Origin of the sequence: Psychrobacter sp. WY6, assembly GCF_018448495.1 — a bacterium.
In the GTDB taxonomy this organism is placed as follows: domain Bacteria; phylum Pseudomonadota; class Gammaproteobacteria; order Pseudomonadales; family Moraxellaceae; genus Psychrobacter.
Genome location: NZ_CP049902.1, coordinates 519045 through 576715 on the forward strand (window position 1 = coordinate 519045; position 57671 = coordinate 576715).

General features: G+C 43.1%; 55 protein-coding genes, 2 tRNA genes and 9 pseudogenes (2 of these 66 cut by a window edge). 31 read left to right on the forward strand and 35 right to left on the reverse strand.

Annotation, left to right across the window (positions count from 1 at the left end; all coding sequences use genetic code 11):
* Window positions 1–983 carry the 5' portion of a DEAD/DEAH box helicase family protein gene (locus G7Y90_RS02560; RefSeq protein WP_250163305.1) on the reverse strand. Its footprint begins 1276 nt before the window's first position, so the window shows 983 of its 2259 coding nt (coding positions 1–983); the start codon lies at window positions 981–983; its stop codon lies beyond the left edge, outside the window.
* A gap of 176 nt (window positions 984–1159) precedes the next feature.
* Window positions 1160–1807: a type I restriction endonuclease gene (locus tag G7Y90_RS02565; RefSeq protein WP_250163306.1), complete on the reverse strand. Its 648-nt coding sequence runs from the start codon at window positions 1805–1807 to the stop codon at window positions 1160–1162.
* 476 nt (window positions 1808–2283) lie between these two features.
* Here G7Y90_RS02565 and G7Y90_RS02570 point away from each other — a divergent pair, with 476 nt between their 5' ends.
* From G7Y90_RS02570 to G7Y90_RS02605, 8 genes are all read left to right on the forward strand, one after another.
* Window positions 2284–2592 (forward strand): hypothetical protein, encoded by a 309-nt coding sequence (locus tag G7Y90_RS02570; RefSeq protein ID WP_250163307.1) that lies wholly within the window; start codon window positions 2284–2286, stop codon window positions 2590–2592.
* 202 nt (window positions 2593–2794) lie between these two features.
* A complete protein-coding gene (locus tag G7Y90_RS02575; RefSeq protein ID WP_250163308.1) occupies window positions 2795–3184 on the forward strand; it encodes a WYL domain-containing protein in 390 nt (129 codons plus the stop codon).
* A gap of 88 nt (window positions 3185–3272) precedes the next feature.
* Entirely contained in the window at window positions 3273–4007 is a 735-nt protein-coding gene (locus G7Y90_RS02580; RefSeq protein ID WP_250163309.1) for a hypothetical protein, read from the forward strand.
* Window positions 3997–4812, forward strand: a complete 816-nt coding sequence (locus tag G7Y90_RS02585) for a hypothetical protein (RefSeq protein ID WP_250163310.1) — start codon at window positions 3997–3999, stop codon at window positions 4810–4812. The genes G7Y90_RS02580 and G7Y90_RS02585 overlap by 11 nt, the downstream gene beginning before the upstream one ends.
* A 230-nt stretch (window positions 4813–5042) precedes the next feature.
* Window positions 5043–5426, forward strand: coding sequence for a hypothetical protein (locus G7Y90_RS02590; protein WP_250163311.1), 384 nt, complete (start codon window positions 5043–5045; stop codon window positions 5424–5426).
* Window positions 5427–5607: 181 nt separating this feature from the next.
* Entirely contained in the window at window positions 5608–5973 is a 366-nt protein-coding gene (locus tag G7Y90_RS02595; protein ID WP_250163312.1) for a hypothetical protein, read from the forward strand.
* Between the two features lie 175 nt (window positions 5974–6148).
* Window positions 6149–6616, forward strand: a complete 468-nt coding sequence (locus G7Y90_RS02600; RefSeq protein ID WP_250163313.1) for a hypothetical protein — start codon at window positions 6149–6151, stop codon at window positions 6614–6616.
* Window positions 6609–6875: a YkgJ family cysteine cluster protein gene (locus G7Y90_RS02605; protein ID WP_250163314.1), complete on the forward strand. Its 267-nt coding sequence runs from the start codon at window positions 6609–6611 to the stop codon at window positions 6873–6875. Before G7Y90_RS02600 ends, G7Y90_RS02605 begins: the two co-directional genes overlap by 8 nt.
* Window positions 6876–7354: 479 nt before the next feature.
* On the opposite strand, the gene G7Y90_RS02610 is transcribed toward G7Y90_RS02605, so the two are convergent.
* The 8 genes from G7Y90_RS02610 to G7Y90_RS02645 all read right to left on the reverse strand — a co-directional run bounded on the left by G7Y90_RS02610 (window position 7355) and on the right by G7Y90_RS02645 (window position 14755).
* Entirely contained in the window at window positions 7355–7573 is a 219-nt protein-coding gene (locus G7Y90_RS02610; RefSeq protein ID WP_250163315.1) for a hypothetical protein, read from the reverse strand.
* Window positions 7570–8079 (reverse strand): DUF3726 domain-containing protein, encoded by a 510-nt coding sequence (locus G7Y90_RS02615; RefSeq protein WP_250163316.1) that lies wholly within the window; start codon window positions 8077–8079, stop codon window positions 7570–7572. The genes G7Y90_RS02610 and G7Y90_RS02615 overlap by 4 nt, the downstream gene beginning before the upstream one ends.
* Window positions 8063–9802, reverse strand: a complete 1740-nt coding sequence (locus G7Y90_RS02620; RefSeq protein ID WP_250163317.1) for a hypothetical protein — start codon at window positions 9800–9802, stop codon at window positions 8063–8065. The genes G7Y90_RS02615 and G7Y90_RS02620 overlap by 17 nt, the downstream gene beginning before the upstream one ends.
* A 126-nt stretch (window positions 9803–9928) precedes the next feature.
* A complete protein-coding gene (locus G7Y90_RS02625; RefSeq protein ID WP_250163318.1) occupies window positions 9929–11614 on the reverse strand; it encodes a BCCT family transporter in 1686 nt (561 codons plus the stop codon).
* A 224-nt stretch (window positions 11615–11838) separates the two neighbouring features.
* Window positions 11839–12780: a membrane dipeptidase gene (locus G7Y90_RS02630; RefSeq protein WP_250163319.1), complete on the reverse strand. Its 942-nt coding sequence runs from the start codon at window positions 12778–12780 to the stop codon at window positions 11839–11841.
* Between the two features lie 150 nt (window positions 12781–12930).
* The gene (locus tag G7Y90_RS02635) at window positions 12931–13503 is read right to left on the reverse strand and encodes an aldehyde dehydrogenase family protein (RefSeq protein ID WP_250163320.1); all 573 of its coding nucleotides are present in this window, start codon (window positions 13501–13503) and stop codon (window positions 12931–12933) included.
* Entirely contained in the window at window positions 13496–14407 is a 912-nt protein-coding gene (locus tag G7Y90_RS02640; RefSeq protein ID WP_250163321.1) for an aldehyde dehydrogenase family protein, read from the reverse strand. The genes G7Y90_RS02635 and G7Y90_RS02640 overlap by 8 nt, the downstream gene beginning before the upstream one ends.
* A gap of 48 nt (window positions 14408–14455) precedes the next feature.
* Window positions 14456–14755, reverse strand: a complete 300-nt coding sequence (locus tag G7Y90_RS02645; RefSeq protein WP_250163322.1) for a RidA family protein — start codon at window positions 14753–14755, stop codon at window positions 14456–14458.
* A gap of 246 nt (window positions 14756–15001) precedes the next feature.
* Between G7Y90_RS02645 and G7Y90_RS02650 the strand changes: the two genes are divergently transcribed.
* The 3 genes and pseudogenes from G7Y90_RS02650 to G7Y90_RS02660 all read left to right on the forward strand — a co-directional run bounded on the left by G7Y90_RS02650 (window position 15002) and on the right by G7Y90_RS02660 (window position 18515).
* Window positions 15002–15907 carry a LysR family transcriptional regulator gene (locus G7Y90_RS02650; protein WP_250163323.1) on the forward strand — a complete coding sequence of 302 codons (906 nt, stop codon included), beginning with the start codon at window positions 15002–15004 and terminating at the stop codon, window positions 15905–15907.
* Window positions 15908–16016: 109 nt separating this feature from the next.
* Entirely contained in the window at window positions 16017–16811 is a 795-nt protein-coding gene (locus tag G7Y90_RS02655; RefSeq protein WP_250163324.1) for a YdcF family protein, read from the forward strand.
* 181 nt (window positions 16812–16992) lie between these two features.
* Window positions 16993–18515, forward strand: a pseudogene (locus G7Y90_RS02660) (phospholipase D-like domain-containing protein).
* A 98-nt stretch (window positions 18516–18613) separates the two neighbouring features.
* Here G7Y90_RS02660 and G7Y90_RS02665 read toward each other — a convergent pair.
* The 7 genes and pseudogenes from G7Y90_RS02665 to rsmH all read right to left on the reverse strand — a co-directional run bounded on the left by G7Y90_RS02665 (window position 18614) and on the right by rsmH (window position 28322).
* On the reverse strand, window positions 18614–19546 hold the full coding sequence (locus G7Y90_RS02665) for a putative RNA methyltransferase (protein ID WP_349773389.1): 933 nt from the start codon (window positions 19544–19546) through the stop codon (window positions 18614–18616).
* 252 nt (window positions 19547–19798) lie between these two features.
* Window positions 19799–20913, reverse strand: a pseudogene (mraY, locus tag G7Y90_RS02670) (phospho-N-acetylmuramoyl-pentapeptide-transferase).
* 3 nt (window positions 20914–20916) lie between these two features.
* A pseudogene (locus tag G7Y90_RS02675) lies at window positions 20917–22370 on the reverse strand (UDP-N-acetylmuramoyl-tripeptide--D-alanyl-D-alanine ligase).
* A 282-nt stretch (window positions 22371–22652) separates the two neighbouring features.
* Window positions 22653–24362 (reverse strand): UDP-N-acetylmuramoyl-L-alanyl-D-glutamate--2,6-diaminopimelate ligase, encoded by a 1710-nt coding sequence (locus G7Y90_RS02680; protein ID WP_250163325.1) that lies wholly within the window; start codon window positions 24360–24362, stop codon window positions 22653–22655.
* Between the two features lie 71 nt (window positions 24363–24433).
* Window positions 24434–26542, reverse strand: a complete 2109-nt coding sequence (locus G7Y90_RS02685; protein WP_087813660.1) for a peptidoglycan D,D-transpeptidase FtsI family protein — start codon at window positions 26540–26542, stop codon at window positions 24434–24436.
* On the reverse strand, window positions 26539–27036 hold the full coding sequence (gene ftsL, locus G7Y90_RS02690; protein ID WP_201560602.1) for a cell division protein FtsL: 498 nt from the start codon (window positions 27034–27036) through the stop codon (window positions 26539–26541). Before ftsL ends, G7Y90_RS02685 begins: the two co-directional genes overlap by 4 nt.
* A 241-nt stretch (window positions 27037–27277) precedes the next feature.
* Window positions 27278–28322: pseudogene (rsmH, locus tag G7Y90_RS02695) on the reverse strand (16S rRNA (cytosine(1402)-N(4))-methyltransferase RsmH).
* A gap of 474 nt (window positions 28323–28796) precedes the next feature.
* On the opposite strand from rsmH, the pseudogene gltX reads away from it, so the two are divergent.
* Window positions 28797–30322: pseudogene (gene gltX / locus G7Y90_RS02700) on the forward strand (glutamate--tRNA ligase).
* Window positions 30323–30575: 253 nt separating this feature from the next.
* On the opposite strand, the pseudogene G7Y90_RS18805 reads toward gltX, so the two are convergent.
* Window positions 30576–31003: pseudogene (locus G7Y90_RS18805) on the reverse strand (transposase).
* Window positions 30886–31422: an IS630 transposase-related protein gene (locus G7Y90_RS18810; protein ID WP_502937392.1), complete on the reverse strand. Its 537-nt coding sequence runs from the start codon at window positions 31420–31422 to the stop codon at window positions 30886–30888. The pseudogene G7Y90_RS18805 and the gene G7Y90_RS18810 overlap by 118 nt, the downstream one beginning before the upstream one ends.
* 352 nt (window positions 31423–31774) lie before the next feature.
* On the opposite strand from G7Y90_RS18810, the gene G7Y90_RS02720 reads away from it, so the two are divergent.
* Genes G7Y90_RS02720 through G7Y90_RS02735 form a run of 4 tightly spaced genes read left to right on the forward strand, consistent with a single transcriptional unit; the run spans window position 31775 to window position 33385 of the window.
* Window positions 31775–32128, forward strand: a complete 354-nt coding sequence (locus G7Y90_RS02720; protein ID WP_045456530.1) for an IS630 transposase-related protein — start codon at window positions 31775–31777, stop codon at window positions 32126–32128.
* On the forward strand, window positions 32103–32612 hold the full coding sequence (locus G7Y90_RS02725) for an IS630 family transposase (protein ID WP_250163914.1): 510 nt from the start codon (window positions 32103–32105) through the stop codon (window positions 32610–32612). The genes G7Y90_RS02720 and G7Y90_RS02725 overlap by 26 nt, the downstream gene beginning before the upstream one ends.
* 19 nt (window positions 32613–32631) lie before the next feature.
* The gene (locus G7Y90_RS02730) at window positions 32632–33165 is read left to right on the forward strand and encodes a hypothetical protein (RefSeq protein WP_250163328.1); all 534 of its coding nucleotides are present in this window, start codon (window positions 32632–32634) and stop codon (window positions 33163–33165) included.
* 55 nt (window positions 33166–33220) lie between these two features.
* Window positions 33221–33385, forward strand: a complete 165-nt coding sequence (locus G7Y90_RS02735; RefSeq protein ID WP_250163329.1) for a hypothetical protein — start codon at window positions 33221–33223, stop codon at window positions 33383–33385.
* A gap of 45 nt (window positions 33386–33430) precedes the next feature.
* On the opposite strand, the gene G7Y90_RS02740 is transcribed toward G7Y90_RS02735, so the two are convergent.
* The 4 genes from G7Y90_RS02740 to G7Y90_RS02750 all read right to left on the reverse strand — a co-directional run bounded on the left by G7Y90_RS02740 (window position 33431) and on the right by G7Y90_RS02750 (window position 34553).
* Window positions 33431–33949, reverse strand: coding sequence for an IS630 family transposase (locus G7Y90_RS02740; protein WP_250163915.1), 519 nt, complete (start codon window positions 33947–33949; stop codon window positions 33431–33433).
* Window positions 33924–34190: an IS630 transposase-related protein gene (locus G7Y90_RS02745; RefSeq protein ID WP_349773390.1), complete on the reverse strand. Its 267-nt coding sequence runs from the start codon at window positions 34188–34190 to the stop codon at window positions 33924–33926. The genes G7Y90_RS02740 and G7Y90_RS02745 overlap by 26 nt, the downstream gene beginning before the upstream one ends.
* Window positions 34144–34272, reverse strand: coding sequence for a hypothetical protein (locus G7Y90_RS18365; RefSeq protein WP_349773391.1), 129 nt, complete (start codon window positions 34270–34272; stop codon window positions 34144–34146). The genes G7Y90_RS02745 and G7Y90_RS18365 overlap by 47 nt, the downstream gene beginning before the upstream one ends.
* Before the next feature lie 101 nt (window positions 34273–34373).
* Window positions 34374–34553, reverse strand: a complete 180-nt coding sequence (locus G7Y90_RS02750; RefSeq protein ID WP_250163330.1) for a hypothetical protein — start codon at window positions 34551–34553, stop codon at window positions 34374–34376.
* A gap of 113 nt (window positions 34554–34666) precedes the next feature.
* On the opposite strand from G7Y90_RS02750, the gene G7Y90_RS02755 reads away from it, so the two are divergent.
* Together G7Y90_RS02755 and G7Y90_RS02760 are read left to right on the forward strand one after the other, a co-directional pair.
* Window positions 34667–34742 (forward strand) — tRNA-Ala (locus tag G7Y90_RS02755).
* 147 nt (window positions 34743–34889) lie between these two features.
* Window positions 34890–34965, forward strand: a tRNA-Glu gene (locus G7Y90_RS02760).
* A gap of 159 nt (window positions 34966–35124) precedes the next feature.
* On the opposite strand, the gene G7Y90_RS02765 is transcribed toward G7Y90_RS02760, so the two are convergent.
* The gene (locus G7Y90_RS02765) at window positions 35125–35424 is read right to left on the reverse strand and encodes a peptide-binding protein (protein ID WP_109591994.1); all 300 of its coding nucleotides are present in this window, start codon (window positions 35422–35424) and stop codon (window positions 35125–35127) included.
* 284 nt (window positions 35425–35708) lie between these two features.
* Here G7Y90_RS02765 and G7Y90_RS02770 point away from each other — a divergent pair, with 284 nt between their 5' ends.
* Entirely contained in the window at window positions 35709–36362 is a 654-nt protein-coding gene (locus tag G7Y90_RS02770) for a LysE family translocator (RefSeq protein ID WP_109591996.1), read from the forward strand.
* A 66-nt stretch (window positions 36363–36428) separates the two neighbouring features.
* Window positions 36429–36647, forward strand: a complete 219-nt coding sequence (locus G7Y90_RS02775) for a hypothetical protein (RefSeq protein WP_250163331.1) — start codon at window positions 36429–36431, stop codon at window positions 36645–36647.
* An 89-nt stretch (window positions 36648–36736) separates the two neighbouring features.
* Here the strand turns inward: G7Y90_RS02775 and G7Y90_RS02780 are convergent, their stop codons facing one another.
* Window positions 36737–37171, reverse strand: coding sequence for an IS630 family transposase (locus G7Y90_RS02780; RefSeq protein ID WP_250163916.1), 435 nt, complete (start codon window positions 37169–37171; stop codon window positions 36737–36739).
* Entirely contained in the window at window positions 37146–37409 is a 264-nt protein-coding gene (locus G7Y90_RS02785; protein WP_349773408.1) for an IS630 transposase-related protein, read from the reverse strand. The genes G7Y90_RS02780 and G7Y90_RS02785 overlap by 26 nt, the downstream gene beginning before the upstream one ends.
* Window positions 37410–37681: 272 nt before the next feature.
* Here G7Y90_RS02785 and G7Y90_RS02790 point away from each other — a divergent pair, with 272 nt between their 5' ends.
* Window positions 37682–38677, forward strand: a complete 996-nt coding sequence (locus G7Y90_RS02790) for a HEPN domain-containing protein (RefSeq protein ID WP_250163332.1) — start codon at window positions 37682–37684, stop codon at window positions 38675–38677.
* A gap of 63 nt (window positions 38678–38740) precedes the next feature.
* Here G7Y90_RS02790 and acnA read toward each other — a convergent pair whose 3' ends face one another.
* Window positions 38741–41539 carry an aconitate hydratase AcnA gene (gene acnA / locus G7Y90_RS02795; RefSeq protein ID WP_250163333.1) on the reverse strand — a complete coding sequence of 933 codons (2799 nt, stop codon included), beginning with the start codon at window positions 41537–41539 and terminating at the stop codon, window positions 38741–38743.
* Between the two features lie 459 nt (window positions 41540–41998).
* Here acnA and G7Y90_RS02800 point away from each other — a divergent pair, with 459 nt between their 5' ends.
* Window positions 41999–42715: a metal-dependent hydrolase gene (locus G7Y90_RS02800; protein WP_193007540.1), complete on the forward strand. Its 717-nt coding sequence runs from the start codon at window positions 41999–42001 to the stop codon at window positions 42713–42715.
* A gap of 45 nt (window positions 42716–42760) precedes the next feature.
* Window positions 42761–43348, forward strand: a complete 588-nt coding sequence (locus tag G7Y90_RS02805) for a YchJ family protein (protein WP_201560600.1) — start codon at window positions 42761–42763, stop codon at window positions 43346–43348.
* A gap of 12 nt (window positions 43349–43360) precedes the next feature.
* On the opposite strand, the gene G7Y90_RS02810 is transcribed toward G7Y90_RS02805, so the two are convergent.
* From G7Y90_RS02810 to G7Y90_RS02825, 4 genes are read right to left on the reverse strand one after another with little or no spacing between them, the layout of a single operon-like run.
* Window positions 43361–44269, reverse strand: coding sequence for a class II glutamine amidotransferase (locus tag G7Y90_RS02810; RefSeq protein WP_201560599.1), 909 nt, complete (start codon window positions 44267–44269; stop codon window positions 43361–43363).
* On the reverse strand, window positions 44270–44581 hold the full coding sequence (locus G7Y90_RS02815; protein WP_227676017.1) for a putative signal transducing protein: 312 nt from the start codon (window positions 44579–44581) through the stop codon (window positions 44270–44272).
* Between the two features lie 48 nt (window positions 44582–44629).
* Entirely contained in the window at window positions 44630–44770 is a 141-nt protein-coding gene (locus G7Y90_RS02820; RefSeq protein WP_250163334.1) for a hypothetical protein, read from the reverse strand.
* A gap of 39 nt (window positions 44771–44809) precedes the next feature.
* The gene (locus G7Y90_RS02825) at window positions 44810–45874 is read right to left on the reverse strand and encodes a homoserine kinase (RefSeq protein ID WP_250163335.1); all 1065 of its coding nucleotides are present in this window, start codon (window positions 45872–45874) and stop codon (window positions 44810–44812) included.
* 188 nt (window positions 45875–46062) lie between these two features.
* On the opposite strand from G7Y90_RS02825, the pseudogene hisF reads away from it, so the two are divergent.
* From hisF to truC, 8 genes and pseudogenes are all read left to right on the forward strand, one after another.
* Window positions 46063–46846: pseudogene (gene hisF, locus G7Y90_RS02830) on the forward strand (imidazole glycerol phosphate synthase subunit HisF).
* Between the two features lie 175 nt (window positions 46847–47021).
* Window positions 47022–47543: a 6,7-dimethyl-8-ribityllumazine synthase gene (gene ribH / locus G7Y90_RS02835; protein ID WP_045445783.1), complete on the forward strand. Its 522-nt coding sequence runs from the start codon at window positions 47022–47024 to the stop codon at window positions 47541–47543.
* Window positions 47544–47874: 331 nt separating this feature from the next.
* A complete protein-coding gene (nusB, locus tag G7Y90_RS02840; protein ID WP_250163336.1) occupies window positions 47875–48630 on the forward strand; it encodes a transcription antitermination factor NusB in 756 nt (251 codons plus the stop codon).
* Between the two features lie 2 nt (window positions 48631–48632).
* A complete protein-coding gene (gene thiL, locus G7Y90_RS02845) occupies window positions 48633–49481 on the forward strand; it encodes a thiamine-phosphate kinase (protein ID WP_250163337.1) in 849 nt (282 codons plus the stop codon).
* Between the two features lie 190 nt (window positions 49482–49671).
* A pseudogene (locus tag G7Y90_RS02850) lies at window positions 49672–50249 on the forward strand (phosphatidylglycerophosphatase A family protein).
* 254 nt (window positions 50250–50503) lie between these two features.
* A complete protein-coding gene (glmU, locus tag G7Y90_RS02855) occupies window positions 50504–51886 on the forward strand; it encodes a bifunctional UDP-N-acetylglucosamine diphosphorylase/glucosamine-1-phosphate N-acetyltransferase GlmU (protein ID WP_250163338.1) in 1383 nt (460 codons plus the stop codon).
* Window positions 51887–52133: 247 nt separating this feature from the next.
* Window positions 52134–53973 (forward strand): annotated as a pseudogene (glmS, locus tag G7Y90_RS02860) (glutamine--fructose-6-phosphate transaminase (isomerizing)).
* Window positions 53974–54141: 168 nt separating this feature from the next.
* On the forward strand, window positions 54142–54912 hold the full coding sequence (gene truC, locus G7Y90_RS02865; protein ID WP_502937413.1) for a tRNA pseudouridine(65) synthase TruC: 771 nt from the start codon (window positions 54142–54144) through the stop codon (window positions 54910–54912).
* Between the two features lie 218 nt (window positions 54913–55130).
* On the opposite strand, the gene G7Y90_RS02870 is transcribed toward truC, so the two are convergent.
* The 4 genes from G7Y90_RS02870 to G7Y90_RS02880 all read right to left on the reverse strand — a co-directional run.
* Window positions 55131–56045: an EamA family transporter gene (locus G7Y90_RS02870; protein ID WP_250163340.1), complete on the reverse strand. Its 915-nt coding sequence runs from the start codon at window positions 56043–56045 to the stop codon at window positions 55131–55133.
* 158 nt (window positions 56046–56203) lie between these two features.
* Window positions 56204–56503, reverse strand: a complete 300-nt coding sequence (locus G7Y90_RS18815) for a LysE family translocator (RefSeq protein ID WP_444761251.1) — start codon at window positions 56501–56503, stop codon at window positions 56204–56206.
* Between the two features lie 159 nt (window positions 56504–56662).
* The gene (locus G7Y90_RS02875; protein ID WP_250163341.1) at window positions 56663–57493 is read right to left on the reverse strand and encodes a sulfite exporter TauE/SafE family protein; all 831 of its coding nucleotides are present in this window, start codon (window positions 57491–57493) and stop codon (window positions 56663–56665) included.
* A 77-nt stretch (window positions 57494–57570) separates the two neighbouring features.
* Window positions 57571–57671 carry the 3' end of a flavin reductase gene (locus tag G7Y90_RS02880; RefSeq protein WP_109592032.1) on the reverse strand. Its footprint extends 400 nt past the window's final position, so the window shows 101 of its 501 coding nt (coding positions 401–501); its start codon lies off the right edge, out of view; the stop codon is at window positions 57571–57573.

Sequence of the window (57671 nt, forward strand, 5' to 3'; positions counted from 1 at the left end):
ACCTCTTCATGACGGATCTCTGCTAAGGTTTTAACATTCGAATCCGACGCTTGATTGTTAATAGCTGCTTCGTCTTGAGCATAGAGTTTATTAAACAGCTCGTACATATACTTGGCTTGCGGTGCGCTATCACAAATGACCATGCCGCCTATACTTGCATCATTTAGCGCTCCACGACTGTTCTCAAAGTCTGTGACAATGTATTTAATCATCGGCTCAACAAAACAAGAATGAGCGTATATGTCCTCACGCTTAACATCACCTACCAGCACCTTAGCTTTAGCAAGTGCTTCTTGTAAAATCAGTTTATACTCGGTAGATATCTCTTCTCTTATCAGTCGCAGGGTATAGCCATCAGCAATAGAAGCATTGTAATAGTACTTATGGATATAATCGCCAAACAAGGCTCTTGAATTATAGTCATCACCCAATAGCGGTGTACCTGTCAGACCGATTTTAATAGCATTAGGATCTGATTCTTTTAGATTGGCTAAAAAACTGCCTTTAGGATTATAGCTACGATGCACTTCATCTAAAAAATATATTCGCTGAATATCAACGTTATAGTCTTTGGTCGAAGCAACGTCAGGATCGTCTTTAAACTTGTGTATATTGACTACTGTAATCTCAGGTACGCCTGCATCATTGTGAATGGCTTTGGTTGCTTTGATATCACGAGCAAAATCATCTCTGGAGTCAACGGTTCGAACTCTTAGACCACGCGCTGTAAACTCACGCTGTGCCTGTTGTAGTAAGTCTAATCGATCAACGATGAAATAAAACTTAGGTGTTATTCGTTGCTTTTGAAAATAGTCTGTTAGGAAGCGCACATTATAAAAAGCCAAGGCAGTTTTACCGCTGCCTTGTGTATGCCAGATAATACCTTTTCTAATACCCTCATCGAGCTTATTACCAATAGCCTTAGTCGCAAATATCTGCGGATAACGCATGATATGTTTCTCTAGCCCTTTAGTCTCGTTCACATAAACCAGCGCATAACGCAGAACGAATGCCAATCGCTCACGACTGAGTAAAGAGGTACAGATGCTATTAGTAGGACGTTCTGGCTGCTTATTGGTTTGGAACTCTGAGCTATTTCGAATGACTTCTAAGTTATTATCCTTCAGTACTCTAAGCTCATCAGCGTCAGTAACTGGTTCTAGTAATGCCGTATAGTTGAACGTCTCTTCTTCACGGAAATAGTTGAATATCGGTTTGTGGTAAGAGAACTGGCGTAAAAGGCTCCACGTAATGGTTCAGGATCGCCATCCACATATTCCATGTTGTTTGAAAAAATCATAAACTGCGTAATATTAACGAACCGTTTGAACTTAGGGTTCTCAAATCGTGTATTGATACGATTTCTCTCAGCGATAATACCTTCTCGATTATGCGGCTTTTTGACCTCTATAAATACTAATGGCATGCCGTTAATGAGCAAGGTGATGTCAGGACGGAATTCTTCGTCGCCATTTTTGCAGGTCAGCTCCGTAACCACATGAAAGCTATTATTGTTAAATTTTTCGAAATCAATCAGCTTCGTACCTGAACGCTCAGATAGCTTGTCAAAAAAAGCTTTCCCTAAATCTTCATTGTCTAAGAGCAACTTCACATCTTCGAATAGGCGTTTGACCTCATCGTCTTTAATGCTCCCATTTATTCGCATCATGGCATCATGAAAAAGTTCAGGGAAAATGTTGGTATCGATATCCCATTTGGCATCTTTAAGCGATAAGTATTGATAACCTAGCTTCATCAAATGAAGGATTGTTGGGATTTTTACACGGGAATCTTCATTGAAGCTCATGATGAATAGCTCACTTAATCAATAATAAAATGGTTGTAGTAGCAAATCTATAGATAAGAGTCACTATACGTCAATCGGTGTCGTTAGTTTTTTTCATTTTAGGCATCAGTATAGCAATATCAGATAAATTTTGAATGCTTCTACCTATAGGCTAACCCCTGTAGGTCTTAGCTTAAGCTATCAAACTCCAATTTAACTATTATGATTATAGGCATTTCATACTTTCACGATTGCTCTCATTAGTTGAGAACTTTTTTACGGGTTTAATATTATTGAATGCGATTAGCCTATCCTTAGACACAACCTGTCATTACTACCATTTATACTTGCTAACATAAACCAAGGAAAAAGTAGGCTCAATAATACGAACAACTGAATATTTGTTTTATTTCTATTGACACCAATGTATAAAAGCAGATAATTACAATCTTGTAATAAAAAATAATATATAGCAACAAAATAGGATATATACGTTGATGGGCAGTAAAAAACACGAACGTTTGGCTTATCGGCTATCAGATATCATCATCCGCCTAAACAACGGTGAGCGTCTAAACATTGACACGCTTACCCAAGACTATCAAGTCTGTACCCGTACGCTTAAACGCGATTTTCAAGAGCGCTTAGCCATGCTGGACTTTAGTGACTCAGGTCCAGTTTTTTATCAGCTTTCACCCAATCGAGTTGGATATTTGAACTTGACTGAGATTAAACGCTTTGCAAATTTTGCAAGTGTGCAAGACTTACTGCCTAAGATTGACCGACAGTTTTTTATGACAAGCTAAATCAGAGTATTGTGATAAAAGGTTTTGACTATGAAAATATTCAAGCACGAACTCAAGAATTTAATCTCATTAATCAAGCCATTAGGGATTGCCGAATAATTACTTTTGATTATCAAAAAGTCAGAAAGCAAAGTAGTGAAAATGCGAAAAACACTATCATCTTGAACCCTATCATCTCCTTAATAAAAATGGTATTTGGTATGTGATAGGTAGACATGATGCACAAACGCGTAATTTTTGTTTTACCCAAATATCTAATCTGTGTGTCACTGACAAGACCTTTGACTGTGATGAGCAAATTAAAGCAGGTTTAATAAACACAGATAGCTTATTTTTTGATAATCACATCAATGAGATTGTATTGCAGGTCAGTGCTAAGGTAGCAGGGTATTTTGAGCGACGAGACCTACTACCTAATCAAGAATTGATTCGTAAGCTGGATAATGGCGATCTATTGCTGGCTTGTCGTCAGGTTCACCCACGTGAGGTCATACCGATTGTGCAATATTGGCTACCCCATATCAAAATTATCAGTCCCTCTACTGTTCAGGAGCAAATGGAGAAAGTTTTAAAAAGCTATGTGTCTATGTAGAAAGGTTTCATAAGCAATATTGAGATGACTGTTTTACTATTAACTTCCATTAAATCAAGGGAAGTAACTGATATTTAAGAGGTTGATAATGAATACTGTAGTTAAGGAATATAAGCAGCAAAGAGGTATGGCTTCTGACTTACGAAATATTGCAATCGCAAGCGCAGAGCACGAACTGATTCAACGTTATGGTACAGCAGGTAGTCAGTTTTTAACTGGTCTTCGCGGTATTGATCATGAAACTGCTAAAGAATTTGATAGAAGCCTGCTGAGTATAGCTGAAGGGAAATTAAATCCTGATTATTATGAACAGAACATAAAACAGCAGGCAGGGTATTCAGCTGAGGTTGCCAGCGTTTCAAAACGTAATGCTGACGCTATTATTAATAAGGAAGCGCCTCGCTTTGCTAGAAGTGAAGATACTGTAGGCTATGGTAAGAATCATAGTGTGGTTGACATCGTAGAGTTATTAGATGAAACCGAAATTACTTCACAGATGAAGTTTGTCACGAACAAAGAAAACCTACTAAAAAGTATCGCTTGCGGGGAGGGTAAATCGAAAGATTTTTCACGTTATCTTAGCGTTGATAAACTTGAAGTACCTACCGAACAAGTTAGTGAGATGAAAGCCATATGTCGAAGCGAAGCTCAGAAACTTACTGAACAAAGTGAGGTTCTTAAAAATCTAGGTAAGACCGAGCTAGCCGATAAAGCATTGAAACAAGCAAAGAACTATGAAGCATTAGAAAATAAAATAACAGACTCTGGATTAACGACTGAAGAAGCCATTAATATAGGCTCGACCCTAAGCCATGGTTCGTAAGGATATCGCTAAGGTAAGTCATAGAGCTGGTGTTGAAGGTTTAAAGTTTGGTGTGGCTATTGGTGGCTCTATCTCTGCTGTAAATAATATAGCTGTTTATTCCGGAGATAAAGAGTTCTCAGAAGCTGTACTGGCTACAAGTAAAGACACTCTTATTTCAGGGGCAACTGGCTATGCTACAGCGGCTTCAGGTACGGCCATAAAAACTTATATGGCACAGTCATCCAAAGAAGTTTTACGTAACATCTCAAAAAGCAATATGCCAGCGATGGTAGTAACCGCTTGCCTATCAACGGGTAAAAGTATAAAGAAGTATGCTATCGGTGAGCTTAATGAAGCGGAGCTTGCTCAGGATATTGGTTTATCAGTTACCGGTATGATGTCGTCTTCCATGTTTGCCACTATTGGTCAAGTCGCCATACCTATTCCAGTTTTAGGTGCTTTAATTGGCGGTATGGTTGGTTACGCTCTAACCAATACAGTATATCAAAGCTTCTTCGACGTTTTAAAAGACGCTAAGTTATCGACCGAACGTAGACAACTTGTAGAAATACAATGTGAAGCTGCAAGGTTACTTTCAAAAGAATATGAATTAAAAATTAAGGAGCTATTTTCCTACCGTATCAAAGAGTTAGAAGTATATAGCAATGATATGTTCGAGGCTTTGGACTCACCTGAGATTGATCCTGAAGAGTTTTGCTTAAGAATGAATCGCTTCGCTGAAGAACTTGGGACAAAAATTTCTATCAAAAATATGGCTGAACTAGATGAAGCCATGCTCTCTGACCTACCATTAATAATATAAGGCAATAGCTATGTTTTTAAAAGAATTACAAGAAGAATCGCAAAAAACTTTATTTTTAGAGTTAACTGCTCTCATCATGATGGCAGAAGGCGATAAAGACAACCTCTAAACAAATAAAAAAAGTAAAACTAGATAATAAAAGTTCTGCTTTTTTCCAAAATATTGATGAGAACGAAATAAAAGTTTTATCAGAATATGCTGTAGAACTTGGAGAAAATAGTCTTGATGGTTTGCTCTCTTCAAACGGCTATGACTCCAATAAGCCTGTAGAAGAGTCAAGTATTATCACTAGTAGTATATTAAATAGAATGGCATTTGCGACGAATAGCTTATTAAATAGTAGATATAAATTAAGATCTATTCTTGAAGAACAAGCAAATTTAGCATTTGATGAATACAGTCAGTTAGAAGGCTTTAAAAAAGAGGCAATGTTGACTCTTATTTCAAGTGGCGTAGATGTTTTAAAAATCAATCCTAAAATGGTCGAAGAGGCCATGTTGACTACCTCTATTTTAAAGCAAAAAATACTTAGACGTACTGCTAAGGAACTAATTTCTATTAAGAAAGATTCACTTGGTAAATTTGAAAGCAAAGAAAAAAATAATATTATTTGAACTGATTGGTGCCGGCTATAGTAGTGGTCATTTTGGCGATGAAGAAAGATCGCTCCTACTTTATATCTGTGAACTACTGCGTATCGAAAGTGAGTACATTGAAGAATTTCTAGAGGTTTCAGAAAGGCTTTTTACGATAAATAAAGATCTAGCAATATTAATAAACGAATAGGAAAATATTATGCCAATTCCACTAATAATAGGGGTTGTTGCTGGCGTAGCTGGAGCAGCAAAAACTGGAAAAGCTTTCTATGATAATAAAAAAGCAAGCGAAGCCAATGATACAGCTCAAGGCATAGCAAGACGTGCAGAATGGGGTCTAGAAGAATCTCGTGAGAAGTGCCAAGTAGCATTAGCAGATTTAGGTGCAAAAAAAGCTGATACTTTATCAAATCATGTAAATACCTTTATCACTACTTTTGGAAAGATCAAAAATATAGACTTTCAACATGATGGCAACTTAGGAAATTTAACAGTCAAAGAGTTTAGTGATGTCGTACTCAAAGAGTTAAGCAGGATGTTTCATTTGTCATTGATTCTGGCTTAGGTGCAGGTGGTGGTGCTATGGCAGGAACTCTGACTGCTTTTGGAGCCTATAATGGGACTATGATGTTCGCGGCAGCAAGCACAGGTACTGCTATTAGTTCATTAAGCGGCGTAGCTGCCACTATGCAACCCTTGCTTGGTTAGGTGGTGGTAGCTTAGCCTCTGGAGGTATGGGAATGGCTGGAGGCGCATTAGCACTTAATGCTTTGGCCGCAGGCCCTGGTTTACTCATTGCTGGATGGTACATGGGTAGCAAAGCAAAGACTAAATTAAATGACGCTCACAGCAATATCGCTAAGGCTGAAGAGTTTGCAGCTGATATAGATAAAGCCATAGCTCTTACAAAAGGAATAGAGGAAGTCGCCTACAGAGCCTCAGAGATCATTTCTACCTTACGCAAACATTTGCGTCGTAATTTAAAAGCTCTTGAAGAAGTAATTGAAAGACAAGGTACTGATTATTCACAATATGATCAGGAAGCAAAAATGGCTGTCTTGAAGAATGTAAAGATTATTCAAGTTCTCAAAGTAGCTATCGATACTCCAATTCTTGATGAAGATGGCAGCATATACGGTAGTGCCTCTGCAAACCTAGCTCGAATTGACTCTAGTATTAATGATGGTTTTTATAAAGAAAATGTCTAAACTCTCGTTTCCTTGTACAGCATGTGGGCAGTGTTGTAAAAAAGTCAATCTAAGTGAACAAACTGACTACCTGAATCGAGGTGATGGCACTTGCCGTCACTTCGATGATAATAGTTTGCTTTGCACCATTTATGAATACCGCCCTCTTATTTGCCGTGTAGAAGACTATTACGAAAAACATCTTTCACATTTGTATGAATGGGATGGATTTGTAAAAATGAATTTGGAAGTCTGTGAACAGCTTAAAGATGGAAAGTAGCTATCTTAGTTTAGATTATTAGGAATATCTCGTTATCCAAAGTTTTAATGATAAATAGCAGTAGAAAGTATAAATGTTAAGATAGCAGAAAGAGCGTAGATCACCAAAAAGCGTTTTTTAGTGATAGTATGTGTTTGAAATCACATAGTCAAATATAAATATTTTGTTACAATATAAATTGTAACAAGAGCTTGCGGACAATACTTGCAACTTGTTGGTCTATTTGTTGGTCTATATATCCAATATTATTTTTATAACCATTTAAATCAATGCCTTACATTTAGTGTTTGACTTCCTCCTTCACCGCCAATCTTATTCTGCTTAATCAAAGCCTCTAGCTTTTCCCATCTGTTCAAACAACTCCGAAATACCTTTTAATCCAAAACACTTTCTGAAATTTTTTAATTACAAGCCTCTTTTTGGCTTAATCTATTTGCCTATGTCATTTTGTAACCTTTTATTTATTACATTCCTCTCGCTTACGCCCCTCCCGCACCTTTACTTGATGTTTCGCTATTTTCTACCAACATCGCCGCAGCCGTTTTTTTGAGTATCGCCCACTGCTCATCGTCGACATAGATGCCTTCTTTCCATGCGCGCTGATGCGTTTCAAATAGCTCATCTGTCGATATTTTATAATTGAAATGCTGTATGTCCTGTTCAATATCAAAATTTTGGGTCGCAATTTCAATAATCATATCATTGGTATTGTAATTGGCTTGTGCTTGGTCAAAAAAGTATAAATCAGGATACACAAACCTTGATTTAACGTAAATAATGTATGCTTGGGCACAGAGCCATTGTCCCATTTAGCCAAACAAGCAAAGCCTTTGGCAGCCAGCTCCACCAGCTCACTATAAGCCAACCAGCGGTTATGACAGTTCTGTAAATAAATATGAAAATGCGCCAAATCACCCATTTTTTCCAGAGCATAGTCAATGATAGTCGGCAAGTGACAAGCCAAGCTGCTACCATGCAAATCTAAACGAATAGCGCCGTCTTCTTGATAGACGATATCGATTGGCGTATCGTGCTCGGTTAAAATATACGGACTGGCATTATTAAAGTGTCTGATACCGTCCAAGCCCGCCATCTGTAGCTCAGCGACCATAGTAGCAATCACATCCGCTTCGCCTACTTCACGGTGCATCCCAGTAAAGGCTTTGTGTACTATCGTCACAATTTCATTATGCGATACGATCATGAGTCAAACCTCCCTGCTCTTTCGATAAATTGGGTAATAAAGGAAACAGCCACTCATCACTATGCACTTCTGCAAACAAAGGCGCACCTTGAAACAAGGTGATCCGCACCCAGCGATCTGATCTGGGATCGAACTTGGTGGCACCAAACATCGATAATTTACACCGTAACAGGTGCATGGGTAATGCGGTTTTATGCAAGACATTCATCTGAATATCGCCCAGTGGCTTATGTCCCATTGTCCAAACGCGGCGCGCAATCGAGCGATATTTTGGATGATTTAAGATGAATTCTGAAATGAGCTGCTGTGGATCGGTGGGTTTCAACGCGAGATACAGCTTATTTGCTTGCCGTGCGATGTCTAATGCAAGCTCACGATCAGCACCCGGTTCTTGCCCGCGCACGCCCATCCTTGGCTCTTCTTTATCCACCGAGCGATACCAAAACCAATGGCTATTATCGGGCTGGCTAAAATCAATATTAATCACCCACTGATAATATCGCTCTAATACATCGATTAAATCTTGGATCACCTTGCCTTTCGGTAGCGACAGCGTTTCATCGGCATTTATTTTTTCTTGAAACGCATCGACACGCTCAGGATAAAGCTCCATCAAGCAAGAGATAATCACTTCTTGGCTCTCAAGGCTTAGATGATGGTGAGCTTGTAAGAACTCTGCCCATGTACTGTATTGATTAATGGTTACCATCAAATTATTTTGTAATACGGCTAATTCTGCAACGACCGCTTCATTGAGTTTGATTTGCGACTCATTGATGGTAACAATCTCGCTAAAATGCTGAATAGCACGTTTGATTAAACTGGCAAAATATGCGGTTTTTTTGGGTTCAATCTGGCAGATCAGTGTTACTTGCAACGCTTCTTCACGGGTAGTTAGCCATTGATCGACGACACAAGGATGGTTGATTAGATACGGTGCCATGCCCAGACCGGTGGCGTTACCAACTCCCAAGTAACGCTTAATCTCTGGATGCAGCACAGCGGCGTTGCTACCGCCTTTTTGCTTTGCCAAATAATCGACCCAATCTAAGCTAAACTCACGCAGCAAATACACGGCACACATCTGCGCGCGAAACGATTGGTCAAAGTCCTCGCTGTGATCTAACGGTTTGAAGTCATAAATACCAAACTTACCATTGCCATAGACGGCAGTAGTGCGCAATATATAACCCACTTGCGCGAGTATATCTAAATCTGGTTGCTGACCAATGGCGAGTGAGCTAACGATATGATCAAAGACCCGTACGCTCTTATTTGCTCGTGCCAGCACCATCACCATATTAGAGTTGCGACCTGCTTCTTGCAGTGGTACATTGGCTTGTAGATTATCCAGTAATTCCTCACTTATCTCACCAAAGACCAGACCAAAGGTCACATCCCATTTTTGGGCAATCACCCTATCATTACGCTCTTCATCAGCCAGCTCATTACAAAACACCACCAGATGATACAGATGCTCTGGGGTATTGAGGCGATAAATAACCGTGCCATAGCCTTGCTCATCCAAATCCCACAAATGGGTACTGAGCGTCCATTGCTCTCTATCAATCTTACGCAGTAACGTGCGCACAAAGCTAATGCGAGTTTGGTGCATCGCGCCCAACCTTTCTGCATTCATAATCACGTCACGAGTACGAAAGTCAGTGCTCAGTTGAGGCGGCTTGACATTAATTCTTTCATTATTTGCATGAATCATATTCATAATTTCACTACCTTACCTAATATATTGAGCCAGCAGCTTTGTTAATAATGCCAATGATGATATCTATTGGTAAATAAGTATTCAGCCGTTTTTAGGATCGTTGTTTTGACCTTGACCGTTTGGTAGTCAATCAGTTTTTTGAGTAAGCTTTTCCTTAGCGAGCTTTTCTTCGCTAATTTTATGTCTTACCTCTACCTGATTAGGTCGATACAAGTCTTGCTCTCGCGCCATTTGCTGGGCAATTTGTGGCCCGTTCCATAGCGATGGCAGCAGGATAAAGGAGACAGGCACAGCGGTAATCACGATAAAAGACTGCAATGCTGTCACGCCACCTGAACCAAGCGAGATTAAAACAATCGCTGTCACCCCCATCATAATGCCCCAAAAGGTACGAATCATGGCGTTTGGCTCACGCTCGCCACTGATGACCACACTGATGGTATAGGTCATCGAATCACCTGTCGTGACGATAAAAACGGTGGTTAAAATTAGAAATAATATCGAGGTAATTAAAGGAAAGGGTAATTGCTGGGTAACGGCTAATAGTGCACCAGGTAAGTTAAAGCCTTCAAATGCGCTACTGACACTGCCCGGATTGGCAATCTCAAACGCCAGACCCGAACCACCAACGACGGTGAACCAAAAGCAAGTAACGAGTGGCGCAATGATACAAACCGTGGTAATCAATTGACGAATCGTACGACCACGTGAGATACGAGCGATAAAGATAGCCATCATTGGGCCATAACCTAAGAACCAACCCCAAAAGAACACGGTCCAACCGCCAAGCCAGCCTTCATCACCGCGAAAAGTGGCCAGTGGAATAAAGTTATCGACCATCGTGCCGACACCTTGAATATAACCATTGACGATAAAATTGGTCGGTCCAAATATCAAAATAAAGACCATCAGCGCAACTGCCAATATGACATTGAAGCGGCTGAGCAATTGCATGCCTCGAGCAAGACCACTGATCGCTGATAAGGTATAAAGCCCAATCGCGAATATGATAATGATAAGCTGGGTGGCAAAAGTATCAGGAATACCAAACAAGGTATTGAGTGCATAGCTGGTCTGTAGACCCAGAAAACCGATAGGACCAATCGTACCAGCGGCAACGGCAACGATACAACAAGCATCGATAATCGCGCCCGTTTGACCCGTGAGTACGCGCTCACCAAACATAGGATAAAGAAGTGTGCGAGGTTTCAGCGGCAAGCCTTTGTCATAATGCAAATGCATGACCACAATCGCGGTCAAACTACCGACAATCGACCACGCCAAAAATCCCCAATGCATAAAAGATTGTGATAAGGCGTTAAATGCTCGTTGTTGCAAGTCTGGTGACTCACCGTATAAAGGAGGCGCTGACACGAAATGAGCAATAGGTTCTGCCGCCGCCCAAAAAACCCCACCGCCAGCCAACAATGTACAAAACAGGATGGCCATCCACTTGAAATTGTCCATTTCAGGCTTTGGTAAGTTGCCCAAAATAACACGACCCGTGCGACCTGCACCAACCGCTAAAGCGATGACGAAAGTAGCAAGAAGCAGAATTTGCCAAAAAGGGCCAAAGATATTGGCTGACCATTTAAAACCAACATCCACAATCGTTGCTAACTGTGCTTCTGCAAAAATCGCCATGAGCACAAAAATCGTAATAAACCCGCCACTATACCAAAAGGCAGGGTTTTTTAGCCCCAACGCATCAATATCGGCAGCAGCTGGTACAGCGCTGATCTTATCCGCTGTGCTATTGGCAGCGTTTGAGCGTCCTTGCTCACCTTGGTTAAGTCCTTTTAAATCGGCCATGATGTGGCTCCATATGCTAGGCTAATGTTGCGTTTTAAATCAGAGGTATCGCAATGAGGATATAACCAGATAGCCTCATCATATTATTTACTTCAAAGCTACTTACTTCAAAGCTATGTATTTCAAAACTGTCTATTTCAAATAGCTGTGCGCTATAAAACGTCTGTCGTCTTATAGCGATTTTTAGCGATGACTTGCTAGAATTATCTTTTAGGAATGAGCCTTTAGGCTAAAGGCTTTAAACCACTCTCAAGGAAATCAAACCAGTTTTGACCGATGACTTTTCCAGCATCGCTTTCATTAAAGCCATGTTTGAGTAGACCGTTATAGATATTTTCCATACCGTCCTTGCCAGCAAACCATGGCAAGGTATCTGGCCAACCTGAATTATTGGCATTGCCTTCACCATAATCCATCGCTTTTGACCAGCGCCCATTACGCATCCACTCAAGCACGGCTTGCGGTTGATTGAGACACAAGTCACTACCAATGGATAAATGCTCGACGCCATATTTGTCAGCACAATTAGCAATCATCGTACAGAAGTCATCAAGCGTACAGTCACTACCATTTGGTAAATGAAACGGATATAAGCTGAAACCTAACAACCCGCCTGCTTGGGTCAAGGCACTGATAACCGTATCTGATTTATTACGCAGGGCATCGTGTGCTGTGGTTGGATTGGCATGACTGATACATATCGGGCGCGATGATGCTTCTATCGCCTCAAGCGTTGAACGTTCTGCGCTGTGCGACATGTCAATAATCATACCGACACGGTTCATCTCAGCGATGGCCTGCTGACCAAATCGGGTAATGCCGCTGTCATTCTGCTCATAACAACCAGTGGCTAGTAAGCTCTGGTTGTTGTAAGTCAGCTGCATAATCAATAAACCCAAACGGCGCATTACGCTGATTAGTCCGATTTCATCATCGATTGGTGAGCAGTTTTGCGCGCCAAAGAAGATGCCAACTTTACCCTGCTCTTTTGCCATCTTGATATCAGCAACTGAGTACACTGGCAAGATAAGATCTGAGTTTTGCTCAAAGCGTGCATGCCACTCGCTAAAGCGGGTCATGGTCTGACGGGCATCTTCGTGATAGACCAAAGTGGCATGTACCGCATTGATACCACTGGCTTGTAGCATCTTAAAGTCACGATCCAATGGCTATACTGTAATCCGTCAATGACGATATGGTCTTGGTACATATCAATTCCCTTTAATACTTTTATCGGTAGCCGCTATCATTAGCGATTGAGCGCGTTTTAGCACAGTATCGCTTCGATAGCGGCGAGTATGCTTGTTAAGACATTTTTAGTACGCTTTTTGATAAGCGGTCTTCACGATGGTATAGAACTCTTTGGCATATTGACCTTGCTCACGCGGGCCAAAGCTTGACTGTTTACGGCCACCAAATGGTACGTGGTAGTCGGTTCCTGCAGTCGCTAGATTGACCATAACGCAACCTGCTTGCACTTGCTCTTTGAACATCGCACTACTACGCAAGCTTTGGGTGATGATGCCGCCCGTCAGACCAAAACGCGTGTCATTGGTCATGGCAATCGCTTCGTCCAAATCCTTGACACGCATCACACAAGCTAACGGAGCAAACACCTCTTCTTGGTTGATATCCCAGCTGTTGTCCGTCTCGGTAAATAACGTCGGCGACATATAGTAGCCGTCATGTGGCATCTCTAACCGCTCACCACCAAAGGCTAAATTGGCACCTGATTGCTTGGCCTTTTCGATCCAGTCCATGTTTGATGCCAGTTGTTTATCATCGACGACAGGTCCCATAAAAATACCGTCATCAAGCGCATGTCCGACCTTTAAGGTTTTCATTTTGGCAATCACACCTTCGACAAAGGCGTCATGAATACTATCCATGACGATGAGACGAGGAGGAAGCGGTACATTTTTGTCCCGAACCGCCAAACGCACCAGCCACTGCCGCATCGATAGCAACTTGCAAATCGGCATCGTCAGCGATAACCAAGGCGTTTTTGCTGCCCATCTCAAGCTGACAACGAATAAAGTTCGGTGCCGTCGCAGCAGCGACCTTGCGACCTGTTGGTACAGAACCGGTAAAGCTAACGGCATCGATATCTGTAGAATTGATGAGTGCATCACCGACTGACGAGCCGCCACCCAGTAGCAGGTTGAATGTGCCTTCTGGCATGCCTTGACGGTGGATAATCTCAGCAAATGCCACTGCACTAGCAGGCGTTAAATTCGCAGGCTTCCAGATAACACTGTTACCAAATGCTAACGCTGGCGCGATTTTCCATACAGCAGTTGCAGTTGGAAAGTTCCAAGGAGAGATAATTGCGACCACACCGACAGCTTCACGGGTGACTTCGACTTTGACCCCAGGACGTACTGAGTCAGCAAGGTCGCCCATTTGACGTAAGACTTCAGCGGCATAATAATGAAAGAACTGACCAGCACGATAAATCTCACCGCGACCTTCCGCAAACGGCTTGCCTTCTTCAAGAGACAACAGTGTACCTAGCTCATCACAGCGAGCAATCATTTCATCGCCAATCGCTTGTAGGATAGACTGCTTTTTTTCTAAAGGAGTCGCTTCCCATTTTGGCTGAGCGTGACGCGCCGCTGCAATAGCGTCTTTGACTTGATCGCCACTGGCCTGTGCGAACTCACCGATAGTGTCAGTGATATCAGATGGGTTAATATTGGCAATGGTATCGATGCCCGCTTGCCACTCACCATTGATATAAAGTGATTTGGTTGGGTCTTGCTGCAATATCTGTTGGGCGGTATGGGCTGACATAAGAGCTTCCTTGATAAAGTATTAAAAGATGGAATATTAAAATTAGTTTTAAGGCACAGCGGCATATACAACCAGCTCAACCAGCATTTCTTCACGAGCCAGTCCTGCTATCACGAGCGCTGCCCGATTTGGATAGGGTGCTTCAAAGTATTCAGCATAAACTTGATTGACGGTTTTTAGATAGTCGCGATCGGTCACATAGATCATGACTTGTAGCACCGAATCCATGCCAACATTGGCACATTCTAATGTGTGCTTCAGATTATCTAGCGTTTGACGGGTTTGCGCTTCGATACCACCTGCAACCACGTCACCATTTTCATCAATAGGAATCTGCGCAGTGTACAACGTACCATTGCTGGTGATTGCCCATTCTAAAGGGGCTTTAGACGCATAAAGTGAGGTTTTGATGGCTTGTTTGGTTGAATGGTCGTCATGTCGTCATATCCTTTGATCAATGATTGGGCAGCGATTGCTATAGAGTTATCCTACCCAAGTACTAACGATAAATCTAACTAATTAAATTTAGAATATGATAGATTTAATCTATCGTTTAGAATAAATCATTGAACAATAGCCTTGGATGGTATGGATATGAAGCTACAGCAACTGCGACATTTTTTATGCGTGGTAGAGGAAGGTGGCTTTCGGGCGGCGGCGGATCGCGCCAATCGCTCGCAAGCGGCGTTGTCTGCCTCGATAAAGGAATTGGAAAAAATACTAGGTCAGCGCTTATTTGAAGGAGGAAATAAAGCAACACTCACGCCTTTTGGAGAGACTTGTTTACCCAAAATCGAGCAGTTTATGACGATTTATCAAGCGCTAAAGGATGATTTAAAAGGAGCAGCCGCTGGCGATAAAGGCAAAATAAGGATTGCAAGCGTGCCATCACTGGTGACAAAACTCTTGCCTAGCGTGTTGGTTGAATACTCCAAAAGATATCCTGATGTCGAGATTGTACTAATAGATGATAACTCTGTCGGTGTGGCCAATCGTTTATTGGCAGGTGAAATCGATTTGGCATTGGGCAACTGCACCAGTATCGATCAATCAAATATAGATTTCACCTTGCTCATATCTGACCCGATTGGCGTGGTCTGCTTAAAAAGCAATTCGTTAAATCAACCAATAAAACCTTCAAGAAACCATCAAAAAACAGGGCTTAAATGGCAACAACTGATGACCCAGCCTTTTATCTATAATGGCACTTGCCGATTGCTCGAAAACACCCCAGCCGAGGTACTCAACCGTAATGCGCGTTACACGGTCGAGAATATTACTTCCTTATTTTCATTATTACGCAATGATCTTGGCATCACCACCCTACCCAAGCTCGCCTTTCCATCGAATGAGCCAGAATTGGTATGGCTCGACTTACTTGAACCTGCCTTAGACAGACAAATTGGTATTTTTAAATTGGCAAATAAAACGATTTCACCGCCAGCACAAGCGTTTCATGAATTGTGCATTCAGTATGTCCAGAATCACTATATTTTATAAAGACAGGTTAAAAAAAGGTTGAAAATGGGTTAAGACATACCTCACTACCGCCTACTTTTATAAGCCACTATCAGAAACTCCATTCACTTGAATAAAAGCGTCTTTCACTATGTCTAAAGGTTTAATTTCCGTTATTCGTGGCCTCTTATCTGTTATCGGCATCATACTTATCATCGATTGCGCTGCATTGATGGTCGTCGGTAAAGTCAACTTCGGCTCGGTTGTACCTTTTTTAGTCGGCATGGTTTTTGTCATACATGGAATGTTTTGGCATGCAATACGCAGGTTTTGCAGCCAACATTATGGCTTTAACTGCCTTTGGTATGGGTTATGGGCTGTATTTATACTTTGGTTGTTGAGCTTCGCTCTATTTATTTGGTCATTGCAACAGCAGATTGCGCTTAGCCAGCAGCCTGCACCGACAGTGGCAGCGATTATTATATTAGGCTCAGGCACGGTTGCAGGTAAGCCGACACCGACGCTCGCCAAGCGCTTGGACACCGCTGTGCCCCTTATCGAGACGCAACCAGATGCTTTGGTGATGACCAGTGGTGGCGTTGGTTTTCAGCGTACACGTAGCGAAGCCGATATTATGGCCACGTATTTGCATGAGGCACATGGCGTGCCATTCGAACGCATTTTACAAGAAGGTAAAAGTACCAGTACGGAAGAAAATCTCGCTAACAGCCGAGCGTTGTTAGAAGCAAAAGGGCTGTCTATCACTGATCCTATCGCCATCGTTACCAGTGATTTCCATAGCATTCGCGCAGCCAGCATTGCGCGACATCAGGGCTATACACAACCGATCACCGTCGCCAGTCCCACGCCTTTATCCATTCGTTATAACGCTTGGTTTCGCGAGTATTTTGCCTTTGTCAGTGGCTGGTTGTTAGGAGAGTATTGATGGAGGTGTATACTTCACCAGCTTAAACAAGCTTAAACAAGCTTACTGCTAAGTATCATAGCTCCAGCGTTGTCGCATTGCTGTTTTTACCAATCAAAACGGTGGTAATTTTACAGTGCGTTATAATCAGTAAGAACCGCTGATAAATACTGCAAAAAAAATAATAATGATGGAGCGCATTATGCTATTGGATATCTTTTTAACTGTTCATTTTATGCTACTGATACTGATCTCTTTGCGAGTGCTTGCGCGCCATGATCTGACCTCGCCCGCTCGGCTTGCTTGGCTCGTCATATTGTTCATTTTGCCTTATCTGGGGGTTGTAATTTATTGGATGTTTGGTGAGGTGCATCTAGGACGCGATTTTACGCGCAAACGTAAAGAAATCATCGATAAATTAAGCGCACATAGTCCTGAAGTACTTGGTGATGACATCGCTTTGTCGGAGGCTATCAAACCTGAATACCAAGCGGCCTTTGCCTACTCTGCCAATGCAACTGGCTATCATACAACGGTGGGCAATCACGCAGAGCTGATGGCAGATGCGGCTGAGACGCGCAAACGTATGATTGCCGACTTTGATGCAGCGACCGATCATATTCATGTGCTGTATTATATTTGGCTAATCGATGGTATGGGAATCGATACTGCTCAAGCACTCATACGAGCGGCAAGGCGCGGCGTCATATGCCGAGCAATGGTTGACGGTATGGGCTCACGAAAAATGGTCGGCTCAAAGATATGGCAGGAAATGATAGAAGCTGGCGTACAAGTCAGTGTTGCCCTACCAATTAGTAATATTTTAAAGGTACTCATGTTTAGCCGGATTGACTTGCGAAATCACCGCAAGATTACGGTTATTGACGGCAAAATCGGCTACTGTGGCAGTCGCAACTGCGCCGATCCTGAGTTTCGTGTAAAGCCAAAATTTGCGCCGTGGGTAGACATTATGCTGCGGGTCGAAGGACCAGTGGTGGCACAGAATCAGATGTTGTTTGCCAGTGATTGGCTGACTGAAAATCCTGATACGCCGCTTGACAGCTTTCCTTATTTTATTGACCCACAACTAAAGCAACAAAAATCCCCACAGCCAGAAACTGATGAGCCTTTACCAATAACATCACCGCCACCTTTACCAGTCACATTGCCGCCAAAAGGCTTTGCTGCACAGGTTTTTTCTGATGGTCCTACCCAACGACGCAGCACCACGCCGCAATTTTTAGGTGTCTTAATTGGTCAGGCAAAGCGAACCCTGATCATCTCAACGCCTTATTTTGTGCCTGATTATTCGCTCGTCAGCATTTTGTGTGCGACCGCTTATCGCGGTGTACAAGTAACCATGATTTTCCCAAAGAATAACGACTCAATAGTCGTGGCTGCTACCAGCCACAGTTATTACTGGCAGCTGCTTGAAGCGGGGGTCAATATTTACGAATAAAACCCGGTCTATTACACGCAAAAACCTTGACCATCGATGGCGAAATCAGTCTGATTGGCTCGACCAATTTAGACTTGCGTAGCTTTGATTTGAACTATGAAAACAACATTGTGTTTAGCGATAAAACGCTCACAGCGGCCATCATTGAGCGACAATACCAGTATATCGCTGATTCTGAAGAAGTCACTCGTGAGCAAGTTGAAAACTGGCCGTTATCTTATAAAATCTGGAATAACATTGTCGCCACGATGGGACCTGTTTTGTAACCCATTATTAGGGCGTGTCCTCAATTCAATTGATCATATCTAAACGGGCTAAAAATGAGATAAATGTCATGAAAAAATACTAATGACCTTAAGCCATTCTATTCAGCTGTCTTCTGCAAAATATAGATGACAAACTTAGCTTGTGTCGTAAAGGGTTCTGTTTCGACCGCTGCTAGTAGCGCCTGTCTTTTTTCATTAAGCGCGCGATAAGCATAAGGCGTCATGGTCATCAAATCAGCCAAATCAGCGGCTGACAACGTCATCTCGGTACTGACATGCTCCGTACCCATTAGCGTGAAATATGGAGCCAATTCATGCAAAAACTTATCCGAATCATGCTCCCGGACGTTGTCAAATAACGCTTCGCGCATCGTCGCTAGATGCCCGATATCTGGCTTGGCAATGATTAAATAACCGTCTGCAGTCAATACCTCATTGAACGCGTCTGGCAAGATAGGGCTAAAGATACTGCTAATGCCCTTTATGCTATGCGCGCGTAACGGCAAATGGGCAGCGCTGGTAACAAGCGGATAGATGACTGCCGACTTGGCTGTCGCATTAGTAACACTGTCTTTAACTTGCTGATACCAAAGACGCCCCGCCGCTTTGCTTGTTTTCGCAAGCTCTACCACAGCCGGTTTACTGATATCTGCGGCGATGAGAGTATCCATGCCTGTCTGTGCCATTGCCTGCGTGTAATATCCTTCACCGCAGCCAATATCCAACCAATTGATTGCCTTGCTATCCTTTGTAGTTATCGGCTCAATTGCTGAATCAGCGACCGACTCATTTTTCGCCAACAATTCCCTCATTTTTTGGCAAATAAGCGTCTGCAATGGCTGATAATGTCCAGCGTTTAAAAACCGTTTGCGCGCATCAATTGATTGCTGGCTATCGCCCGGTGCTTTGGATTTTTTTTGTTGCACGGGCAATAAATTAACATAACCCTGACGTGCCACATCAAATGGATGAGCGGTTTGTTTTGGGTGCAAGCTGCCATCGCAGCGCCACGTATCTGCGGCAGGCTGCATGGGTGATTGGCAAAGGGGACAAATAAATAAGCTCACAAGTATCTCAACGTCATCGCAATATGGCTGCCATTTTAACAAAATTCAGGCTTACTGCGTGATAAAAGGCGCGATAAACAATGCAGGAAAGAAAATGTAGAAAACAAACTATTCGCAACCAAACTATCAGCAACCAAAAAAAAGGCCACCTCAACTAAAGTGAGATGGCTTTTGCGAACATGATATTCATATTAATGTTCGAGCGATATGGCTGTGCTAACGCAGTTTTAAGGTCATGAGCCCAAGGATGACGAGAATAATGGCAATAATCCAAAACCTTGCCACCACTTGCGTCTCTTTCCAGCCAATTTCTTCAAAGTGATGATGCAATGGTGCCATCCGAAAGACCCGCTTTTTACGCAGCTTATACGAGCCAACCTGTAACATGACCGATAACGCTTCGGCGACAAATAGACCACCCATAATTGCAAAAGCAATCTCTTGACGGGTCATAACGGCAATCGTACCGAGCATCGCCCCGAGAGCAAGCGCCCCCACATCGCCCATAAATACTTGGGCTGGATGGGCGTTGAACCATAAAAAACCAAGCCCTGCACCAATCATCGAACCACAGACAATGAGAACCTCGGAGTTATAGGCAATATAAGGCACATGTAAGTAGTCAGCAAAGCGTACATCACCTGATACATAAGCCATCGCGCCCAAACCCGCCGCAACCAAGACCACGGGCAAAATAGCTAAACCATCCAAGCCATCGGTTAAGTTGACGGCGTTAGAAGCCCCATTAATCACAAAGTAGGTAAAGATAATAAAGCCAATACCAAATGGTACTGCCGAAAAAGGAATCATCCAATCTTTAAAAATCGGTAGCAGCAAATCCTGCATCTCACGCGTGGTCGCGATATCTGGCTGCAAGGTGGCGATATAATACAAAGACACACCGAACAAAGCACCCATAGAGAGCCAAAAAATTTCTTGCGAGCAATTAAGCCTTTGGGATCTTTATACTTAATTTTTAGCCAATCATCTGCCCAGCCGACCGCGCCAAAGATAATCATGACAATGAGCAAAATCCAAACGTACGGATTATTCAAACGCGCCCATAGTAAGGTGGACACGCCAATCGCACTTAAAATCAGCACCCCACCCATGGTCGGCGTACCAGTTTTCGCCAAATGCGATTGCGGACCATCATTGCGAATCGCTTGACCATATTTCAGTGCACGCAGACGTCGAATGACAGGGCCACCAAAAAACATGCTAAATGCGAGGGCGGTAATGACCGCGAGTAACGCTCGCAGCGTCAACGAAGACACCGCAGAAAACGGCGTGTAATACTGGCCAAGCCAGCCAAACAACCAAACTAACACCGCCTACTCCTCGATTAGCGCATTGATAAGGGTTTCCATTTGCATGGAACGAGAACCTTTAAACAGCACCGTACAAGGCTGCGCCTGCTGCGCTTGCAAATACGGCTTCAAATACGCCAATAAACTGTCTTTATCAGTAAACGCATGGGCATTGATGCCAGAAACCTCTTGTGCACCCGCCACGGTAAAAGGCGCGTATTCACCAACACACAGCACATTGATGCCCGTTGTTGCAATGGTACGACCCAAGCTTTGATGCTCGCTAACCGCCGCCTCTCCCAGTTCTGCAATATCGCCCAGCACCATGACTTGCGTGCCCGTTTGCGCCGCTAGTACTTTTGCTGCCGCTCGCACCGAATGCGGATTGGCATTATATCATCAATCAAGCGATGCATACCCAGTAATTGACTGTTCAAGCGCCCTTTAGCAGGACGCGCATTTTCAAGCCCGACGACGATATCACTAACATCGATATTTAGTGCATGGGCACAAGCAGCAGCGGCTAAAGCATTATTGACATTGTGCTCGCCCGCTAGTGGCAAGTTGATATCATGGACTTGATTGCCGATATGCAACTTAAATTCACTGCGCTCAGGCTCGACATCTAAATGGCTGGCACTGACATCAGTATTACCAAAGCCAATCACGTGTGACGTATATTTTTCAGCGATACGGCGTAATTGATTGGTAAAATCATCTTTATCAGGAACGATCGCAAATTGGCTGTCATTCAAGGTATGGTAAATCTCAGCCTTGGTTTGGCAAATCCCTTCACGGCTACCAAACTCACCCAAATGCGCCGTACCAATGTTTAAAATACACGCGACATCTGGCTTTACAATCTCGGTAGTATAAGCAATTTCGCCAATATGGTTTGCGCCAAGCTCTAGAATGGCATAACGATGGTGGTCGGATAATTCGAGCAACATCATCGGCACACCCAAGTCATTATTTAGGTTACCACGGGTAATCAATGTCGGTGCTAGTCTGCCAAAGATACTACCCAGCATCTCTTTACAGGTGGTCTTGCCGCTAGAGCCAGTAATAGCAATGACGGTTAAATTTTGATGCTGTTGACGACGATACGCAGCCAATTGTCCTAGCGCCAAACGGGTATCGCTCACCACTAACTGCGGAATGCTATTTGCATCAGCCGTAGCAATAGGGCGAGCGACGATAGCCGCAACCGCACCTTGCGCGATGGCAGTATCGATATAATCGTGACCATCAAAATTATCACCCGTTAACGCTAAAAATATATCACCAGGTTTTATCGTACGGGTATCGGTGGCGATACGAGTGCTCATGACATCATTTACTGAAGTGTTTTCTGAGTCGGATTGCCCCTCACTCAGCTGCCAATGCCCATTGAGTGCTGCGGTTGCCGCGAGCAGATTGTCTGCTTGCCAAACATACAGCCCTTGCGACTGAATGCTGTTATCGTTGTCGGCTGTCATAATGATTACCTTATATATATGATGACTACTTATTTATTTTTATAGTTAACGACTAGGGCGTGTCTTCAATTTAATCGATTATTATATAAATGGACTAAAAATGGCTAAATTTTGCCAAACATCGTCAACTAGCTTATTAATATCTCGATATTATTTGCGCTACTTTCCTTGTTTGACGGTAATTTATCTCATTTTTATTACCATTTTAAATGAGGACACGCCCTAATACTTTTTAGATAGCATGAAAAACTGACTGTAAGCGCCATTATTTACATATAAATGCTATAAACGCCCTGCTTGTTTTAAGGCGTTTTGCAAAATAACACTGTCGTCAAAATCATAACGAACATGGTTAATTTCTTGATAGGTCTCATGACCTTTGCCAGCGATAACGACCATATCATCAGGTGCTGCTTTATTAACTGCATATTCAATGGCGGTTTGGCGCGCAGGCTCAATATAGGTACGCTGATATTGCTCACTCGTCATGCCTGCTTGCATATCTTGCAATATTGCATTGGGATCTTCGGTGCGTGGATTGTCTGCCGTTAACACGACTTTATCCGCGCCTGCCAAGCCTGCTTGCGTCATCAAAGGACGTTTGCCCGCATCACGGTCGCCACCGCAGCCAAACACTGCCCACAGCTGACCCTTACAATGGGTCTTTAGGCTGGCAAGCACTTGGCTTAAGGCATCTGGCGTATGCGCATAATCAACGATAAAGCAACCATCATTAGACGGCACACGCTGCATACGTCCAACCGCACCTTGTAGCTGCGGCACCACTGCGGCAATACGCTCAAGGCTAATGCCTAAAGCGACGGCAGCTGCCATTGCGGCAAGCAAATTGGCAACATTAAAGCGCCCCAATAATGGGCTGACGATACCTAAATGATTAACTTCGCCATCGCCTAAATCAGTACGTAGGCTAATCTCAACACCTTGTAAGCTTGGTTTGATTTCAGCCGCAACAAAGGTCGCAGATTTTGATGATTCTAAACTATACGTCCAGACCGTTAAATCACTGGCATGTGCGGTGTCGAGCATAATCTGCGCAGAGTCATCATCGATATTAATGATAGCGTGTGTCAAATCTGGAAAATGCGCTTTATCAAACAGTCTAGCTTTTGCTGCTGCATACTCTGCCATATCGGCATGGTAGTCTAAGTGGTCACGGCTAAGATTGGTATAAATCGCCACCGACACTGGCATACCTTGTAAACGTTGCTGATCCAAACCATGTGAGCTGGCTTCCAATGCCAATAACTCAGCATTCTCTGTACCCATTTGATATAAAAACTGCTGAACTGCTAAGGCATCACCCGTGGTATGGCTGGCTTGCACCAAAGCGCCAAGCCTACCATTCCCTGCCGTGCCCATAACTGCGCTGCTCATACCTGTCAGCTGCGTCAATTGCGCCACCAATTGACTGATAGTCGTTTTGCCATTGGTGCCCGTCACCGCTATGACAGTTGGCAAGGTCACGGGCTGCTGATACTGCAAACGTGCTTGAATGAGCGTCCCTAAAAAATCACGAATATTGGGCACGTATAAAACAGGGCAAGGCAGTGCTGCTAATTGCTGCTGCACTTTAGTAGCACTATCATTTGGTAAGGTGATATCGGCGTGATTTGATATGCTAATCGTGTTAAGTAAAGCCGTAGGATCTATTTCTGATAGGATAAAAGCCGCATGTTCAGCGGCTTGATAGAGGTAGTCACGGCTTTTTTGACAGTTTGGTATGTGGCTTTTTAATAACACAAACACATCGTTCGGCTCTAGCTGACGAATGTCTAAACGAAACTGCAGGAATGGAATATCAAGAAACGAATTCATTGGTTTTGAATCCGCTCCAACCAATGTCGTCTGAGTCGATAGTTTTTGCAATGCCTGCTCTGTACCTACACCATGCCTGCTATTGCTAATACTAGATTCAGTCAGCTGTTGCAAGGTGACTGGTGTGATGCTTGGCGACGAGGGTGACAGGGTCATTGGCAAATCCTATACGGTTAAAACACATCAAATAGTTAAAAACTGAACATTAAAAAAACTTACGTTTAAGCCTATAGATCTTCCGTTTTTAACGGCTTATCTAAGGGTACATTGTATAAACGCAGCGCCTCTTTCATGACATTATGAAAGACTGGCGCGACTGTTAAACCAGCATAAATCTGACCACGCGGGTCTTCGATGAGCATCACGCCGACCAGCCTAGGGTTGGATGCTGGCGCCATACCCGCAAAAACGTTGCGGTATTGGTCAGTATAGTAGCCACCTTTTGGATTGATACGGCGCGACGTTCCTGTTTTACCAGCGACGCGATAACCGTCAATCGCAGCACCTTTAGCAGTACCACCCGGTTCGGTAACACTTTCCATCATTTGTACGATAGACATCGCTTGCTCGTGTGCCATGATACGCTTGCTTGGCTGCGGCTTGTCATCTTTAATGAGGGTCAATGGGTGCATGACGCCACCTGCCGCCAGCGCCGAATAAGCCTGCGCGACCTGAGCCAGTGTTACCTGTAGACCATAACCATAACTGACCGTTGCACGTCTTGATGTTTCTTTTTCTTTTGGTGTGACCACCAGCCCACTACCTTCCCCTGGGAATTGTAGCGGTGTCTTTGAACCAAAACCAAATTGCTTTTGCATATTGGTAATGCCATCAGCTGGTAAAGACAAAGCAATCTTAGTCGAGGCAACGTTACTAGATTTCTGTAATAGCGTTGCCATCGTTATCCGCCCTAAATTATTATGGTCACGAATGGTATAACCACGGACACGGATAGAGCCAGGATTGGTATCGATTAAGGTAGTGGCGGTATATTTTCCTGAGTCTAAAGCCGCTGCAACGGTGAATGGCTTCATGACTGAACCGGGTTCAAAGACATCGAGCAGCGCACGGTTACGTTGGTTTTCACCAGTCATCTCATTCAGGTTATTAGAATTAAAAGATGGCCATGTTGACAAGGCAAGCACTTCACCCGTTTGCACATCAACAATCATGCCTGTTGACCAGCGCGCTTTTTGCAAACGCCCTGCTTTCTCTAGTTCTTTATAAAGCAAATACTGCAAGCGCGAATCAATGGTCAACGCCACATCTTTACCTGGTATTTCTGGTTCAATCTGTTTAATTTCTTTTAAACTGTTTTGTTTGGCGTCTTTTAGCACCAACACTTTGCCATCATCACCTGCCAGCTCAGTCTCATATTGGCGTTCGATACCAGCACGACCTTCGTAACCACCTTCAGGATCGCTGACATTTTGACCCATAAAACCCAATAGCTGCGAGTTTGGTTGTGGCTGCGGGTAATAACGTTGGAAAAAGTTTTTTTCATAGACGCCAGGAAAATCAAGGGTGCTGACACTTTGGGCAATCTCAGGCGTTACTTTATTCAGTAGCGGCAAATAGTGCGAGCCTGCACCCGATGGCAGCGCTGCTTTAACTGCTGCTTCATCGGTTACATCAATACTATCGTCGATAGCAGTAACTTTTTTCAGCTCAGTGACCGAAATATTCGCAGCAGCTGCAAGCGTGGTCAGATCCATATTATCCAAACGCTTTTGCATACGCGCAACGAGCTGTGGACTCTCAGGATTGGTGATAATAATACGCTTAAGCTCATAATATTCGCGCGCGTAATCATGCGGACTAAAAGAGACCGTCGCCAGTGGTGCACTGACTGCAAGTGGCAAATTATTGCGATCGGTAATCATACCTCGATAGGATTTTTGCGTGCGCACGCTAGTGATGAGCTCATCACCTTTGTCTTGATAAAACTGGGCATTGGCAACTTGTAAATAATAAGCACGGGCTATCAGCAAACCCAAGACAACCAATGCAATGACCCAAATAGTACGGAAACGGTTTTTGTCTTGCTCAAAACCGCCGCGAGAGGAAGCGCCAGACGCTTTACCCAAAAACCCTCTTTTATTTTTCAGGTTTTTGACACTGGTATAAGCGCCTTGCTCTTCACTTTTTTTCAATCGATCAAACAATTTAGCCTTACGGTTGCCAGAGGATTTTTTTTCAGCCGTACTGCCTGTTTGTCCCGATTTGGCTGCACTGGCAGGACGTAAGGGCTTAGTGACCTTACCGCTAGTTGGCTTTTTATTCGCATTTTTCGCGGTCGTTTTACCGCTATTGGCATTAGGTTTTTTATCACTCATTGTCCTGCCTCCGCTACCGTGGTATCGGTGATAGGAGCATCAGGCGATATATCCGTAGAAGCCCGTGGTTCGATAACGTCAGACTTATCCTCATCTGAGTCAGTATCGACGACTGGCACCTGTGCTGTGGCAACACCCGGCTGGATAATGAGCTTATCTTTTAGCGTCGGTGAAAACATACCCAGTTCAGCCACCGCACGGCTAGCAATTTGCGGCGTCGCACTAAAAGTCTGCTGTTCAATGAGCAAACGCTGATGTTCGACTTGCAGATTACGCTCTTGTTTTTTCATGTCTTGCAAGGTTTTATAATCCTGATGATATTGCTGAACGCCTTCGGCTGTTTTGATACCGCTCCACACAATCGCCACTGCTAACAGCAATAGCACCACTACATAGATACTAACCACATTAAATCGGCGTACAAATAGCTCGCCGATATCGGTGTTATGCGGCATTGCAGCACGACGGTTTGCAGGTTTGTCAGATATTGCCATGACGCTCTCAAAAAGTGGACTTCAAGTATGAAAATTGGCAACTGTTTTAGAGCGGTAAGACGCTTTGTACAGAACCATCAATAAAGTAAAACCAAACGAAAAAGGAACAGCCGAGCCTAGCAGATAATGTTTACAGATTTTTAACAGCCGCGTAAGTATTCAGACTTTCTATCCTACTAATTGCCAGCAACCAATCACCAGCAACGCAGCCAAACCCCTCTATAACATCACGCTACCTGTGTTATTGCTCAACACTTGGTAGATAGTCGGTATCAGTACGAGTCGCCATGCGCAACCACGCACTACGCGCGCGTGGATTTTGACTGGTTTCAGCTTTGCTTGGACCCACGCGTTTAGGCTTGCTAAAGTAGCGTGGACGCTTCGGCGGCATCGGCAAATTCTCATCCTCTGGATATTGCCCTTTACTATGACGCTGCAAAAACTGCTTGATACGGCGATCCTCTAGCGAGTGAAAACTAATCACTGCTAGCTGCCCGCCTGACTTTAAAATCGGAATGCTTTGTTCTAAAAAGTCGTCAACATCGCCAAGCTCATTGTTAATAAAAATGCGCATCGCCTGAAAACTTTGAGTCGCTGGATGCTTACCGCGCTGCCAATTAGGATGCGCCACTTTAATCACTTCAGCCAATGCCAAAGTAGAGTCATAACTGTCCATCTGCTTAATAGCACGGGCGATACGACGACTGACGCTCTTCGCCAAAATCATAAAGCACATTAGCCAAAGTCTCATCGTCGACTTTTTCTAACCACTCAGCGACCGACTGCCCACGACTGGTGTCCATACGCATATCGACCGCACCGTCACGCATAAAACTAAAACCACGACTGCCATCATCAATTTGCGGCGATGAGATACCCAAATCTGCCATCAAGCCATCAACTTGAGTGATTCCCATTGCCGCTAGACTATCCGTCAACGTCGCAAAACTATCGTGCACCACTTTTACGCGACTATCGGTCTTTGCCAATTCGCGCGCGACACTAATCGCTGTAGGGTCTTTATCAAAAACAATCAAGGTTGCATCATCGGCCAGCTGACTCAATAGCAAGCGGCTATGGCCACCACGGCCAAAGGTTGCATCAACGTAGACGCCACTCATCTGCAAGCTATTTTGGTTGTCACTGCTTTGTTCTGCATCGTCTGTTTGCTTAGGTAGCGCTTTGACACCCAGCACTGCCGCGACGGTTTCTTGCAATAACACCGCATCATGAACAAAGCTCAATTCATCAGAGCTGGCTTTATCAGTGACAGACTCTTGATTCAACTGATTAGTAGAGTCACTCTCTACCACAAAATCATTTTCCACAGCAGACAGCTCAGCCGCTGATGCAGCATTAACAGTGGCTAAAGAAGAGTCTATTTTAGAATCTTGCTTAGTATTCGGCGTATTTTTTGGCTTATTATTCAATATGGACACAAACGACTCAGTAGATGACGACCATTTTGGTCAGTAAGAGTGAAAAATCAGATGAAAATAAACAAGTTATGACTTGTCTAACATTATTATCGCAAGGATACACGGGTAGTCAAGCGCTAGACGGGCATTTCGTTAAAAATATTCCATCTCTCTGTTATACTAGCGCTATATTTTACGCTATTTTTCTACATGACGGCTATTGTTTGTGCCGTATTTTTTATTCAAACTTGTCATTCATATTTATCATTAGCATTTTTAACTGCTATTTTTTTCATTTTTCACAGCCATATTCATCAACTACCCTATTCTGAGAATTTTATGATGCAATCATCGACTTCAACTAACAGCACGCGCCCTGTCCGCACCCGCATTGCGCCATCGCCTACTGGCTTTCCGCATGTCGGCACCGCTTATATTGCCCTATTCAATTTAGCTTTTGCTAAAGCCCACGGCGGCGAATTTATTTTACGTATCGAAGATACGGATCAAACGCGCTCAACCGAACAATCTGAAAAAATGATTTTGGATGCGCTGCGCTGGGTCGGTCTCGACTGGGCGGAAGGTCCAGATATTGGAGGCCCGCATGCGCCTTATCGTCAGAGCGAGCGTAGTGATATTTATAAAAAGCACGCCGAACAGCTCATAGAAAACGATCATGCATTCCGCTGCTTTTGTACCAGCGAAGAGCTCGATGCCATGCGAGCTGCGCAAATGGCCAATGGTGAAACGCCACGTTATGACGGTCGCTGTGCCCATTTAGCACCTGAGAAAACTGCGCAATTGGTCAGTGAGGGCAAACCGCATGTCATTCGTATGCGTGTGCCTACCGAAGGCGTCTGTCAAGTACATGACATGTTACGCGGTACGGTTGAGATTCCTTGGACACAAGTCGACATGCAAGTGCTGCTAAAAACCGATGGCATGCCGACTTATCATTTAGCCAACGTTGTCGATGACCATTTGATGGACATCAGCCATGTGCTACGCGGTGAAGAGTGGCTTAACTCTGCGCCCAAGCATCAGCTGCTCTATGAGTATTTTGGTTGGGAGATGCCTGTACTTTGCCATATGCCACTGCTGCGTAACCCAGATAAATCAAAACTGTCTAAGCGTAAAAACCCAACCTCTATCACTTACTATCGTGATGCTGGTGTGCTCCCTGAAGCGTTGCTCAACTACCTCGGTCGTATGGGCTACTCGATGCCTGACGAAGCTGAGCAATTTACCTTAGAAGAGATGATTGCGAGCTTTGATATCCAGCGTGTGTCGCTCGGCGGCCCTATCTTTGATATCGAAAAACTAAACTGGCTCAACGCAGAATGGCTACGCGCGCTTACTCCTGAACAGTTAAAAAATAAAATCCTCGATTGGGCAAATAACAGTGACAAGCTTACGGCTATCGCAGCGGCGATTCAGCCTCGTATTGAGCTGTTATCTGATGCAGTTAATTGGGGTGGCTTCTATTTCCAAAACTTACCTGCTATCACTGCGGAAAGCTTTACCCATAAATCGCTCACCCCTGAGCAAATTACTGAGATGCTGCAACTAGCGCTTTGGCAGCTAGAAACCTTGCCAACGTGGTCAGAAGAAATATCTACGCCACCTTAAAAGGTCTTGCCGCCCATCTTGATATTAAAATGCGTGACTTTATGGCACCATTCTTTATCGCTATCGCTGGTAGCACCTCATCGACGCCTGTCATGAATTCTATGGCAATTATCGGCGCTGATATGACCTTGACTCGCTTGCGCCATGCAGTTGACGTGCTTGGCGGCTTAGGTAAAAAGAAGCTAAAAAAACTTGAGAAACAAGCAGCTGAATTGCCAGACTTTTTGGCAGCTGAGTAGCGATACATGAGTCGATTTAAAAAATTTTATAACAGCTGTTCAAGTTATCCTAATCAATATATTAGGATAACTTTTTTTGGTAAACACTTACTTAGTTTACCAAAAAAAATTTTTAAATAAAATATTCTATATTTATTAATAATAAAACTAAGTTACAACCTCTCGTTTTTAGATAGTTTCTGGTGCGTGTCAGTAATGATATTGCAATTAATCATAAGTAGATCTGAAATTTATAAAATTAAATTATCTATAGTCAGTTCAAAACAAAATTGTTATGGTTAGGACAAACATCATAAAACAACTTGGATAAGTCGTTTTCCAACCAGCCTTGGCGTAGAAACTTTACTTGTGCCCATTTCTTTTCAATAGGGTTCAAATCAGGGCTGTACGGTGGCAGCCATAGAATACGATGACCATGCCTGTTCAGTAGCTTTTGAATACGCTTACTCTTATGAAATCTGGCATTATCCATCACAATCACGCATTTGGTTTTAAGACTTGGGATTAGGGTTGTTTGCACCATTCGTAGAATATGCTGCTGTTAATGTTGTGCTTAAAGTAATCTAGTGCAAACAGCATCTTGTTATACAGAGCGCCGATAACGTTGGTTCGCTTTTTACCTTGCCAGTTGTAGCTATCGATACAAGGCTTACCAATCGGTGCATAACCATGAGAGCGAATGGTCTCAGACTCAAAGCCACTTTCATCCATATAAACGATGGGATAGCCTTGCTGCCTAAAGCTATTAAGCTTACTCTGATATATCGCTCTTTTGATCGGACAGGCTTTTGGTGTTCTAAGGTCTTTTTTTGACTGATGCCTAGGCGCTTTAGGGCATGATAAATGCCTGTTTTACTACAGTTTAAGCGACGAGCTCGCTCATACTGGTAATCATCGGGATACTCTTTGACATCATTAAGTAGCACGTCATCTGGTATTTTATAGGGCTTGGTTTGCCTGGTTGTTTTACTATGAACACGCCGCTTCCAGTTCTGTATGGTGGTTGGGCTCAGATTATAAAACTCAGCCGCCTCGGCAAAGGTCATACCCTCGTCTAAGCTTTTTAGTACCTGTTTGCGAAAATCTAGTGAGTAAGTCATGGTCTTTATAATAACAATTGGGTTTGATAATTAGTTTATAACACTTTTAGGTGGAATTGACTATATTGAAGTTGATATTCTAATAATAGAAATATGCATTCTAAACTTTCATTACCTCCATTATAAAAAATACTACTTTTCAATTAAAAATCGGTTAAGGTAATATGCCATGAAAAATATGTTTAAACAGTATGATTATAATTTTACAGAGCAAGAATACCGTCATATTTGGGAAAATTCTTTATTTATTTTGATACCAATATATTACTCAATCTTTAGATACCAAGATATAGTCAGTTCTTTTTAAATAAGATACAATCGTTTTAAAACAAGCGAAATGGCAGAATAACAAATGACCTATTCAGCAGATTTTCGAGCACAAGTGATTAAAAGTGTCAAAAACAAAGACATGAGTATCCGTCAGGCTTGTACTTTTTATAATATTAGCAAAACCGCATTACAGCGCTGGCTCAAAGATTCAAGTATCAAACAAACCCGGAATAAACCACCGACTAAAATACCGAATGAAGCACTCTTAAAAGACGTTGAACAACATCCAGATGACTATTTATATGAGCGAGCTAGGCGATTCAACTGTAGTAAGACCGGCATGCACAATGCTTTAAAACGCCTAGGTATCAGTCAAAAAAAAGACCTTAGAGCATCCAAAAGCCTGCCTGATAAAAAGAGCGTCGTATCAGAGTAAGCTTGATAGCTTTACACAGCAAGGCTATCCCATTGTGTATATGGATGAAAGCGGCTTTGAGGCTGAAACTATAAGACCTTACGGATACTCACCGATAGGCAAACCCTGTATCGACAGCTTCAACTGGCAAGCAAAAAAGCGCACTAATGTCATCGGTGCTTTGTATAAAAAGATGCTGTTTGCGCTTGATTACTTTGAACAAAATATCAACAGCCATATATTTTATGACTGGTGCAAGTTCACGCTAATTCCAAGTCTCAAGACTAAATGCGTGATCGTTATGGATAATGCCCGCTTTCATAAGAGCAAGCGTATTCAAAAACTACTGAACAGGCACGGTCATCGTGTTCTATGGCTGCCACCCTACAGTCCTGATCTAAACCCCATTGAAAAGAAATGGGCTCAAGCTAAGTTTCTACGCCAAGGATGGAGAATAATCTGCCTAAGCTATTTCAGGATATGGGCTGTATTTATTTTATTGTGAACTGACTATACTTGATGATATGTATAACCATGCAGAAGTCAAAAATTTTCTAATGTATGACGCAGAGTTTTTCCTTAAATATTCTAGAGATTACCTAAAAGCGAGTGTTTCAGAAGAAACTTTGCAGGAGGCAGGTGAAACAAGAATACTATTGAACCAGCTTATAAATAGTCAAGCTCAGAGTAATCTACAAGCTGAGCGTATTCTACAATCTGAATCATATTTGAGAAAAATAAAGGGGATTCTAAAACTCCAACGCCACAAACAGAGCCATGAATTTGAAAGGTACGAGAGTCATTCACCTAATGATGAGCAAATAATATATTGTGTAGAATGCTCTAGTGATAGCATGATACCTGAAAAGAATAGTGAAACAGGATATCGGTGCGTTTACTGCGATAACGAATATAGTGATGATATAGAAAGTGATTGTACAATATGTGGTATCACATGGCCTTCTGATGATTTACGAAGAGTTGTATGGACTGATGAAGGTGATGAGATAATTTGTCCACGATGCAGAAGAGATCCTAGCTATGTCAAAGATGACTAACTATCATTAGGTGAAATTATAGTTGTAAAAATAGCTTTACCGAAAGAGAAGTATTATGAATTCGATAATCCAAACTACATTAGAATATTTACTGGATGCTAACATGGCCGCCAAAACCGTCACGATAGAAAGCAAAGATTATGTCTTTAACACGCTCAAAGAAGCACAGAAATATTATGACGCCATCGTAAAGAGCTTTATGATGCACAGCTTACCCTGACAAAGGGTCAAGATTTCGAAGATTTGAAATGGATATATAGTCAGTTCAAAACAAAAGTGTTATGTCTAGGACAAACATCATAAATAATTTGGATAAGTCATTTTCCATCCACCCTTGGCGTAGAAACTTCACTTGAGCCCATTTTTTCTCAATAGGGTTCAAGTCTGGGCTGTACGGCGGCAGCCATAGGATACGATGACCATGCCTGTTCAGTAATTTTTGGATACGTCTACTTTTATGAAACCGAGCGTTATCCATGACAATCACGCATTTGGTTTTAAGGCTTGGGATTAGGGTGTGTTTGCACCAATCGTAGAATATGCCGCTGTTAATGTTGTGTTCAAAGTAATCCAGTGCAAATAGCATCTTTTCATATAGAGCCCCAATGACGTTGGTTCGCTTTTTACCTTGCCAGTTGTAGCTGTCGATACAGGGTTTGCCTATCGGTGCATAACCATGAGGACGAATGGTCTGGCTTTCAAAACCGCTTTCGTCCATATACACAATGGGATAACCTTGCTGTTTAAAGTTATCAAGCTTACTCTGATACGCCGCTCTTTTTATTGGACATGCTTTTGGATGCTCTAAGGTCTTTTTTTTGACTGATGCCTAGGCGTTTTAAAGCCTCACAAATGGCTGGGGCAGTACAGTTGAACCGTCTTGCTCTCTCATAGTGATAGTCATCAGGGTAACGCTCAACGTCTTTGCGTAGTGCATCATCCGGTATTTTTGATGGCGTAACATTGCGAGTGCTCTTACTATGCAGCCGTTTCTTCCACTTTTGAATAGGTTGGACTAATGTCATAAAAAGAGGCTGCCTCGGCAAAGGTCATGCCATCTGCTAAGCTTTTAAGAACTTGTTTGCGATAATCTAGTGAGTAAGTCATGATAATTGAGTATATCTGTTGAGATGTTTTATCTTATAACATTTTTATACTTAATGCACTATACTACTTACTGTGGTTATACCAATCATAATCTAGACAAATTAAGCAAGTTTGACATCACTGGCTTTAAAGGTATAAGAACCGTCAGAGAAAAAGGCGGTCAATACATACCGACTGAATGCAGTGCTATTATCTTTTCTGATGGCAGCGAAGAAGAGTTTTTCACCGATAAAGCCATCAAAGAGATCTCTCTTAAGCAAAATCCACGCTAATTTGGGCATATTAAGCAGCTAAAATAGCTTTAAACGCTTTTTTTCAAATATTTATGCATTATTTTTAAAATAGTAGTTGACAGGACTGCCGGTCTTGCATAAAATACGCACACTCTTAGCGAGGGGCTATAGCTCAGTTGGTAGAGCACTTGCATGGCATGCAAGGGGTCAACGGTTCGACTCCGTTTAGCTCCACCATACTATTTATTGCAACGCTCAGTACTACTGAAACGTAATCATAAATACTCGCTAGTAGGACGATATCAGCACCTAGGCAATGCTTATTTATTAAGCTATCTGATATTGTGAAATACCGTTGTAACCATTGGTTATAACACTCTATGCGTCCCCATCGTCTAGAGGCCTAGGACACCGCCCTTTCACGGCGGTAACGGGGGTTCGAATCCCCCTGGGGACGCCACTATTCGGCGTCACTTATTAGCACTTTTGCTTAGCATCAGATTAGACTAGTAAGCGAACAATAAAAAGCCCAGTCATCATACGGTGACTGGGCTTTTTTATGTCTATTGGTTTTGTTATATCCAGTTCATTATAGTTTGGATAAGCTGAAATTAATATATCAACGATCATAACAAGAGACAAACTCTCTAATCGCCCAGCCCCAATGCCTGTATTCGCCCTTGTAATAGCCTTCTAAATATACCCACGGACGATTTTTATTATCATAAGTGGTATCTGTGACATACACCTCGCGATCATTACGCAGCTTATTAATAACCTTGCCATTAGGTTCATCACGAATATTTAATGGAGTACCCGTCGGATCTGTTACTTTGCAAACTCTCTCGGCATGCGCGGCATTTATCCCAACCGTCGTGGCCAAAACAGATACAGCAATGGTATAAGCCAAACGTTTCATCTTAAATCCTTATTATCAACAAATGTCTTATTAATCTCTGATATCTTATCAGAGTTCACATTGCGGTATCTGCGATTTTATAAGATATTTACGTTTTATTGATTTTGATAAAGACTGAAGCCATAACCTGCTTTATGGTTTTTAATATCAGTATTTATTGAATGATTTATTCTATTGCCAACCCGTAAGATCCTCGCTACCATCAATCCTATAAGAATTTTATAGAATGTATAAATACTTTATAACGTAAAAATTTTTAGGCTTAACACAAGGACGTTTTAACCATGTTCGGGATTGAGAACTATCTAGGGTTTATCATGGCAGCTATTTTGTTAAACCTGACCCCAGGCACGGATAGCATGTACATCATTACCCGTAGTATTTCGCAGGGGCAAACGGCAGGGTTTTATTCTGTGTTGGGTATTACTTCAGGCATTCTGGTGCATACGCTACTGGCTTCGCTAGGATTGTCCGTGTTGCTGGCTAACTCCCCTACGGCATTTATGCTCGTAAAATATATTGGTGCCAGCTATTTGTGCTATCTAGGCGTCAAAATGCTCATAAGTAAACAACAGCCTTTGATAGCCGCGAGTTTGCAGGATGACGAGAAGCCAAAGCCCGTTCAGCCTTTAGATCACTGGCAGATATATAAGCAAGGTGTGCTCACCAATACCTTTAATCCAAAAGTTGCATTATTCTTTTTGGCGTTCTTCCCTCAGTTTATCGATGCCAGTTATGCTTATAGCATGGTGTCGTTCGTCATTTTAGGACTGACCTTTGCTGTCACTGGCTTTATATGGTGCTTATGCTTAGCATTATTGGCGTCAAAATTCAGTGAGAACCTGAGAAAAAAGCCCTCTATCGAAGCCATTTTAAACAAGATAAGCGGTGTGGTATTTATTGGCTTGGGAATTAGGCTGTTGACTGAGAAGGGTTAAATAAACGTTTTTAAATTATGTGGGTTAAGGCATGCTAGTCATCCATATTAGCTAAGGTATAAATCTATGAGCGCTGCTAATCAAGATATTGAAGACTTGAACTTCATTATAACTGAAGCAATAAGACTTAATAAATTATCTAGACTAGATCCTGAGTTATATAAAAGTGATTTTTACAATGATATTGATTGTATAGTTTCTTCTTTAAAACCACCCCAAGACATAGGTGAAATTGATCACACGTTAATCCAATTCAATTTTTCATCAGCTGCTCAGAAAGTATAGTCAGTTCAAAACAAAAGTGTTATGTCTAGGACAAACATCATAAAATAATTTGGATAAGTCATTTTCCATCCACCCTTGGCGTAGAAACTTCACTTGAGCCCATTTTTTTCAATAGGGTTCAAGTCTGGGCTGTACGGCGGCAGCCATAGGATACGATGACCATGCCTGTTCAGTAATTTTTGGATACGTCTACTTTTATGAAACCGAGCGTTATCCATGACAATCACGCATTTGGTTTTAAGGCTTGGGATTAGGGTGTGTTTGCACCAATCGTAGAATATGCCGCTGTTAATGTTGTGTTCAAAGTAATCCAGTGCAAATAGCATCTTTTCATATAGAGCCCCAATGACGTTGGTTCGCTTTTTACCTTGCCAGTTGTAGCTGTCGATACAGGGTTTGCCTATCGGTGCATAACCATGAGGACGAATGGTCTGGCTTTCAAAACCGCTTTCGTCCATATACACAATGGGATAACCTTGCTGTTTAAAGTTATCAAGCTTACTCTGATACGCCGCTCTTTTTATTGGACATGCTTTTGGATGCTCTAAGGTCTTTTTTTTGACTGATGCCTAGGCGTTTTAAAGCCTCACAAATGGCTGGGGCAGTACAGTTGAACCGTCTTGCTCTCTCATAGTGATAGTCATCAGGGTAACGCTCAACGTCTTTGCGTAGTGCATCATCCGGTATTTTTGATGGCGTAACATTGCGAGTGCTCTTACTATGCAGCCGTTTCTTCCACTTTTGAATAGTGGTTGGACTAATGTCATAAAAAAGGCTGCCTCGGCAAAGGTCATGCCATCTGCTAAGCTTTTAAGAACTTGTTTGCGATAATCTAGTGAGTAAGTCATGATAATTGAGTATATCTGTTGAGATGTTTTATCTTATAACATTTTTATACTTAATGCACTATATTAGAAAATAGCCAAAAGGCAATATAGACTTACTGAAGGTGTAACAGTACTTGATTTAGAAACTGAGATTAGAAACTCCAATATATACATTAAGAATAATGGTAGTTTTGATCACCCGGCTGTATGAAATTACGCGCAAGGGCACAGAAAAGAGCGAAGAGAAGTAGGAAGCAGATTACTTACTTCTTTCCGTTTAATGCAGTTGGTTTGAGCCCTGAAAAAGAAATAAATATTGGGAATTTAAAAATAATTCATAAAGATAGCATTTACGCTAAAGTCAAAGAGGATGACCATTATCGTTTCTTTATAAAGAGTAATGAAGATATCTTCAATTGTCTATTACATATACCTATACCAGAGAGCTCTAGTAATCTTAGTAAGCACAGAGCAGAGAATGTCGCAAATTTCATATATGGTGTTATTAGAGTTTTCACCACATCCTATCACTATAAAGCCGATCAAATAATATTGTTGAATCATCCTTTTCATAAAGATACTACTCATTATATAGCTAGTAGCAATGATGATTACTGGATTGAAGGCTCCTATTTGTTCAATGAGGATTTAAAGGAATTTTGGGATTTATTCGAAGAAGACTTAAAGTCTGATATAGGAACTGTTATAAGCAAGCTTGCTAATCATGCAAGCTCTATCAATAGCAAAGAGTGCTTAGCAGACCGCTTAATTGACGCATTCTACTGGTTTGGAGAGGCAGCAAAAGATAATAATGAAAACTCTCAAATTATTAAACTTGTCACTGCGATGGAAAGATTAGTCACTTTATCTGATAAAGATATAACAAATAATTTCTGTAATCGTATAGCTTGTACCATTGCTGTTTATCATGGTGATCTAGATAGATGGAAGAGTGATTTGAGCAAAATATATGACCTCAGATCAAACTTGGTCCACGGTTCTCGAAGTCTATATAAATCATATAGCTTACCACTAGATTTTAATCCGTTTCAATTAGCTTACCGCACTATACTTTCTACTTGTATATTGTTTGATAAAGCAGGTTTAGAGCTTTCAGTTAACGAGAGTAAATTAAGATATATATATGCTGAACTAATTGAGATTGGTAAAGACGATAAATATAAGCAGAAGAAAAGTCCATAAAAAAGCCCAATCCCCTACTTTGACTGGGGTTGGGCTTTTTGTCATACTAAGCTCAATTGACTATTACGCTGCGTTTTTGCTCTCAGCAGCTAACTGACGTAGCACATAGTGCAATACACCACCATGACGCACGTACTCGCGCTCTTTTGGCGTCTGTAGCATGACATTGACATCAAAGCTCTCAGACGAACCATCGGCACGTGTAGCCGTAACTTTGGCGGTCTTGCTCTCGCCATTATCTAGACCTGTAATGCTAAGCACTTCAGAGCCGTCTAGATTATAAGTTTCTGCATTTTCACCGTCTTTAAAGGTTAATGGTAGTACACCCATACCGACGAGGTTTGAGCGGTGAATACGCTCAAACGAGCTGGTCAATACTGCTTTTACGCCAAGCAAAATCGTACCCTTCGCTGCCCAGTCACGGCTAGAACCAGAACCATATTCTGCACCGCCAAGGACTACAAGCGGACGCTTATCTTCTTTATACTTCATTGCCGCATCATAGATGGCCATTTCTTTGCCGTCTTGTAGAGTGGCGCTATCGCCGTTGAAGTAATAAGTATAGCCGCCCTCTTTGCCAGCCATCATGGTATTTTTGATACGGATATTGGCAAAGGTACCGCGCGTCATTACCGCGTCATTACCACGGCGTGAGCCATAGCTATTGAAGTCGGCTTGCATCACACCGCGCTCTTGCAAGTACTTACCTGCTGGCGAATCTGGATCGATATTACCCGCTGGCGAGATATGGTCAGTGGTGATTGAGTCACCGAACAACCCTAAGATGCGTGCGCCTTCGATATCAGGAATACCTTCTGGCTCCATGGTCATACCATCAAAGAACGGCGGGTTTTTAATATAAGTAGACGCTTCGCTCCACGGATATAACTGACTATCGGCTGAACTAATAGCGTTCCATGCGGCACTACCGTCAAACACTTCACCGTAGTTTTTGCGGAACATATCCGCATCGATATTATTGGCAATCAGCTCATTGATCTCATCTGACGTTGGCCAAATATCTTTTAAGAAGACATCTTTGCCATCTTGATCTTGTCCTAACGGCTGCGTCGTTAAGTCAATATCAACCGTACCTGCCAGCGCATAAGCAACTACGAGTGGTGGTGACGCTAAGTAGCTCGCTTTTACATGTGAGTGAATACGACCTTCAAAATTACGGTTACCTGATAACACGGCAGCAGCGACTAAGTCTTTTTCTTCGATACCTTTTTCAATCGACTCTAAGAGTGGTCCTGAGTTACCGATACAAGTGGTACAACCATAACCCACTAAATAGAAGCCTGTTTTTTCGAGCTCGTCCATTAACTTAGATTTTTCAAGATAATCGGTGACGACTTTCGAACCGGGAGCCAATGAAGTTTTGACCCAAGGCTTGGCTTTTAGACCTTTTGCAGCGGCTTTTTTCGCCACCAAACCTGCACCAATCATCACCGCAGGGTTTGAGGTATTGGTACATGAGGTAATCGCTGCGATAACAACAGAACCATCACGCAATTTATGGCTCTTATCATCGATATTGACGTCAGAGAAAACATTAGGCTTAGCATAGAGTCTATCCGCTTGCTCTTGCTCGCCGCCTTCTTCATCAAAGCGTACCTTGCCTTCGACTTCTGACTTGCGGTCTTTGGTCATTTTTTCTAAAGTTTCGCCAAATTTTTCGTGCATATCAGATAGATTGATACGCTGCTGTGGCAAGTTCGGACCGGCAAGTGCAGGCTGTACCGATGATAAATCGAGCTCTAATTTACTTGAATACGTTGCCGCTGGCGTATCGGCATCGTGCCATAAGCCTTGCGCCTTGGCATACTTTTCGACCAACTCAATCTGGCTTTCTTCACGACCTGATAGACGCAAATAATCAATCGCCATTTGGTCAATCGGGAAAATACCACAGGTTGCCCCATATTCTGGTGACATATTGGCAATCGTCGCACGATCCGCCAGTGGCATACTGTGTAAGCCTTCGCCATAAAACTCAACGAATTTACCAACCACACCATGCGCACGTAGCATTTCAACCACACGCAATACCAAATCCGTCGCAGTAACGCCTTCAGTGAGTTTACCTTTTAGCTCAAAGCCGACCACTTGTGGAATCAGCATTGATGACGGTTGACCAAGCATTGCCGCTTCCGCTTCAATACCGCCGACACCCCAACCAAGCACGCCAATACCATTAATCATCGTCGTGTGGCTGTCAGTACCAAATACCGTATCAGGATAAGCCGTCAACTCGCTTTTACCATCAACATTGACATCAGCAGCCATTACAACACGAGCTAAGTATTCAAGGTTAACTTGATGCACAATACCCGTCGCTGGTGGTACGACCACAAAGTTTTTAAACGCATTACGACCCCAATGCAGGAATTCATAACGTTCATTGTTACGTTTAAATTCAATTTTTTCGTTCAAGTCTAGTGCATCTTCTCGGCCATAAGCATCGACTTGTACAGAGTGATCGACAACCAATTCACTCGGGATAAATGGGTTAATTTGCTCAGCACGACCGCCAAGCTCTACTACGGCATCACGCATCGCTGCCAAATCGACAACTGACGGTACACCCGTAAAATCTTGTAAGACCACACGGGCTGGCATAAAGGCGATCTCTTTTGACGCTTCTGCGCCTGCATCCCAGTTAGCAACCGCTTCGATATGGTTTTTGCCGACAGATTGACCATCATCTTCATTACGTAATAGGTTTTCTAAGACGATTTTCATGCAAAATGGCAATTTGCTGATGTGCTCGAAAGTTTCGGTCAGCTTTGGCAAACTGTAATAGGCATGTTCCTTGCCATCGACCGTAATGGTGTCTTTTACATTAAAAATATCACTCATGGTAGCTTCCTTATCGTTGTTATAGATCCTAAGCCTAAACGGTTATAGGTTTATGCTGAGGATTGGTGGCTAGATAGAGATTGTACGAGTTGCATTCAAAATCGTTATTATTTGACACAATACAATATAAAGTTGAGTTAACAAAATAGCTAAGCGACTCTTTAGGACTTAACAATAACGCTCTTTTACCATAACAAAACGGCGGCGCTTTGTTAACGTCTAGACGTTGTCAAATCGTGGCATAATCGTAAACGTAACAAGGGTTTAACGCTCTATTATTAAGTATCAATATATTTTCCAAAGAAATATTAGAATCAAAGGTAGTGGGTAAACCGGTCGCGGCATACGAGCCTTATCTATTAGACGTTTGGCTGCGCTATGCTATTATGGTGCGCTTTTTTACCGCTAGGCAAACGCCTCGAAACAATCGTTTCGCGCGCTATTTATTGATGAGTTTTTATGGCAAATTTTAACACCCACCTGAATGTTGCATTCATGGTCAGTGGTACGCTCAGTTTGACGGTTTATAAAGCGGGATTGATTGATGATTCGGGGTTTTTAGTTTGCGTGGCGCTCGGCACTATCGGTGGGCTGCTGCCTGATTTGGATTCTGATAATTCGACACCGATTAAACTTGGCTTTAATATCACCTCATTTATTTTTGCCTTTGGTTTGGTCATGCATTGGCGCAGTGAACTGAGTTTGCTCGCCCTGATTGCATTATGGCTAGCAGGCTACGGCTTTATGCGTTATGTGGTTTTCTCTATTTTTACCAACATGACCGTGCATCGCGGTGTGATTCACTCCGTGCCTTATATGGCAATTTTGGGTTTGGGGCTGACTTATTTAAGCTACTACGTCTTGCACCTTCCACTGACGGCAAGCTGGTTTTACGGTTTATTTTTATTCGGTGGCGCGCTAGTGCATTTAACATTGGACGAGCTATATAGTGTTAACTTATCGAATATGAAAATGAAGCGCTCATCAGGTACAGCGATGAAGTTTTATCAGCCTAAAGATAAGTGGTGGTATTTATTACTATATACACTGCTCGCCATGTTGGTCTATTTTGCCCCGCCGTTTGATGCGTTTTGGCAGCAGCTGCGCGACCCAGCACCATGGGCACAGCTAAAAGTCGGCATATTGCCAGAACTGATAAAAAGCATGCTGCGATAAAGATACGGTAAAGCAGTAAAACCCAAGCGAAAATGAGAATAAAACATGCAACCTAATCTACACGTTTGCCCTTGCCAAATTCATCCATCATCAAGCGCTATCAGCTCACCCCTACTGTATAAAGATTGCTGTCAGCCTTATCATGAGGCTGTTTATAATGATGCTCTTTATAATGGTGAAGTTGGCAAAGCAGAGGGTATAAAAGCGGAGACAGCCGAACGTCTCATGCGCACGCGCTATAGTGCCTTTGTTTTGATTAAGCCAGACTATATCATCAAGACCACCCTGCCAGCACAGCAAAACTTATTGGATATCAAGGCGATTGAATCGTGGGCAAAAGAGACAAATTGGGCAGGACTAGCAATCGTAGCGCACACGCCAAAGCTAGGCAAACGCCATGCGCAAGTTGAGTTTAAGGCTTATTTCAAGCCAACTAATAATGCAAGTACTTTAGAAGAGAAAGTGCAGGCGCATCATGAATTGTCTGCCTTTGTGAAGGTGACAGACAAAATCAATAATGATGCACGCTGGTATTTCTTAGATCCAACTGTTTCAATGTCTGTCAGCCAAAAGCAACCGTGTGTTTGCGGGTCGGGTGAGAAATTTAAGCGGTGTTGTGGGATATATATTTAACCTATGTTAACTCTAAACGCTCGCCCCAACTGACCGTGCCACCGCAATCCCCTCCTCAATCGTCAAAAACTTACGCTGACTTGGGCTGTCTTTATAAATAACATCACCATCTTGGAATATTAAGCACTCATTGACAGCCAACTGCTGCCATTTCTCATTTTCAGTGAGCGGAACAGTGACTAAGATAGTAACTTTATCCGTATCTGTCGTCACATCGCCAAAGTTAATGGCTAAATCATCATCTGCCAACTTCGCCTCGCCAAACGGCGCTTGACGCGTGAGATAAAACAATAAACTCCCCGCATAAGCCAATTGCCAGCTACCATTCGATATCAAGCAATTAAACAAGCCATTGGCAGATAAATAACGACATTGGGTGGTCAAAAAATTAAACAGCGTTTGGTCATCAGGACGCGATTTAAAGCTACTTTTTAAACGATTAACAAGGTAGCAAAACGCCATCTCAGAATCGGTTGAACCGACTGGCTGGCAATGTGAGGCATTGCCGTTGTCTTGCAAGCGCTGACAGCGTTTGATAAATTCGCTATTCATTTGCCCATTGTGCGCAAATACCCACTGCTCACCCCAGACTTCGCGGACAAAAGGATGGGTGTTTGCCAAACAATTCTGCCCTTGGGTCGCTTTACGAATATGAGCGATGACATTCATGGCTTTGATTGGATAGTTATTAACCAAATCAGCCACGGGCGATAAATGGCTTGGGCGATTGTCATGGAATAAGCGTAGACCAGTTGAAGCATTCTCTGGTTTATCACTATTAGTGCATTCGCTACGCTCAAAAAATGCAATACCAAAGCCATCTTCATGACTATCAGTCATGCCACCGCGACGACGAAACCCTGCAAAGCTAAAACCAATATCCGTTGGGGTATTACAGTTCATTCCTAAGAGTTGACACATTTATACTTCACCGCCGTTATTGTCGTCTTGTGCAGAATTTAAAGTAGGGTTAATTTTGGCGGCTGACGTTTCATCAAACACCTCATAAGGCGTTGCCCCATCGGTGTCAATATTTGCCAAAATGCGCTGTGCATGCGCCAAATCAGTATCCTGTACCCACAGCACAATCCCAGAGTTCATACCGGGCATCGCACTCAGCGGTTGCAGAGACACCGTAATACCATTGTTACGAAGCAGATTGGCATGCAGTTCACCTTGCATATTGGTGTCGTAGCGTGCCAGCTTGTGCCAGTTATCAACTTGATCGGTCATGATAAATTCCTTTTAAATATTTAAATATAACTCGTTGCTATCATTCTATTAGCAACCGAAACCTTGTGACCAATGAATTTGATTTAACGGATAAGCATCAATATGAAAACCGTTTGGATACTCTTTAAAGCCAGATTGTGATTTTAATTGCTCAATAGCAGCTTGTGCTTGTTGCTCAGTCGCAAACACACCGATTATCTTAAAATCTTCGACATCGTTTTTTTATCATCATTTATAACGCGCATGTTCTAGTACAAACACTGTACTTTGCGCTTTTTCAACATGTGACCAATGATAAGCGGCAAGGCGTTTCATCAGGTCAGGATTTTTGACCATGATATTATCGCCCGTACGACCTTCGGTACGGTTGTAGTGAATAACGTTGAGACGTAATAGCCAAAAAATCACCGCCGCTTTGGCGAGCATCACTGGTAACGCGCGTTTTTCATCTTCACCGAGCATGCGTTTCGACTCATAGCCTTGCAAGAAAGCCGCCATTTTGCTGCGGTCAAAATTCACCGACTCACCCTGCTCAGCATCGCCCCACGTGGTACAAAAATCATTAATGGTAATGGCAATATCCATCACATAATGCTCGACGCTAACTTCGGTAAAGTCTAACAACCCTGTCAGACGTTCTTCACCTTTTTGGCTATTATTTAACGATAAGTTCCATAGCGTGTTATCGGCAAACATGTCTAAATGACACAAGCCTTTTGGTAATGTCGCAAGCGGCAAATCCGTATAAGACTGCCAAATATCACTCATCAATTTGGCTTCGTCAGCTGGCATAAACTGCCTTTCACGATCGCGCACATCCGCCCATGGATATAAAGGTACGCCATATTCTTCCGCAGGTTGTAGTGCTTGCAATGTCTCATGCAGCATCGCTAAAGCGGCGCCAATTTCATGACACATCGCTTGTGTGGTTTGCTGTGGATGCGAGCCTGCTAGGCATGGCACTAAGGTAATCGCTTTATTGTCATAGCGTATGACATAGCATTTTTCTGCGCTATCAGCGCCTAAATCAAGCAATGATAACGGCGCGGCGACCGGTAATTTACCGTCCAGTTGATTTAAGATAATCGCCATTTTTTCGATATCTTCTGGTGGACGCTCTTCAAACAAGGTAAACACATAAGAGTGTGCGCCATCTACATCGTCAGTCGTCTGAATAAACCAGTTAGAGTTTTTGATACCTTGGGTGATCGGAATGGCACGCGCGAATGACACGCCAAAACGCTGGCAAAAAGCGGCAAACTGGTCATCGGTTAACTGGGTATAGACGGACATGACATCTCACTTATGGCAATTAAAAGAAGGTAAATAGGATAAATATTGACGGTAATCACAGTGATTGTACCGTGCATGAGCAAACTTTGGCTAAAAGCATAATAATCTTGCGAAAACCTGCCTGAGATGGCGGTGATTTTGCTAGACTAGCGCTTATAGAATGAATTGATTATAAGGCGAAAGTCCCTATGTTAGCAAAGCGTATCATTCCTTGTTTGGACGTTGATAATGGCCGTGTGGTCAAAGGTGTACAGTTTGTCGATATCAAAGACGCAGGAGACCCTGTTGAAGTCGCAAAGCGCTACAACGAACAAGGCGCTGATGAGATTACTTTTTTGGACATTACTGCGACCAATGATGAGCGCGATACCACCTATCATACCGTTGAGCGTATGGCGGAGACGGTATTTGTTCCGCTGACAGTTGGTGGTGGCGTGCGTAAGATTGCGGATATCCGCAACTTACTCAATGCAGGTGCGGATAAAGTAGCGATTAATTCAGCAGCGGTATTTACCCCTGAGTTCGTCGGTGAAGCGGCGCGCAGAAATTTGGTAACCAATGTATCGTCGTGGCTATCGATGCCAAACGCGTTGCAGACATTAATGTTGATGGCATTATCATGCCGCGTTGGGAGATCTTTACCCACGGTGGTCGCAAACCAACGGGTATCGATGCCGTTGCTTGGGCGAGCAAAATGGCTGAGCTTGGCGCTGGTGAATTACTGGTCACCTCGATGGATGGCGATGGCACCAAAAAGGCTATGATTTGGCATTGATGAAGCAAATCACTAACCGCGTCAATGTGCCTGTTATTGCTTCAGGCGGCGTCGGCAATTTGCAACATTTAGCCGAAGGGGTGTTGGAAGGCGGCGTCGATGCCGTACTTGCTGCCAGCATCTTCCATTTTGGTGAGTATACGGTTCAAGAAGCCAAAGCGTATATGGCAGCGCAAGGCATACAAATGCGTCTATAGTACGCTCGTAAAGTACAAATAAAACAGAAAAAAATGTTATCATAGCGCTAACCACTTATTTTCGTTCATTTAACTGATTATCTAACGGATAATAAGCCATTTGAACCTAGCGATATTTTAGCGCATTATTTATTCCTACATTTTAATTAAAAGCCCATTCGGCAAAGGATTTTTTATGTCAAATCTACAACAGCAGCGCAATGACGTGACTCACATCGATGGTAATTTACATCAAAACAAAGATGTTCGTATTGGTATCGTCGTCGGTCGTTTTAATGGTTTTGTGGTTGAATCATTGGTAGATGGTGCAATTGATGCGCTACTACGTCATGGTGTATTGGGTAGCAACATTACCGTTATCCGCGTGCCTGGTGCTTTTGAATTGCCATTGGTTGCACAGCGCGCCGCTGAGTCTGATCGCTTTGATGCCATCGTTGCTTTAGGTGCGATTATCCGTGGTAGCACACCGCATTTTGATTTCGTTGCAAGCGAATCTGCAAAAGGCTTAAGCGCGGTAGCTATGGATTATAATATCCCAGTTGCCAATGGCGTCTTGACCACTGACAGCATTGAGCAAGCGATTGAGCGTGCTGGCACAAAAGCGGGTAACAAAGGCTCAGAAGCGGCAATGGTTGTACTGGAAATGCTTGCTGTACTATCACAGTTAGATATTGAAGATGACAGTGAAGACGCTTAATCAAGCCATCATTTGATAGGCTGTTTGTTATTTAATGAGCGCTGTGGTTCTTATGAGCTTTCGTTTTTATCGAGAGCCACAGCGTCAGTGTTACAAAGACTGTTACCAAGTACGCTACAAAACTCGACTGGCAAAGCCTGCCAGCTAACTATTTAACATTTTATTTAAAACTTTTTATCTTAAAAACTTTTTATCTTAGCAACTAGGTATAGACCCCCTATGACTGACCAATCAAGCGCGCTATCAGCGCTGCGAAAACCGCCCAAACCAATGAAAACAAGCTGAAGCCACGCGCATCGCGAGCAGCAGTGCGGGTGATCAAATCTTCGATATGAGTGAGTCTTCTTACAAGACCAGTCACACCGCTATTCGTAAAGCGCGACGCTTTGCGATGCAAGGTCTATACGAATGGCTCGTCACTGACCGCCGCTTCGATATCGATGGTAAGCTTGGCTGGAAAGACAATGCCCCACACGATATCGCCGCTCGTACACGCGCGACCAATGCCATGCATACCGTACATATTGGCTATTATCATGAAATGATGCGTGATATTCCAGAGCAAATCGAGGCGCTAGATGTCCTTATCTCTCAGCATCTTGACCGTGAAATCGATAAATTGGACACCGTTGAGCACGCTATTCTTTTGATTGGTGCTTACGAGCTACAAAACCGCTTAGAGATTCCGTATAAAGTGGTACTTGATGAAGCGATGAAGCTGAATAATCATTTTGGCGCTACTGACGCGCATAAATTGATTAATGCCGTCCTTGATAAAATGGCGGTAGAGCTGCGTGCTATTGAAGTAGAAGCTGATAGCAAAGCCAATTTACGCACCTCACAAAAAGCGGCTGCTAAACCTGTAATAAAAGCTGCTACCAATGCTGACGATAACGCTGATATAGAAGGTAGTGCTGATACAGCTGCCATTGAAGGAAAATCAACTGCTTCAAACAAGCCTCGTATTAGCGCCAATAATGCTACTGTCAAACGCAATAGTGCTAGTAAAGCTACTGCCAATAGTGACTTTAAAGCGAGTAAAAAAGCGATTGAAACAGACCGCACTGATGCAGACAGCAAAGACTAATCATGAATGAGTTTGAGCTGATTGAGCGTATATTCTCCCAAATGCAAGCTGCGCAGTCATTGTCTAGCATTGTCGACAAAGGCATTGTCGAAAAAGGCATTGGTGATGATGCGGCGGTGATGAGCTTGCCTGCAGGCGCGCGCTTGGTAAGCTGTATTGATACACTGGTTCAAGGTCGACACTTCAGCGCCGATTGGCAACAAGTGAATAAGCTGGCATTTACCATCGGTTATAAAGCCGTGGCAGTGAACGTCTCAGATATTGCTGCTATGGGTGCAACTCCGCATAGTATTCTACTGGCGTTAGCCTTACCTCAGCGCTTGGCAAATGAGCACTGGTTAAGTGAATTTGCTAAAGGCTTATTTCATGCTTGCCAGCTATTTGGGGTGACGCTGATTGGGGGTGATACCACGCGCAGCGACAATTTAGTGCTTAGTATCAGCGCGCAAGGGTTACTCACCAAAGAGACGCCAGCCGTCTACCGTTCAGGCGCGCAAGTTGGCGACAAACTCTATGTCTCAGGCACGCTTGGCGATGCCGCTTATGCGCTACAGCATCCTGATACTGCTATCGGTATTGAGCTTGCGCATCGTCTACATATGCCAACGCCACGTATTGCACTGGGTGCAGCATTGGCAAAAATTGGTGCGACGGCAATGATAGATATCTCTGATGGTCTGTATCAAGATATTGGACATATCTGCCAACAAAGCAGCGTTAGTATGCGCATTCATCTCGATCAGCTACCTACTAGCAAAGCATTGACAAACGCTGAGTTAACTGAGCGCTTGTTGTGTCAGCTGGCTGGCGGTGATGATTATGAATTGGCTTTCACTTTGCCTGCATATTGAACCACCTGTCAATGACAGTAGCAACACGCCTGTTACCTATATCGGCGAAGTCATAGCCGTAAATGAGCCAGATGCTATCAAAAATTTACGACCAGAGCTTTTTTCAAGGACAGCCAATCACACCTGCCCATCCCGCCCCTTTATTACTTGGCCCAATCTGACGGGTTACCAACATTTTGCAGGTTAACCCATGATTGATCACAACCTATCTAAGCCTGATATCCGCAAAGCCAATGATTGCCCGCCGCTACCCGCCAATGCCAATATGCTTGACCGCGTAGTTTATTGGCTTGGGTTGGGTTTAGGTAGTGGTCTGCCTCGCCGTGCACCCGGTACTTGGGGCACGGTTGGTGGCTTAATCGTCGCGATACCATTGCTAAGCTTAGGATTTGTGCCATTTTTGATTATTACCATTCTCTCTTGTGTGATTGGTAGTTGGATATGCGGTCGTACCTCAGAGCTAATGGGTGGTCATGATAACCCGCATATCGTCTGGGATGAATGGGCAGGCATGTGGCTTACCCTACTGCCGCTATCTTATATGGGTATCGCTGACGGCAATTTTGGCAAAATATCGCCCAAATCTCTTCTATTGTTGCCATTATTATCGCCTTTATATTGTTCCGCTTTTTTGACATTATTAAGCCACCACCGATTGGCTGGGCAGATAAAAAAGTCGCAGGTGGCCTAGGTATCATGCTTGATGACATCATCGCAGGTATCATGGCAGCAGCCGTTTGGATCATTATTTATACCACCATCCTTTAACTGTTAAATGAGCCACGCTTTTATATAAGCGACGGTCTTTGATAACCGATTGTCGTTTATAGTCCACCATTTTTTTGACTCTCCCACTTTTTTAATGCGTTTGTGACGATAGCCAATTTATCAGCAAGCTACCAGTAAATGGTAAGCCCATGACAAGCAACGTAAGTTACAAAGATGTCACGACATAGCGTTTTAGTTAAATGACGGTTTGCGTTATAATTTGAAATTATATTTTGTTACATTTGTAGGCTATTATGACAACTCCCCTCTCGGTAATCATCCTCGCTGCCGGCAAAGGCACGCGTATGCAGTCGGCTAAGCCAAAAGTGCTACAGACATTGGCTGGTAAGTCGTTATTGGGTCATGTCCTTGATACGTGTCATCAATTAACGGTTGACGCCACTATTATTGTTCATGGTTTTGGTGGCGAGCAAGTCCAAGCAGATATCAATGCTCAATATGCGCATCTGCCTATTACTTGGGTTGCTCAGACTGAGCAATTAGGTACTGGACATGCGGTGAAAGTAACCCTGTCGGAATTACCCAAAGAAGGGCAAAGCCTGATTCTCTATGGTGATGTGCCATTAGTCAGCTGCCAGACATTAGCAACGCTACAAGCGGCTAATACTGACGGCATGTCGATGTTGACATTGACCGTAGACAATCCTTTTGGTCTCGGTCGTATCAAACGTGACAAAGACGGCAATATCGAAGCTATCGTCGAGCAAAAAGATGCCAGCGCCGATGAGCAGAAAATCCAAGAGATTAATAGCGGTATTTACTGCGTCGATAATGCGTTATTGCATAAATACCTGCCAAAACTGTCTAATGACAATGCGCAGCAAGAATACTATCTGACGGATATCGTCAAAATGGCGGTCGCTGAAGGCATTAATATTGTCGCGATTGAGCCTGAGCATACCTTTGAGATTGAAGGCGTCAATAACCGCCAACAGCTCGCTAGCTTAGAGCGCACTTGGCAAGGCAAACTGGTTGCCGATTTGCAAGAAGCGGGCGTGCAGTTTGCTGATCCAAGTCGCGTTGATATTCGCGGTACCTTGACTGCGGGTCAAGATGTGTTTGTCGATGTGGGTGTGGTATTCGAGGGTGATTGTGTCTTAGGTGACAATGTTTATATCGAAGCGGGCTGTGTCATCAAAAACGCACACATTGGTAATGCCTGCCACATAAAACCTTATTGCGTGATTGATCGCGCTGAGATTGGGGCAGGTGTTGATGTCGGTCCTTTCGCCCATTTGCGTCCTGAAACCGTACTGTCTGATAACAGTAAAGTTGGTAATTTCGTCGAGATTAAAAAATCAACGGTCGGTCATGGCAGCAAGGTTAATCACTTGAGTTATATCGGTGATGCGACCATTGGTACAGATGTCAATGTCGGTGCAGGCGTCATTACTTGTAATTATGATGGTGTCAATAAATCACAAACTATCATTGAAGACAATGCCTTCATTGGCTCGAACTCAAGTTTAGTGGCACCTGTGACTATTGGTGATAGCGCTACGGTTGCCGCAGGTTCAGTGATTACTAAAGACGTCGACAGTAAAGCATTAGCCTTTGGACGGGCACGACAAACTCAGAAAAACGACTTTCAGCGTCCGACCAAAAAGTCAAAATAGCAATGGTCAATCACAAGCATTCTGAACAGTATCTATTGAAGTAATACTAAGCAGCATGACAATTTTTGTGATGCTGCTTCCTTATATTTATAACGTCAAAATTGTTAGTATAAAAGCTCTGCCAGTATGGACTTCTATTATTTATTGACTGAACATTATCGCCTCTCAAAGTATTTGAGCGGTTAAGCATTGAAATATTGAAGCCTTTAAAAATCAAAACATGAAACATCGAATTTAAGGAATAGTTATGTGTGGAATCGTTGGAGCAGTCGCTGAGCGTAATATCGCTAGTATCTTACTTGAGGGTCTTAAGCGTCTAGAATACCGTGGTTATGATTCTGCCGGTCTGACCGTCATTCGTGATGGCGAACTCCATCGCGAGCGCCAAGTGGGTAAAGTGCAAGCATTGGTCGATGCTGTGGCCGTCAATCCTGAATTTTTCGATGGTCATATTGGTATTGCGCATACACGTTGGGCCACCCATGGCGAGCCGGCACAGCGTAATGCCCATCCGCACGTATCAGGCAAGATTGCTGTGGTACATAACGGTATCGTTGAAAACTATGCCGAGTTAAAAGAAGAATTGATTGCTAAAGGTTACGTATTTACGTCACAGACCGATACCGAAGTCGTCGCTCATCTAATCAATGATATCTACAAAACCACACCTGATTTACTAGAGGCGGTTCGTGCCGTTATTCCGTTATTACATGGCGCATTTGCCCTTGGTATTTTGCATATCGACTGCCCAGAAGAGCTGATTACCGTCCGCTTAGGCTCGCCTTTGGTGATCGGTGTTGGGATTGGAGAAAACTTTATTGCTTCTGATCAATTAGCCCTACTGCCGGTCACCAATCGCTTTATGTATCTAGAAGAAGGTGATATCGCCAAATTGACGCGCAGTAGCATTCAGGTCTATGCAGATGGTGTCGAAGTAAAACGTCAGATACATGAAATTGATGCGGCACAGCACAATGCGGATAAAGGCGAGTTTAAGCATTATATGCTCAAAGAAAATGAGCAGCCAGACGCGGTAGCCCGTACTGTTGAGATGGCTGTAGATAGCGATGAGCCGTCTAAGCTGCGTGATGATTTTTTACAGCGTAATGAAGCGCAATTAAAAGGCATTAAGCATGTCCAAGTCATCGCTTGTGGTACCAGTTACCACTCAGGCTTGGTCGCAAAATATTGGTTTGAGAGCCTTATTCGTGTGCCTTGTTCCGTGGAAGTCGCTAGTGAATTCCGCTATCGCAATCCTGTCGTCATCGACAACACACTTGTCATTTGTATTTCTCAATCTGGCGAAACGGCAGACACGTTATCGGCGCTACGTGATATTCAAAAGCACACGCCAGCAGGTCTAGTTAGCTTAGCCTTATGTAATGTACCGACATCGTCTCTGGTACGTGAGACGGATATCTTTTTACCAACGCTTGCTGGTCCCGAGATTGGTGTTGCTTCTACCAAAGCCTTTACGACTCAGCTTGCGGCTTTGATGTTACTCGTCTTAAAAGTGGGTGTCGTGCAAGAACGTATGGCGGGCGAAAAATTGACCACTCTGCTAGGTCAATTACAAGAGCTACGCGGTCAACTACATGCCAGCTTGAACCTTGATGCGCCTATCAAAGCCATGAGTGAGCATTTTGAATATAAAAAGCTGCCTGTTCTTAGGTCGTGGTTTGCAGTTTCCAATAGCGCTAGAAGGCGCTTTAAAGCTGAAAGAAATCTCGTATATTCACGCCGAAGGCTACGCAGCAGGCGAGCTGAAACACGGTCCATTGGCATTGGTCGATAAAGACATGCCCATCGTCGTACTAGCGCCAAAAGACAGTATGTTTGATAAGCTAAAAGCCAACATGCAAGAAGTACACGCGCGTCATGGTGAGCTGTTCGTTTTTGCCAGTGAATCTAGTCAAATGGTCGCAGAAGACAGATTACATGTGGTCTATGTGCCCGATGTTTGTGAAACGCTTGCCCCTATCGTCTATAGCGTACCCGTACAGCTGTTGTCATACCATGTCGCAGTAATGCGCGGCACAGACGTCGATCAGCCGCGTAACCTTGCTAAATCAGTGACTGTTGAGTAACATAATTATTTGATTTTAATAATATTATCATTAATTAGTTGCTTTTTACACCGAATCCTTCGCTATCTGGTACGAATAAGATAGCGAAGGATTTTTTTGTGAATAACGAAATAGAAAAATATCAATCACTTATACAATTATAGTAGCTACAGTATGGACAATGAGAACATGGATATCGAAAGCGGCACCGCCAATCAAATCACTAATCAAATAGAAATAATCTATGAAGATGAATTTCTGGTGGCAATTAATAAAGAGGCTGGTCTATTGGTGCATCGCAGTTGGCTGGATAAAGGCGAGACGCGCTTTGCCATGCAACTCACCCGTGATGCGGTAGGTTGTCATGTATTTCCGGTGCATCGGTTAGACAAGCCCACATCGGGCGTATTATTGTTTGCCAAGAGCTCAGCCGTGGCGCGCAGCCTTGGCGAGGCCTTTACGGCACATACCGTGACGAAGCAATATCTAGCCGTGGTACGCGGCTTTATGCCAGACCAAGGCACCGTAGATTATGCGCTCAGCTTTCAACCCGATGCCATCGCCGATAAGTTTGCCGATTTGGACAAACCCGCTCAAGAGGCGGTGACCCATTGGCAAAGTTTGGCACAAATCGAGCTACCATTTGCTGTATCAAAAAAACATGATACGAGCCGCTATAGTCTTGTGCGCTTGACACCCGAGACTGGGCGCAAGCATCAGCTGCGCCGGCACATGCGACATGTATTCCATCATATCGTGGGTGATACCAGCCACGGCGATATACGTCACACACGATTTTTTCGTACTCACTATGATTGTACGCGCATGCTGCTGCATGCTCAGACTTTAGCGCTCAGCCACCCCGTCACTGGTGAGCCATTATTGCTAAAAGCTAAATTAGATGACCAATGGATGCGTATCTTAGAAGAGTTTTCTTGGGTGGACAGCGCTAAAGGTTAAACAGCGTAGGTTTTATCTTAGATAGTCATATGAAAGAAGTCGATATACTGATGCTAGATATGAAGGTTCGATACCCTAGTAAGGACTTGAACCTTCGGCTATGAGCTTTTGGATTTTTATTTTTATTTTTATTTTTATTTTTATTTTTATTTACCGTAAGCGCTGTTCTAGGAATAAGAACAGCTAACATCATATTGGCTAGCGCTTTCTTCCCAGTTTTATTTTATATTCGCTAGCACCAACCCCGACAATATCAATATCATTGCCAGCATCTTCCACCATGTCACGATCTCTCCTGTAAGTAGCACTGAGGTTGTCATACCGAATACTGGCACCAATAGAGCAAACGGCATAACCTTGGAAGCCGTATTTTGACTAAGCAGATGCGCCCACAGTCCAAATCCTATCAGCGTTGAGACATACACGATAAACCCAAGTGATAACCAAGACTTAAGCGATGCCTCGGTAAACGTCGCCAGCTGCCATGCCTCGGTCTCAAATATGAGAGAAGATAGAGTTAAAATCACGCAAGCGATCAGACCACCCCAAACCACGAGAGCGAGAGCAGACAACGCGGATGCCTTATTACTTCCAGTATTAGACGGAATAATAGCCCCGTCTGATCCTTGCTGCGTCGCTTGTGTTGACGCCTGTTTTGAAGCAATGTTTCCAAAGCTCCAACCTATGGCCGCAATCAAGATACAGACAAACCCAGCCAGAGGCATATCACCACCAAGGTTCAACGCGATGACGCTAAGCCCTAGCACACCGACCAGCATACCGATGATTTGCATGCGACTCACTGCCTCACCCAGTATAAAATACGCCAACAATACGGTAATAAAAATTTGAATTTGTAGCAATAGTGCCGTCAATCCTGCTGATGCCCTTAAGTGCATGGCAGTGAATACAAAAGCATACTGCATGACAAACGTACCGATAGCATAGATAAGTAATGTACGGTTAAATTTGGGCGGCTTCAGAAAGAAAACCAGTGGCACAGCGGTAAAGAAGAAACGCAGGGCGGTGAGCATTAGCGGTGGAAAGCTTTCAAGTCCCCATGCAATAAAGGTAAAGTTCACACCCCAAATAAAAGTAACCAGTACAGCCAATGCAGTGTATATAGGAGTCATATCGTTGGCCTAAGAAATTATGGCTGGTTATTATATTTAAAAAAATTTTATGACAATCTCGTATTAACCATAGGAGGCTTTTAGAGAGTGAGTAATACACTTACAAACAATAGAACGGCAATGAGCATTAATGCTGCACCGCCTATTTTTGTAATTAACTATAGGTTATCTTGAGCTTTCCATAGATACCGGCTGGCTAAAGCAAATGCTTCTGCGTAGCAAAAATGGATCAGTAAAACCAATAGGCAAAAAGCTGAAGCTAAAATGAGAAATTGAGAAAGATAGGTTTGCTCAGTATCGATAAATTGCGGAAATACAGCCATAAAAAATAAGATAGGTTTTGGGTTAGAAAGAGAGGTTAGCAAACCCTCTTTGAATAACCTACTAGCACTTGTACTACTCACATCTAACGTGTTGTCAGACTCTAGGACAAATGATTTTCTTTTTCCAAAGGCCATTTTGAAAAACAAAAGAGTATACCCCAACAGAACCAGTTACTTCACCCTTTAGACCCATTAATAGACCACTTAAAGCAGACTGATATAAGAAAGAGAACCACTCAAAATAAACTTTTGAACGATCTAAACGTTGCAGTTTAAACGCGCCAATATAAAGACTTAAACCAATCCCTTATACAGAAAGTAACACCCTACAACCGTTAATAACAACGCAAAGCATTTTTTCAATAATTGCGGTGATAGTATATGAGCAACTTTCGCGCCTAGCTTGGCGGTAAAAAAGCTCATGATGCTGATCCCTAAAAAGGCATAAATGTGCACAAAGCCAATGGTGTTAGGCACATCAATTCGTTGCTGCATCCCAAAAAATAAACCTAATGCTCCAGCAATAGCAATCGGCAGACCACAAGCTGCTGAGGTGCCAACGGCTTTTTGCATGACTACACCATAACGCGTGAGATAAGGCACGGTTAAGCTACCGCCGCCAATACCGAAAATGGCAGAAGCGATACCGATAACCCCACCTGCTGCTAATTGCCTAGGTTTTGAAGGCAGTTGTGTATTAGCATCGTCGGCACTACTAGAATTGGTAGCAGGATTAGCAACCTGTTTTTTGCCACCGAAAAACATCTTGTAGGCGACCCACAGCAAAAATACGCCAACAATGAGTTGAAGGTACAGCCCAGATACCTGCCCTGCAATCCCTGCCCCTAAAAAGCAACCAATCGCTAAGCCTGGTGCCAGATTTTTAAAGACAGGCCACATGACTGCGCCTTTTTTATTGTGTGCCATTAACGAGCTGATAGAGGTGACAATGATGGTCGCCAATGACGTCCCCAATGCCAAATGCATGATATTGTCAGGGCTGTAACCCATTTGCGTAAAGACGATGAATAATAATGGCACGATAATTGTGCCACCGCCCACACCAAATAGCCCCGCAGCAAATCCTGCTAGCGCGCCTATGATTAAAAAAATGATTAATTCCACGGGATATTTACTTCTTATGTAGAGTTAGTACGATGGTTATTTTAGTTCAGTGACAATCAATCAGTTAAAAAGCCAACTTAAGCGATTTCTACTTGATCCACTTGACCAACCCGAGAATAGGCACGATTAAAATACACCAAACTCTCTTCTTGCTCACTTTGTCTAATAGCGACCACCC

Bases quoted from the DNA above. Each gene is read 5' to 3' on its own strand.
- G7Y90_RS18365 (WP_349773391.1), bottom strand. From the start codon at position 34,272: ATGACTTACTCACTAGATTATCGCAAACAAGTTCTTAAAAGCTTAGCA.
- G7Y90_RS02685 (WP_087813660.1), bottom strand. From the start codon at position 26,542: ATGAGTGATAAAAAACCTAATGCCAATAGCGGTAAAACGACCGCGAAA.
- G7Y90_RS02720 (WP_045456530.1), top strand. From the start codon at position 31,775: ATGACCTATTCAGCAGATTTTCGAGCACAAGTGATTAAAAGTGTCAAA.
- G7Y90_RS02640 (WP_250163321.1), bottom strand. From the start codon at position 14,407: ATGTCAGCCCATACCGCCCAACAGATATTGCAGCAAGACCCAACCAAA.
- acnA (WP_250163333.1), bottom strand. From the start codon at position 41,539: ATGAGTGATATTTTTAATGTAAAAGACACCATTACGGTCGATGGCAAG.
- G7Y90_RS02790 (WP_250163332.1), top strand. From the start codon at position 37,682: ATGAAATTACGCGCAAGGGCACAGAAAAGAGCGAAGAGAAGTAGGAAG.
- G7Y90_RS02815 (WP_227676017.1), bottom strand. From the start codon at position 44,581: ATGACCGATCAAGTTGATAACTGGCACAAGCTGGCACGCTACGACACC.
- G7Y90_RS02625 (WP_250163318.1), bottom strand. From the start codon at position 11,614: ATGGCCGATTTAAAAGGACTTAACCAAGGTGAGCAAGGACGCTCAAAC.
- G7Y90_RS02570 (WP_250163307.1), top strand. From the start codon at position 2,284: ATGGGCAGTAAAAAACACGAACGTTTGGCTTATCGGCTATCAGATATC.
- G7Y90_RS02770 (WP_109591996.1), top strand. From the start codon at position 35,709: ATGTTCGGGATTGAGAACTATCTAGGGTTTATCATGGCAGCTATTTTG.
- G7Y90_RS02810 (WP_201560599.1), bottom strand. From the start codon at position 44,269: ATGTGTCAACTCTTAGGAATGAACTGTAATACCCCAACGGATATTGGT.
- G7Y90_RS02805 (WP_201560600.1), top strand. From the start codon at position 42,761: ATGCAACCTAATCTACACGTTTGCCCTTGCCAAATTCATCCATCATCA.
- G7Y90_RS02800 (WP_193007540.1), top strand. From the start codon at position 41,999: ATGGCAAATTTTAACACCCACCTGAATGTTGCATTCATGGTCAGTGGT.
- G7Y90_RS02735 (WP_250163329.1), top strand. From the start codon at position 33,221: ATGAATTCGATAATCCAAACTACATTAGAATATTTACTGGATGCTAAC.
- G7Y90_RS02825 (WP_250163335.1), bottom strand. From the start codon at position 45,874: ATGTCCGTCTATACCCAGTTAACCGATGACCAGTTTGCCGCTTTTTGC.
- G7Y90_RS02680 (WP_250163325.1), bottom strand. From the start codon at position 24,362: ATGACCCTGTCACCCTCGTCGCCAAGCATCACACCAGTCACCTTGCAA.
- G7Y90_RS02635 (WP_250163320.1), bottom strand. From the start codon at position 13,503: ATGGATAGTATTCATGACGCCTTTGTCGAAGGTGTGATTGCCAAAATG.
- G7Y90_RS02585 (WP_250163310.1), top strand. From the start codon at position 3,997: ATGGTTCGTAAGGATATCGCTAAGGTAAGTCATAGAGCTGGTGTTGAA.
- G7Y90_RS02665 (WP_349773389.1), bottom strand. From the start codon at position 19,546: ATGCAGCCTGCCGCAGATACGTGGCGCTGCGATGGCAGCTTGCACCCA.
- G7Y90_RS02750 (WP_250163330.1), bottom strand. From the start codon at position 34,553: ATGCCCAAATTAGCGTGGATTTTGCTTAAGAGAGATCTCTTTGATGGC.
- ribH (WP_045445783.1), top strand. From the start codon at position 47,022: ATGTCAAATCTACAACAGCAGCGCAATGACGTGACTCACATCGATGGT.
- G7Y90_RS02610 (WP_250163315.1), bottom strand. From the start codon at position 7,573: ATGATTATTGAAATTGCGACCCAAAATTTTGATATTGAACAGGACATA.
- G7Y90_RS02620 (WP_250163317.1), bottom strand. From the start codon at position 9,802: ATGAATATGATTCATGCAAATAATGAAAGAATTAATGTCAAGCCGCCT.
- G7Y90_RS02730 (WP_250163328.1), top strand. From the start codon at position 32,632: ATGTATAACCATGCAGAAGTCAAAAATTTTCTAATGTATGACGCAGAG.
- G7Y90_RS02565 (WP_250163306.1), bottom strand. From the start codon at position 1,807: ATGAGCTTCAATGAAGATTCCCGTGTAAAAATCCCAACAATCCTTCAT.
- G7Y90_RS02745 (WP_349773390.1), bottom strand. From the start codon at position 34,190: ATGACATTAGTCCAACCTATTCAAAAGTGGAAGAAACGGCTGCATAGT.
- G7Y90_RS02775 (WP_250163331.1), top strand. From the start codon at position 36,429: ATGAGCGCTGCTAATCAAGATATTGAAGACTTGAACTTCATTATAACT.
- G7Y90_RS02650 (WP_250163323.1), top strand. From the start codon at position 15,002: ATGAAGCTACAGCAACTGCGACATTTTTTATGCGTGGTAGAGGAAGGT.
- G7Y90_RS02600 (WP_250163313.1), top strand. From the start codon at position 6,149: ATGGCTGGAGGCGCATTAGCACTTAATGCTTTGGCCGCAGGCCCTGGT.
- ftsL (WP_201560602.1), bottom strand. From the start codon at position 27,036: ATGGCAATATCTGACAAACCTGCAAACCGTCGTGCTGCAATGCCGCAT.
- G7Y90_RS02655 (WP_250163324.1), top strand. From the start codon at position 16,017: ATGTCTAAAGGTTTAATTTCCGTTATTCGTGGCCTCTTATCTGTTATC.
- G7Y90_RS18815 (WP_444761251.1), bottom strand. From the start codon at position 56,503: ATGGCCTTTGGAAAAAGAAAATCATTTGTCCTAGAGTCTGACAACACG.
- G7Y90_RS02615 (WP_250163316.1), bottom strand. From the start codon at position 8,079: ATGATCGTATCGCATAATGAAATTGTGACGATAGTACACAAAGCCTTT.
- G7Y90_RS02595 (WP_250163312.1), top strand. From the start codon at position 5,608: ATGCCAATTCCACTAATAATAGGGGTTGTTGCTGGCGTAGCTGGAGCA.
- truC (WP_502937413.1), top strand. From the start codon at position 54,142: ATGGATATCGAAAGCGGCACCGCCAATCAAATCACTAATCAAATAGAA.
- nusB (WP_250163336.1), top strand. From the start codon at position 47,875: ATGAGTGAGTCTTCTTACAAGACCAGTCACACCGCTATTCGTAAAGCG.
- glmU (WP_250163338.1), top strand. From the start codon at position 50,504: ATGACAACTCCCCTCTCGGTAATCATCCTCGCTGCCGGCAAAGGCACG.
- G7Y90_RS02605 (WP_250163314.1), top strand. From the start codon at position 6,609: ATGTCTAAACTCTCGTTTCCTTGTACAGCATGTGGGCAGTGTTGTAAA.
- G7Y90_RS02765 (WP_109591994.1), bottom strand. From the start codon at position 35,424: ATGAAACGTTTGGCTTATACCATTGCTGTATCTGTTTTGGCCACGACG.
- G7Y90_RS02580 (WP_250163309.1), top strand. From the start codon at position 3,273: ATGAATACTGTAGTTAAGGAATATAAGCAGCAAAGAGGTATGGCTTCT.
- thiL (WP_250163337.1), top strand. From the start codon at position 48,633: ATGAATGAGTTTGAGCTGATTGAGCGTATATTCTCCCAAATGCAAGCT.
- G7Y90_RS02870 (WP_250163340.1), bottom strand. From the start codon at position 56,045: ATGACTCCTATATACACTGCATTGGCTGTACTGGTTACTTTTATTTGG.
- G7Y90_RS18810 (WP_502937392.1), bottom strand. From the start codon at position 31,422: ATGACTTACTCACTAGATTTTCGCAAACAGGTACTAAAAAGCTTAGAC.